We start from the raw sequence: 56794 nt of genomic DNA on the forward strand, positions 1-56794 counted from the left end.
CACGGGGCTGGGGCTGGCGATCAGCAAGCGGCTGGCGGCGCTGATGGGAGGCGAGGTGGGGGTGGAGAGCGAGCTGGGCCAGGGCGCCACGTTCTGGTTCACCGCCCGCCTGGGCAAGAGCAGCGAGCAACGCAGCCTGCCTCAGCCAGAGCCCGATCTGCGCGGCAAGAAGATGCTGGTGGTGGACGACAACGCCCGTGCCCGCGAAATCCTGTGCCAGATGCTGCGCCAGCAGACCTTCGTGGTGCACGAGGCCGCCTCGGGCGAAGTGGCGCTGCAGCTCATTCAGGAGCACGACGACAACACGACTCCCTTCGAACTGGTCTTTCTCGACTGGAAGATGCCCGGTCTCAATGGCCTGGCAGTCGCCGACCAGTTGCGCCGTCAGGCGCTGCGCAAGGTACCGCCTTGCGTGCTGGTGGCAGCCGACAACAGCGATGACATCCGCATGGAGGCCTTCGGTGCAGGTGTGAACGCCGTGATGCTCAAGCCCGTCAACCCTTCGGTGCTGTTTGATACGGTCATGCAGGTGCTGGGCAGCCGCACACTTCGCAAGGTCGCCTCCGCCGTGGCCGCCTCGCGCGAGATGGGGCAGAGCCCGCAGCCGCAAGCCCTGGAGCGCCTGCGCGGTGCCCGGGTGCTGCTGGTCGAAGACAACGACATCAACCAGGAGGTGGCGGCAGGCATGTTGCGCCTGTCGGGTCTGCTGGTGGACATTGCCGAGAATGGCCAGGAGGCCATCGACCAGATCCGCCGCAGCGAGTACGACATCGTGCTGATGGACATGCAGATGCCGGTCATGGACGGCGTGACCGCCACCCAGGAGATCCGCAAGCTCGACGAGTACCAGCACGTGCCCATCGTTGCCATGACGGCCAACGCCCGGCAGACCGACCGCGAGCTGTGCCTGACCGCCGGCATGGTCGACTTCATCACCAAGCCCATCGAGCCTGATGAGCTTTGGCGAGCCCTGCTGCGCTGGATTCCGAGCCGAGGCGAGGCCGAGGGCACGCGCCCCGCCGAGGTCACTGAAAGCCGCGGCGGCCTGGTGGGCAGTGCCGTGTTGCAGATCCCGGGCCTCGATGTGGCGCAAGGCCTGCGACGTGCCATCGGCAACATCCCTCTGTACCTGTCCCTGTTGCGTCGTTTCGTGGCCGGCCAGCGCAGCGTGGGCAGCGAGATCCAGGCCCTGGTGCAGGTCCAGGACTGGAGTGCCGCCGAAATGGTGGCCCACACCCTCAAGGGTGTGGCCGGCAACATTGGCGCGCATGGGCTGCAGGCGCAGGCCGGCCGGCTCGAAGAGGCCTTGCGTGAGCCGGCCCGACGTCCGGATGCGCATGCTCAGGCAGCGCTGCTGGCTCGCCAGCTGGCCGAGTTGATTGCCGGCATCGAGGCCCAACTGAACCCGCAGCCGCTGGTGGCAGCGGCGGGCTCAGCCGCCCAGGTGGCACCGGCGCCAAGGACCCTGCTGTCTGCCTCAGAGACCGCTGCCGGTGCATTGCTCGCCAGCCCCGACACGAATCAAGAGCGCCCCGTGGTGCTGGTAGTGGACGACACGCCCGAGAACCTGTCGTTGATGAGCGCCGTGCTCAAGGACCACTACAAGGTGCGTGTGGCCAGCAAGGGCGAGCGCGCCTTGCAGATCGCCCAGGCCACGCCAGCCCCCGACATCATCCTGCTGGATGTGATGATGCCCGAGATGGATGGCTACGAGGTCTGTCGCCGCCTCAAGCAAGACCCGCGCAGTGCCCACATCCCGGTGCTGTTCCTCACGGCCAAGACCGACATCGAATCGGAGTCTGCGGGCTTCAAGGTCGGCGGTGTGGACTACATCGCCAAGCCCATCAGCCCTCCGGTGGTGCTGGCGCGGGTGCAGGCGCAGTTGCAGCTCAAGCGCATGGCGGATTTCCTGCGTGACAAGAACGGCTTTCTCGAAGAAGAAGTGGGCAAGCGAACCCGCGAACTGTCGGCCATGCAGGACGTCACCATCCTGGCCATGTCCTCGATGGCCGAGACCCGTGACAACGAGACCGGCAACCACATCCTGCGCACCCAGCGTTATGTGCGCTGCCTGGCCCAGAAGCTGCAGTCTCTGCCCAAGTACGCCACCGTCCTGACCGACGCCTACATCCACCTGCTGTACAAGTCGGCGCCCTTGCATGACATTGGCAAGGTTGGTATTCCAGACCGAATCCTGCTCAAGCCTGGCAAGCTGACCCCGGAAGAGTTCGAGGTCATGAAAACCCACACCACGCTGGGTTATCAGGCCATCGAACGCGCCGAGAAATCCATGGACATGCACCTGCCTTTCCTGCAGCCAGCCAAGGAAATCGCCCTCTACCACCAGGAGAAGTGGGACGGTTCGGGCTACCCCGAGGGCCTGGTGGGCGAGGCGATCCCGCTGTCGGCGCGACTGATGGCGATTGCCGATGTGTATGACGCGTTGATCAGCCGGCGCGTCTACAAGGGGGCCATGAGCCACGAAGAGGCCATGATCATCCTGCGCCAGGGGCGAGGCACGCACTTCGATCCCGAGGTCTTCGATGTCTTTCTGGACGTCGAGTCTGACTTCCGTCGCATTGCCATCAGCCTGTCGGACGAGGATCACTGACCGCAGCGAGGCAGGGCAGGGCGGGGCGGGTGCGTTTTCTGAGGATGCAAATTCGGAAAGCTTTGTTGGCCTGAGTGCGGGCCTCCGGTGCAATCAGGACTTCGGCCGCTGGCCGCCACCTGCATCGGAACCCACCATGAGCGCACCTGCCGCCCCACCGCCCCGTCAACTGCACCTCAACCTCAATGCCCTGCACTCGGGCTTTCTGCCCTCGGCCTGGCGCGTGGCCGAGGCCGACCCCAAGGCCTTCATCGATGTGCAGCATTACATCCGTGCCGCGCAACTGGCGGAACTGGGCACCTTTGACGCCATCTTCCTGGCCGACAACGCGGCCATCGTCGACCAGATCGATTTCCGCCCCATCACCGCACTCGAGCCCACCGTGCTGCTGGCCAGCGTGGCGGCGGCCACGCGCCGCATCGGCGTGATCGGCACCGCCTCCACCAGTTACAACGAACCCTACAACATCGCCCGCCGCTTTGCCACGCTGGACCACGTGAGCGCTGGCCGCGCCGGCTGGAACATCGTCACCACGGCCGACCTGCCGTCGGCCCGCAATTTCGGGCGCGATGCAGTGCCCGAGCACGCCCAGCGCTACCGCAGGGCTGCTGAATTCACCGAGGTGGTCAAGGCCTTGTGGGACAGCTGGGACGACGACGCCTTCGTGGGTGACAAGGCTTCGGGCCGCTTTGTCGACACTGACAAGGTGCACCCGATCCACCACCAGGGCGAGTTCTACTCGGTGCAAGGTGCGCTGAACCTGCCGCGCAGCCCGCAAGGTCGCCCGGTGCTGGTGCAGGCCGGCGGATCGGCCGACGGGCGCGAACTGGCGGCCCGGCATGCCGAGGCGGTGTTTTCGGCCTCGCAATCGTTTGAAGAATCCCTGGCCTACGGTCGCGAGCTCAAAAGCCGTGCCGAGGCCCTGGGTCGTGGCCCAGACGCTGTGAAAGTATTGGCCGGCCTGACCACCATCATCGGCAGCACCGAGGCCGAAGCCCTGCGCCGCCGCGATGAGCTGGTCGACCTGATCCCCTGGCGCTACAGCCTGAACCGCCTGGCAGGCACACTGGGCATCAGCGTCGACCGCCTCAAGCTCGACGAGCGCCTGCCTGAGAACCTGCCGCTGCCCGGTGGCGGCAACGGCAACCACACCTTCTTCAACTTCGTGCGCGCCCTGGCCACCCGCCACAACTACACCGTGCGCGAGCTGATCCGCGCCCTGGCCGGTGGTGGCGGGCACCGCGTGATCGTGGGCACGCCCGAGCAGGTGGCCGATGACATCGAGCACTGGTTCCGCGCCGGGGCCGCCGACGGCTTCAACCTGATGCCCGACGTGCTGCCCGGTGGTCTGCAGGATTTTGTCGATGGCGTGGTGCCGCTGCTGCGCCAGCGCGGCATCTTCCGCCACGCCTACGAAGGCAGCACCCTGCGCGAGCACCTGGGCCTGGCCCGGCCGGCTGTGGCGCGCCACCCGCGCCTGCAAGCCGCCTGAGATCTCGCTCGGCAGGGGGTTACCCCTGCAATTTTTTGACCGCAGCGGAGCCTTGGGCTCCGCTGTTGGCTTGGCCACGCTTTTTCAACCCACCCCACCTATCCCACATGAAGCGCAGAACCCTTCTTGCCCGCGGCGCCTTGAGCCGCCTCGCCGTTCCATTGGCATCCTCTTTGGCCTTGATGGGCATCCTTCAGGGCCCGGTGCAGGCCCAGACCCCCAAAGCCGCGAACGCGGCCAAGCCCGCCGAACTGACCCCCGTCAGCGGCGGTGTGCTCAACGTGGCCGTGTCGCCCGAGCCCACGCTGTTGACTTCGGCCTTCATCACCACCATGAACATCGGACAGGTCTCCAGCAAGGTGCTTGAAGGCCTGGTCAGCTTTGACCTGAATCTGCAACCCGTGCCGGCGCTGGCCACCTCGTGGCAATTGTCGGAAGACGGCCTGACCCTGCGCTTCAAGCTGCGTGAGAACGTGAAATGGCACGACGGCAAGGATTTCACCTCGGCCGACGTCGAATACACCCTGCTCAATGTCTGGAAGAAGCTGCACTCCTTCGGACGGGCCGCCTTTGCCAATGTCGAGAAGGTCGATACGCCTGACAGGCACACCGTGGTGATCCACCTGTCCTCACCTGCCCCCTACCTGCTGAACTACATCAACAGCTACGGCGCCCAGATCCTGCCCAAGCACCTGTATGCCGGCACCGACGTGCTGAACAACCCGGCCAACCTGGCCCCCGTCGGTACAGGCCCCTTTGTGTTCAAGGAATGGGTCAAGGGCAGCCATGTGCGGCTGGAACGCAACCCCAACTACTGGCAAAAGGGCCAGCCCTACCTGCAGGGCATCGTGTTCAAGTTCATCCCCGACGCCGCGGCCCGCGCCGTGGCTCTGGAAGCGGGTGAGATCGACGTGGCCCTGGGCTCCAGCATCCCGCTGTCCAACCTGGAGCGCTTCAGCGACACGGCCAAATGGACCATCAACCTGGACGATGGCCGCTACCTGTCGACCATCTTCCTGACCCAGTTCAATGTGCGCCGGCCCTACCTGAGCGACAAACGCGTGCGTCAGGCCTTCGCCCATGCCATCGACAAGAACGCGCTGCTCAAGGTGGTGTTCTGGGGCTATGGCAAGCCCGCCACCGGACCCGTGCCCTCGTCGGTGGTCAACTACTACTCGCCCGACACCCGCCAGTACCCCTATGACCTCAAAAAGGCCGAGGCCTTGCTGGACGAGGCAGGCTTTCGCAAGGCGGCCGATGGCAAGCGGCTCAAGGTCACGCTCGATTACGACGGCGGTGGCGGTGCCCGTGAGGCCGAATTCATCCGCCAGTCGCTGGCCCGCATCGGCGTCGAGGTGGTGCTGCGCGGCGGCGACACGGTCAGCTACCTGCGCCGCATCTTCACCGACCAGGACTACGACCTGATGATCTCCAGCCTGCACCGCCTGCCCGACCCCACCCTGGGCGTGCAGCGCCTGTTCTGGACCCGCAACATCATCAAGGGCGCCCCCTGGACCAATGGCTCGGGTTACTCCAACCCCGCCCTGGACAAGATCATGGAAGCCGCCGCCGACGAAGCCAACCCGGCCCGCCGCAAGGCCCTGATCACCCAGTGGCAACAGATCGTGCAAGAAGACCTGCCCGTGCTCGACCTGATCGAGCAGACCTGGGTCACCGTCTCCACCGCGCGCTTCCACAAGACCGTGGCGCAAGGGGATGGCCTGTTTGCCTCGTATGCCGATGCCTGGTTGCAGCCGGTGGCGGGCAAGTAGGGCGACTGCATTGCCAGTGCCATCCAGGGGCATTTCCGGATAAGCCCCTGGCCATCGGCTTCAGCGCTCAGCATTTAGGAGCGGCCGCCCATCTTTGATGGGCTCGAATCGCTTTTGTTGAATTTTAGAATTTGAAATCACGCATCAATCAAAACGCACGCCTATTTAGAGGCCTGTTGTGTTTTTTGGACATGCTTGGTTTATCGGTTTCTAAATTGCGGAGGCGATCAATGCTTTATTTCTATGCTTGTTCCCGTCTCGACGGCGAACGTATAGCCAACCGGTCAATCGTGACTGCAATCAAAGGAATAGCATGTTAGTCACGCAGAAATATTCAGACACTCTGATGTCTCTTGCAAGCAATAGAGCGAGGGAGCCAGCGCAGAGTTGCTGAATGCTCGTTAACATGAGAAAAATAATATTTTTCATATTGATTTCAATCTCTGGCTGTGCGGCCTCTCTTGAATCCATCCTGCTGGAGCGCGTTCAAGCTTTGCCGCTTAATTACAGAATCATAAAAACCTGTGGAGACTGGAAGGTAAAAAACACGCATGGCTATTACCGCCTTGTCGTTGCTGATGTTGATGATGGGGCAGGCAGTGAGGCCTATGTGCAATGGATCGCAAATCCGACGTTGGAACAAAAATCAAAGTTGATCAAGACGTTGGCGTTTTCTGAGTTGAATGACGATCACTCGCAATACCTGATTCAGACTGCTGATTGTGAAAAGAAAGGGGTTGGTGTGTATGTCACTGTAAAGGCTTTGTATGAGCACGATGAGAAAAACCTGCTCCACCACTTTTCAATCAAACTCATTGATATTGGCAAATACGAGTTACGTGAAAAATAAAGTGCTAGAAATATTTTTTGGCGCTGGTATATTCAAGGACGAAGTGCAACAAAGATGAGCAGCGTCTTGGTCAAAGGATCTTGCTCGATATTAAAATTTATCCTGCTCCTGGGATGTCGCTAGTGTCAAAAAATGACCAATTTGTGCAGTGGTGTTGGCTGTAATTAAAAACTTATTTGATATCTATTTGCTCATGCATTCAGGGGGTTTAAATGCCGGTGGTTGTTCATAAGAAAGGTATTTGCAATGCGGATTTTCAATATTTTTTTGAGACTTTCATTCCTTTGATAAGACCTCTTTCAAATCGACTTGATGTGGATGAGAATTTTCTATTGGCACTTGTTGCATTTGAGAATGCATGGGGTCGAGATGAGCATAACAAGCGCTTGCATAATATATTTGGATTGACTCATGCTGGCAAGGCAAATATGAGCTTTGTCAGCTATGAAGCTTGTGTTTTATATTTTGAAAGCACATACCGATCTTTTTTGTTTGGTTGTAGAACAATGTCTCAATTTATCGAGGCCATGAAGAAGATAGGCTACAACACAGTCAATCCAAAATATTATGAAAATTTTCAGGCAATATATAGATCGGTTTTGGCGCGCAAGGCGCAATGTGTGGCGATAAAATGAGGTGTTTAATAAAATGGATGGCGCTGGCGCTCATCGGTGTTCAGCTATCCCTTTCCGCATCAGCGTCATCAGCTGATGCTGGTTGGTTGCAAAAACAAATCTCTACTTCGGAGGTGGTGGCTGGCAACTACCACAATGAAAGTTTTGGTTTTAGTGTTCAAAATTTACCAGGACTGGTTGCGTATGGAGCAAGATCTCCTAACCCGGATCATGGTATTTTTTATCTATTGGGGAATCGTCGACGGGTTTCGATATGGGCTGATCATGATGCCCTCCTGCTGGGGGGGTTGGCGGGGCAGAAAAAGTCATTCATTGATGAGTGGGGTGTCAAAGGGGCCTTCTTCCAAAAATACCTGTTAGCTAATTCTGTAGCCAGCCTACTCAAGGGTAGGGTTGCGGATGAGCCTGTTTATGCGATTCTCCAATACAGAAATGAAAGTGGTGGCATACTCTATTATCTGGTGTTGCAAACCGATAGAATTCATCAAGAAGATGATTTGGCTATCTTTAGAAAAATAGCAAGCAAATTTTCATTGCAAGGTGTCCCGCAATGAATGAGAGTGGGTTAGTTTTTTGCACTGCGTGGAGAATTTCTGTAGCACGAAAAAGAAAGCCTGACTTCTTGGTGTATGAACTCTCACGGAGGCTTGGCCCCCTGTGGGGAGCGTCAATCAAATTAATTAGTTGCCTGAGAATTTGGTCCACTCGTGGATCACTTCATAGTTGAGCCACAGATTATTCAAAAATCTGATCCACTGTTATTCAGGTGAGGCAATGAAGCAAGCCAAGGGGATGCCACCAGTGTGGTGATTCATATGAAAAGAAAAGTGTATTTGTACCCGATCGATGAAAAAGGCAAGAGACTGCCCACCGTTCGTGTTCCGGGCTTGATGATTCGACGCCAACAAGAGGATGCGGCATTTGAAAAATGAAGAAATACTTGTTTTGGATCCTGATGGGTGCCACAGGCCTGGCGATAGGGGCTAGCCATCAGGCCCCGCCAGAGAGCCAAATGATCAGGGAGCTCTCGCGTCGCAGTCACTTGTCTGAGGCCGATTTGAAACAGCGTCTAGAGGATTGTGATGCCAGCCAGGTCAACACAAATTTTTGTGCTGACCGTGACCGCATTGCTGCAGAAATCACTCTTAAGCATGTGATTTCGGACTGGGAAAAGAGACGAGATTCAGCGTGCGAGAAATCTGAAAAAAGAGAGTTTGGCCATGGATCGATGAAGTTGACAGCTTTTTCGATTTGCGTGACTGCAGAAATAAATCGACTGATTCAACGGCCTGAAGCCGGGAAATAGAGGTGTGCTCAGAATCACTGCGTGATTGGCTTCCTACACCGATCGCCAAAGCACAGTGACGCAGGTGCAGGCCAAGCCCGTGAGCTTGGTGCTGCCCTTTTCAAGGCTGCCTCAAAACAACCCGGTCGTCGGCGGCGCCGTCCCGCTCAGATGCCAGGCCCCACTGGCGGCGGCCTTCCATTGGCGCGGGTTGTGGTTGGCCACGGTGCGGGCATTGCGCCAGTGGCGATCCAGGTTGACGTTGCGGTCGGTGGCCGAGGCGCCGCCCACGTCAAAGGCCAACTCGGAGGCTTTCAGGGCCGCGTCGGCCGCAAAGTACTGGGCCTGGGCAACTTCGATCGAGGCCTGGGTCAGGGCGCTGTTGCTGAGCTGGTCGGCCCAGGCGGCGTCAATCGCGTCGGCGGCGCGCAGCACGGTGGCTTCGGCGGCATAGGCCTGAGCGGCCATCTGGCCCACGGTCTCTTGCACATAGGGGTCGTCCACCGAACGGGTGGCGGTGCTGTGGCGAATGGGGCGGGCCTTGTGGCGGGCAAAGGCCACCGCGTCGTTGAGGGCGTTGCGCGCGATGCCGGCCTGCACGGCGGCCAAGAACAGTTGGAACAGCGGTGCAATCGGGCTGCGCCGGTCGCGGGGGAACGAGTTCACCCGCAGCTCTTCAGCCCGCACCAGCACCTCGTGAAAATGCGTGCTGCCGCTGGCCGTCAGGCGCTGGCCGGTGGTGTCGAAGTCGTCCACCATCTCCAGCCCAGGGCGGTGCCGCGGCACCGTGAAGGCCACCTCGCGGCCTTCCTCGTTGAGGGCCAGCGAGCCGATCCAGTCGGCGTACAGGGCGCCGGTGCTGTAGTACTTGCTGCCGCTGATGCGGTAATGCTCACCCTCGCGGCGCAACTGGGCGGTGTTGGCGCCATGGGCGCCCCCGCGCTCCAGCCCGGCATTGCCGAAAATCTCGCCAGCCAGCAGGCGCGGAAACCACCGCCGTTGCTCGGCCTCGGTGCCGCCAAAGAGCAGGCTGTCAACGGTGCCGAAATTGGGTCGCAAGGCCTGGGCCACGTTCGAATCCGCCGCCGCCAGGTCGATCACGAAGCGGATCACATCGTGCACCGAGGCGCCTGGCCCGCCCTGGGCCTTGGGGATGCGCCAGGTCAGCAGGCCGGCCTCGGCGATGCGGCGCACCAGGCCATAGGGCAGTTCGCGTTGGCGCTCGCGCTCGGCGGCGCCGGCGGCGATCTCGGGCAGCAGGGCCTGGGCGCGGGCGTGCAGGATGGCGGCATCGGCCGCCGGGGGCAGGGCGCGGCCCAGTGGGGCCGGGTGGGGGTTGACCTGGGTGTCGTTGTGCTCAGCGGTGGCGGTGCTCATGGGACATCCTTCAGAAGGCCGGCACCAGGGCGCCGTTGAACTTGCTTTCAATGAACTGCTTCACCTCGGGCGACTGGTAGGCCGCCACCAGGCGCTTCACCCAGGGCTGGTTTTGATCAGCGCGGCGCACGGCGATCAGGTTGGCGTAGGGGCCCTGGGGGGCTTCCTTGATCACGGCGTCGCGCTGCAGCGAGAGCCCGGCCTGTGAGGCGTAGTCGTTGTTGATCGAGGCGATCACCAGGTCATCCAGCGAGCGCGGCAGCTGGGCGGCGTCCAGCGCCACCAGCTTGAGTTTGCGCGGATTGCTCACCACGTCCAGCGGGGAGGCCGTGTTGTTCTTCACGGCTTCGGGCTTCAGGGTGATCAGGCCGGCCGACTGCAGCAGCAGCAACGCGCGGTTGCCGTTGCTGGGGTCGTTCTGGATGCCCACTGAGGCGCCCTCGGGCAGGTCGGCGATGGACTTGATCTTGCGCGAGTAGAAGCCCAGCGGCGCGGTGATGGTCAGGCCCACCGGTACCAGGTCAAAGCCGCGGGCCTTGATCTGGTTGTCGAGAAAGGGCTTGTGCTGGAAGGCGTTGGCGTCCAGGTCGCCAGCGGCCAGGGCCGCATTGGGCAACTGGTAGTCGTTGAAGGGGATCACCTCGATGTTCAGGCCGTCGCGGGCCGCCACCTTCTTGACCACGGCAAAGATCTCTTCGGCGTGGCCGACCGAGATGCCCACTTTGAGGGTTTTTTTGTCCTGGGCCTGGGCGGGGCTCAGCGCGGCCAGCGACAGGGCCAGGGCGCTGAGGCCCAGGGCGAGGTGGCGACGGGTGGGGCGTGCAGAAAACAGGGACATGGCAAGTTTGGGCGGCGCGGGCCGCCGGTTCAGTTCAGACAGGCGGCCCACTGTGCAAGCCCTGGCGCGCGCTGCCAAGGAAGCAATTCGCATGTGCTTATCGGGTGGGGGGTGAGGCGATGGCCGCTGGGCCGGCCTTATGCGCAAACCGGATAAGCGTCGGCTGTTTCATTCGTTCCGCTTCGGCGGGGGCTTGCGGATACTGCGACCTTTCTTCATCACCCTCCAACCCATGACTGGTACAACTTCTCCGGCCGCCGAGGCGGCCCCCGTGATCCGGCTGGAGGCGGTGCGCAAATCATTTGCCCTGCCCGGCGGCGCCGCCTTCGATGCGGTGCGCGAGGTGTCGCTGAGCATCCAGGCCGGTGACGTGTTCGGCCTGATCGGCAAGAGCGGCGCCGGCAAATCGACCCTGCTGCGCCTGATCAACCTGCTTGAAAAGCCCGATGGCGGCCGCGTGCTGGTGGCCGGACGTGACCTGACCGCGCTGACGCGCCGGGAACTGCGCGACACCCGGCAGAACATCGGCATGATCTTCCAGCAGTTCAACCTGCTGCAGAACGCCACCGTGTTCGACAACGTGGCCTTTGCACTGAAGATCCACGGCCGCCACAGCCGCGCCGAGATCGCCGAGCGCGTGCATGAGTGCCTGGCCCTGGTGGGCCTGCCCGAAAAGGCCCAAAGCTACCCGGCCCAACTGTCGGGCGGCCAGAAGCAGCGTGTGGCGATTGCCCGCGCGCTGGCGCCGCGCCCCCAGGTGCTGCTGTGCGACGAACCCACCTCGGCGCTCGACAGCGAGACCACCCGCTCGCTGCTCGAAACCCTGCGCGACATCAACCAGAAGGTGGGCGTGACCCTCGTCATCGTCACCCATGAACTCTCGGTGGTCGAGCTGCTGTGCCGCCACGTCGCCATCCTGGAGCAAGGCCGCCTGGTCGAGCAGTTTGCGGTCGACGAATTGGGCGTGGCGCGCCAGACCGTGCTGGGCCGCGAACTGGCCGAGCTGGTGCGCAGCCGCCCGGCCCGCGATGCGGCCCGGGGTACTTCTCGTGACACCTCTCGTGACACCGCCCGTCCCGCCCTGACCTCTGTCCCCGCCAAGGAGTTGGCCTATGCCTGAGAACATCGCCGCCATCTTGCCCGAGCTGTGGTTGGCCACCGCCCAGACCTTTCTGATGCTGGCCATCGGCCTGTCGGCCGCCGTGCTGATCGGCGGGCCGCTTGGCGTCCTGCTGTTCCTGTTGGGCCCGGGGCAGTCGCTCGACAACAAGCCGGCCTTTCTGGTGTTGAACTGGCTGGTCAACACCGTGCGCTCCTTCCCCTTCATCATCCTGCTGGTGGCCCTGGTGCCGTTCACACGCTCGATTGTCGGCACCTCGATTGGGCCGCTGGCGGCCGCCGTGCCCCTGTCGTTTGCCGCCATCCCCTACCTGGCCCGCCTGGTGGACCAGTGCCTGCGCGATGTGCCACGGGGCGTGATCGAAGCCGCCCATGCGATGGGCGCGAGCGAGCTGCAGATCGTCTGGCGCGTGCTGCTGGTCGAGGCCCGCTCGGGCCTGGTGCTGGCCCTGACCGTGCTGGCCGTGAGCTTTCTGTCGTACTCGGCGATTGCCGGGGTGGTGGGTGGTGGCGGCATCGGCGACCTGGCCATCCGCTACGGCTACTACCGTTTCCAGACCGATGTGATGGTGCTCACCGTGGCCCTGCTGGTGCTGCTGGTGCAGGCCGTGCAGTTCACCGGCAACACCGTGGCGCGTCGCCTCGACAAGCGCTGAACCCTTCACCCCTCCCACCCCTCGTTTTTGAAAGCCTCCCCATGACCGCATTCCAACGCCTTCTTCCCCGCCGTGCCTGGCTGTCGGCCCTGGCCGCCACCACGGCCCTGGCCTTGCTGGGCCCGGGCGCTGCACTGGCCCAGAGCGCCGGCAAGAAAGAACTGGTGATCGGCGGCACCGCCGGCTCCAACATCGACCAGCTCAAGGCCGGCATCGTGCCGCTGCTCGAAAAAAAGGGCTACCAGGTCAAGCTGGTCGAATTCAACGACTACGTGCAGCCCAACCTGGCCCTGGCCCAGGGCTCGCTCGATGCCAACTTCTTCCAGCATCGCGTGTACCTGCGCAAGTTCGCGGCCGACCAGAAGCTCGATCTGGTCGAGCTGGTGCAAGGCCCCATCGCGCCCCTGGGCGTGTACTCCACCCGCCGCAAGACCCTGGCTGAAGCCCGTGAGGGTGACCGCGTGACCCTGCCCAATGACCCCAGCAACCTGGCCCGCGCCCTGGTGCTGCTGGAGCAGAACCACCTGGTCAAGCTCAAGCCCGGCATCGACCCGCTGCGCGCCAGCGAAAAAGACCTGGAGGCCAACCCCTTGAAGCTCAAGCTGATCCCACTGGAGGCGGCTCAGTTGCCGCGCTCGCTGGGCGATGCCGAGTACGCCATCGTCAACGGCAACTTTGCCATCTCCTCGGGCCTCAAGCTGACCGAAGCCGTGGCCCTGGAAAAGACCCCCGACCACTACCTGAACGTGGTGGCCGTCAAGCGCGCCGATCAAGACACACCCTGGGCGCGCGACATCGCCGAGGCCTACCGTTCGAAAGAGTTCAAGGCCGTGGTGGACAGCCGCTTTGCCGGTTACGCCAGACCGGCCTTCCTGCAGTAAACGGACGGGGCAGGGCATGGCCGCGTTGGCACTCTTTGATGCTGCCGGGCATTGGCAGGACACCCTGGTGTGTGAACACCGCATCGCCCCCTGGCTGCAAAGCCTGGGGGTGGGCTGGGGCGTGCTGCACCTGGGCGCGGCGCCCGAGCCTGATGAACCCGGCGCCGAGGCCTGGTTGCAGGCCCAGCAGGGCCGGCTGGCCACGCTGGGCCAGGGCTTGGACCTGCACCGCATCGACCGGGTGCGGGTGACCCCCGGCCAGTCTGGCTGGCCCGCGCTGCGCCAGCAGTTCACCCAGGAGCATCGCCACAGCGAGGCCGAGTTGCGGGTGTTCCTGGCCGGTGCCGGCCTGTTCACCGTGCGCCATCCCGGGGGCTTTGTGGGCCTGCTGTGCGAGGCGGGCGACTGGGTGGCCTTGCCATCCGGCCTCGCCCACAGCTTTGATGCTGGGGCCGAGCCCCATTTCGATGCCTTGCGTCTATTGGGACAGGCCGAAGGCTGGGTGGCCCAGCCCAGCGGTTTGCAGCGCCCCGAGCTGCCTGACTTTGACGCCTTTGTCAGCCAGCTGCTGGAGCAGACCGGCTACGCCAGCCCCGACGATCTGGTCTGCTGAAACAAGTTCTTTACCCGGGGGCTGCGCTTCGGGTTGACCTGGGTCAAGTGTTCCTGAGGTCCACTGGGCTTCAATGAGCTGACCGATCAAGCCTTATCAATCGCCGTTTGTCATCGCCGCGCCATGCGGTTGGGCGACGATGGGGGCATCGGGCTTGCCTCGTTCCAGTCACCCATGCCCATCGTTGTGTCTTCAGCCTCTCCCGTCCAGGCCCGTGGTCGTGTGCTTGCCGTGCAGGGCGGGGTGGTGGATGTTCGTTTTGAAGACGGGCAGTTGCCGGCCCCGGCCACCGCCTTGCTGGTGTTGTGGGATCAGCCCCAGACCCTGACCCTGGAGGTCGAGGCGCAACTCGATGCCGACACCGTTCGCACGGTGGCCCTGCAAGACACCCAAGGGCTGGCCCGTGATACCGCGGTGCTCGACACGGGGGCGCCCGTCATGGTGCCGGTGGGCGAGGCCCTGCTGGGGCGCCTGATCAATGTGCTGGGCGAGCCTGGCGACGGCGGCCCGGCCCTGGGGCCGCAGGTGCCACGCCGCCCCATCCATGCCGAGCCGCTACCGCTGTCGCGCCGCCGGGCCGTGGCCGAGGTCTTCGAGACCGGCATCAAGGTCATCGACTTGCTGGCCCCGCTGGCCCTGGGCAGCAAGGCGGCCATGTTCGGGGGGGCCGGCGTGGGCAAGACCGTGCTGGTGATGGAGCTGATCCACGCCATGGCCGACACCTACCAGGGCCTGTCGGTGTTTGCCGGCGTGGGCGAGCGCAGCCGCGAGGGGCATGAGTTGCTGACGGACATGCGCGACTCGGGCATGCTGGCCAAAAGTGTGCTGGTGTTTGGGCAGATGAACGAGCCCTCGGGCGCGCGCTGGCGCACTCCCTTGGCTGCGCTCACCCTGGCCGAGTATTTTCGTGACGAGCAGCAGCGCAATGTGCTGCTGTTGATGGACAACGTGTTCCGTTTTGTGCAGGCGGGTGCCGAGGTGTCGGGGCTGCTGGGGCGGCTGCCCTCACGCGTGGGCTACCAACCCACCCTGGCCACCGAGGTGGCCGCAGTGCAAGAGCGCATCGCCTGTGGCGAGCACGCGGCCATCACCGCCATCGAGGCCGTGTACGTGCCGGCCGACGATTTCACCGACCCGGCCGTGGCCGCCATCGCCACCCACCTGGACAGCCGCATCGTGTTGTCGCGCAGCCTGGCCGCCGAGGGCATGTACCCGGCGGTGGACCCGCTGGCCTCGCAGTCGCGCCTGCTCGACCCGGCCGTGGTCGGGGCCGAGCACTGCGCCCTGGCCCGCGAAGTGCGCGAGACCCTGGCCCGCTACCGAGAGCTGCAGGACATCATTGCCTTGCTGGGGGTGGCCGAACTCAGCCCCGAAGACCAGCAACGTGTGGCGCGGGCCCGGCGCCTGCAGCGCTTTCTGACCCAGCCCTTTGCCGTCACCCAGGCGTTCACCGGCAAGCCGGGCCGCCAGGTGCGCCTGGCCGATACGCTCAAGGGCTGTCGCGCCATCCTGGACGGCGCCGGCGATGCCTTGCCCGAAAGTGCCTTCTACATGGTGGGCAGTTTCGAAGAAGCCCGGCAGAAAGGGGCCGCATGAGCGAGCCCGGCACCGTTGACGGCCGCTTGCCGGCCTGGCCCCAGGTGGACGGCCTGCATTTGGTGTTGAGCAGCCTCGGCTCGGTGCTGGTGGACGAGGCCGGTGTGCGCTCGGTGCGGGCCCAGGACGCCAGCGGCGGCTTTGGTCTCTGGCCCGGCCATGCGGATCTGCTGTCGCTGCTCGGCGTGGGGGTGCTGAGCTGGCGCGACGCGCAACAGCACTGGCATTACTGCGCCGTGAGCGGCGGGGTGTTGACACTGCAGCGGGGGTGCGAATTGCAGGTGGCCACCCGCGAAGCCGTGCTGGGCGAGGACCTGGACCACCTGGAGCACCAGGTGCTGGCCCGGCTGCGTGAGCGCGAACAGGTCGAACAGGCGGCGCGCCGCCAAAGCCGGCACCTGGAGGTGCAAGTGCTGCGCGAGTTGATCCGTCCGCTGCAGCGCCGGCCCCAGGTGCCCTGGAGCACGCCATGAGTGAACCCCGTCCCGGCGAAGGCCTCGGCACCGGCAGGCCCGCCCTGCTCGAAGAAGTCCAGCGCCAGGCCGGTCGGCGCCAGCGCAGCCTGCGCGAGGGCGAGCCCACGGTGCTGCGTCAGCTCTCCACGCTGGGGGTGTTGGGTTGGGTGATCGTGCTGCCCATGTTGCTGGGCTTGGCGGGCGGCCGCTGGCTGGACCACCGACTGGGCACGGGCATCACCTTCAGTGCCGCCCTGTTGCTGCTGGGTGTGGTTGTGGGGGCCTGGGGTGCGTGGCGCTGGATGCACCAACGATGAGGACACACGCTGTATGAGCCTGTTGATGGTCTTGTTTTTTGCATTGGGGTTGGCCCTGGGGGGTTGGCATTTCGGTTCACTGCGCTGGCTCAGCCGGCAACTGGTCGAACCCGGGGCCCAGCCCCGCTGGGGCCTTCTGCTGGGTCTGCACCTGCTGCGCCTGGGGGTGCTGGGGGGTGTTTGCTGGGCCACGGCGCGTCAGGGTGCACCGGCCTTGCTGGCCCTGGGCCTGGGCGTGCTGCTGGCCCGCCAGTGGTGGGTCCGCAGGGTCCGGCGCGGCCTGGCCGGCTCGGCGGAGGCGGCACCATGAAGGCCCAGCCTTTTCTGCACGAGGTGGTCTGGCAACTGGGGCCGGTCGGCATCACCGGCCCGGTGATCACCACCTGGGCCTTGATCGCGGTGCTGGCCGTGCTGGCCGCCTGGCTGCGCCGGCGCCTGTCGGTGCACAGCCCCGGGCGCCTGCAGTTGCTGGCAGAGATGGCCTTGGACACCCTGCAGGCCGAGATGCGATCCACCATGAACGCCGACCCGGCGCCTTTTCTGCCGCTGATCGCCACGCTGTTCATCTTCATCCTGGGCGCCAATCTGTGCTCCCTGGTGCCGGGCGTTGAGCCACCCACCGGCGCGCTGGAGACCGATCTGGCCCTGGCGCTGGCCGTGTTTGCCGCAGTGCTGGGCTGGGGCGTGCGGCGCCACGGCCTGTGGGGCTACCTCAAGACCTACACCGAGCCCAACCTGCTGATGCTGCCCCTGAACCTGATCGAGGCCCTGACCCGGGTGGTGTCCATGACCGTGCGCCTGTTCGGCAACATCATGAGCGGCATGTTCATCTCGGCCGTGGTGCTGGGGCTGGCCGGGCTGCTGGTGCCCGTGCCCTTCATGGCGCTGGAACTGCTCACCGGGGTGATCCAGGCCTACATCTTCACCGTGCTCGCCATGGTCTTCATCGCTGCGGCGGCGGGCGACCACGGCGGCTGACGTCTTTCTACTGGAGTATTCCCATGGACACTGGCTGGATTCAAATTGTGAGCATCGTCTGCGCCGCCCTGGCGGTGGCCTTTGGGGCCATTGGGCCCGCGCTGGCCGAGGGCCGGGCGGTGGCTGCGGCCATGGACGCGCTGGCCCGCCAGCCCGAGGCCGCGAGCACCATCTCGCGCACCTTGTTCGTGGGCCTGGCCATGATCGAGACCATGGCCATCTACTGCCTGGTGATCGCCTTGCTGCTGCTGTTTGCCAACCCCTTTGTGCACTGAAGCCCGCCCATGCACATCGACCTCTGGACGCTGTTGCTGCAGGCCTGCAACCTGGTGGTGTTGCTGCTGTTGCTGCGCTGGCTGTTTTACCGCCCCTTGTTGGCCGTGATCGAGGCCCGGCGCCAGGCCGTGCAGCAGACCCTGTCTGAGGCCCAGGCCGCTCGCGATCAGGCCCGTGCCCAACTGAGCGCGCTCGATCAGCAGCGCCAGACCGCCGACCTGGCGGCCCAGGCGGTGCTGCAGACGGCCCGTGAGCAAGCCGAGAAAGACAGCGCGGCCCGCCTGGAGGCGGCCCGGGTCGCCGTGCGCCAATGCCTGCAAGAGGCCCAGGCCCAGATCGGGCGCGAGCGCGTGCAGGCCGGCACGGCCCTGTACCAGGCCTCGGCCACCTTGGCCACCGAACTGGCGCAGCGCCTGCTGAGCCTCACCCCCGTGCCCGACGAGGCCTTCTGGCCGGCCCTGCTGGCCCGCCTGCAGGCCACCCCGGCCGCGCAACGGGCGCAGTGGCTGGCCACGGGCCACAGTGCCCCGGTGCTGGAGGTGGCCAGTGCCCATCCCTTGCCACAGCCGGTGCAGGCGCGGCTGACCCTGGACCTGCAGGGCGTCTTGAGCCCCGACGGCGACCCCGGGGAGGGCGCTGAGCTGGGCTGCGTGTTCGAGCCCGATGCCACCTTGCTGTGCGGCCTGGAGTTGCGCTTCGCCCATGGTGTGCTGGGCCTGAACTGGGCGGCCGAGTTGCAGGCGGCCCGGGCCGAGTTGCAACAACTGGCGGACCAGCCTGCACCGGAGCAGGGGGCATGACGGCCGCAGAACTGAGCTCGGAACCGAACACCGACCTGACCCTGGGCCTGGCCGCTTGGCGTGAGCGCGCCAGCGCACAACTGGGCCGTCTGCAGCCGCAGGCGCGCTTTGAGGAGCGGGGCCGGGTGCTCAGTGCGGCCGACGGCATTGCCCGGGTCACGGGCCTGCGCGGTGCACGGCTCAATGAGTTGCTGCATTTTGACGATGGGCGCCTGGGCTATGTGGCCGGCCTGCAGGCCGACAGCCTGGCCTGCGTGCTGCTGGACGACAGCCGCCGCCTGCGGGCCGGCGAAGCCGTGTTGCGCAGCGGCGACGTGGTGCGCGTGCCGGTGGGGCCGGCCCTGCTGGGCCGGGTGGTGGACCCGCTGGGCCGCCCGTTGGACGGCGCTGGCCCCATCGAGGCCAGTGACTGGTTGCCGGCCGAGCGCCCGGCCCCGGGCATCGTTGACCGCGACCTGGTGCATGAGCCGGTGCACACCGGCACCCTGGCCGTGGATGCGCTGTTCCCGCTGGGCCGCGGCCAGCGCGAGCTGATCATTGGCGACCGAGGCACCGGCAAGACCGCCTTGGCGCTGGACGCCTTGCTGGCCCAGCGCGACACCGACCTGGTCTGCGTCTACATCTCGGTGGGCCAGAAAAGCGAGTCGGCCGCTGCCGTGATCGAGGCTTTGAGGCGCCAGGGCAGCCTGGCGCGCAGCATCGTGGTGGTGGCCAGCGGCACCGACGCACCGGGCCTGCAGTGGCTGGCGCCGTTTGCCGGCTTTTCGATGGCCGAGTATTTTCGCGACCGCGGCGGCCATGCCCTGGTGGTGGTCGACGACCTCAGCCAGCACGCCGCCACCCACCGCGAATTGGCCCTGCTGATGCAACAGCCCCCGGGCCGCGAGGCCTACCCGGGCGACATCTTCTATGTGCATGCCCGTTTGCTGGAGCGCGCGGCCAAACTTTCGGCCGCACGGGGCGGGGGCTCGCTGACCGCCTTGCCCATTGCCCAGACCGAGGCCGGCAACCTGTCGGCCTACATTCCCACCAACCTGATCTCCATCACCGACGGTCAGATCGTGCTGGACAGCCGCCTGTTCGACCTGGGCCAGTTGCCGGCGGTGGACACCGGCCTCAGCGTGAGCCGTGTGGGCGGCAAGACCCAGGCGCCTCTGATGCGCGAGGCGGTGAACTCGCTGCGCCTGGACTACGCGGTGTTCCAGGAGTTGGAGATGTTCACCCGCTTCGGCACCGAGCTGGACACCCGGGTGCAGCAGCAGATGGCGCGGGGCCGATGCATCCGTGCGGTGCTGGCCCAGCCCCGGCTGGCGCCCCAGCCCGCGGCGCTGCAGCTGGCCTTGCTGATGGCGCTGCAGTCCGGTTGGTTGGATGGCCAGAACCTGGCCGGTCTACCGGCCTTGCTGGAGCGCTTGCGCGGGGCCTTGCCCGGCGTGCCTGAGTTGGCCGCACGGCTGGCTTCTCGCGAGGCCCTCGATGCCCTGGCCTTGAAGGGCTTGCAGCAAGACCTGGGCCACTGGTTCAGCCAGGTGGCAGGCGTGCCCGCCCGAGGCCCGGCATGAGTCAGACCGGCCCGGCCGAGGTGCAGGCCCGCCTGGCCACCGTGACGGGCTTTGGCGGGCTGGTCAATGCCATGCGGGGCATGGCGGCGGCCCGGGCGCAACAGGCTCGCAGCTTGATCGTCGGGGTCAACACCTATGCCGACACCGTGGCCCAGGCCATGGGCCAGGTGCTGAGCCTGCTGCCGACCGACCAGGCCCCCGACGCCCGGGCCGGCCTGCCGGGCAGCGCCACCGCTCGGGCGCAGGGCCTGTGCCTGGTGTTTGGGGCCGAGCAAGGCTTCAACGGCGGGTTTTCCGAACAGGTGCTGGCCGCCATCCCCCGAGCGGCCCCAGGGGCGCCCGGTCTCCGTTGTCTGGTGCTGGGTTCGCAGACCCAGCGGCTGGCAGCCGCCCGCGGCCTGGCGGTTGAGGGCGGTGCGCCTTTGGTGGCCCACGCCGAATCAGCCTTGGCGGCCGGCGAACGCCTCCATGCCTTGTTGCTGGAGTCCTTGCACCGCCAGCCGGCGAACGCGGTCGAGATGGTCTATGCCGAACTGGGGCCGGGCCAGCACTTTCAGGTGGTGTGCCGCCGCCTGCTGCCGCTGGACTGGCAGGCCCTGCCCGAGGCAGCGCGCGTGGCCCCGGTGGTGCATGAAAGCCCCGAGCGCCTGCTGCAGGGCCTGGCTGGCGAGTACGTGGCCGCCCGCCTGGCCCAGGCCGTGCTGCACAGCCACGCCAGCGAGAACCTGTCGCGTCTGCAGGCCATGGCGGCCGCGCAAGAGAACATCGGGCACCTGAAAGAGAGCCTGCAGGCCGACGAACGCCGCCTGCGCCAGGAAGCCATCACGGCCGAGGTGGTCGAACTGGCCGCCGGCCTGCGCAGCCTGCCCCACCCAGGCTGAGCGGCCAGACCGCCAGACCGCCGTGTTGGTCGGCGTGCCTGGGGTCTCTGGTGGCCGCCTGCGCGGGTGCTGTGCCAGCCAGCCGATCGGTTCGGTTCGGTTCGGTTCTTCGCCCGACGGCGGCCTTGGGGGCCGGATGGGCGGGCCATTTTGCAGCGCCCCGATGGCTAGACTGACCGATCCACCGGAGGCACCCCATGCGCTTGTTCAAACCCTTGTCGATCCTGTTGATGGCTTGCGCCGGTCTGGCCCAGGCACCCGCCGAGGCCCAGGGCCAGGGCCTGCAGGCCCCACTGCAGCAAAGCTTGGCCGAGCTGGTCAGCCGCATCAACCAGCCCCAGCCCGAGCTGATGGCCATTTTTGCCCCCGTGTTCCGCGAGCAGGTCAGTGCCTCGTCCCTGGAGGCCCTGCTGGCCGACCTGCGCAGCCGCCTGGGCCCTTGTCGGCCTCTGGCCCAGGCCCCGGGGCCGACACCCAGCTCGGCCAGCGTGCTGCTGCGCTGCGAGCGCGGCATCCAGGCCCTCGACCTCAGCATCGAGGCCGAGGCGCCGCACCGGATCAATGGCTTTTTCGTGCGGCAGCGTTATGCGGTGGAGAATGCGCCATGAGGACCACTCAACAAATGAGGATCACCCGGCCAAGGACATGGCTGACGTGGTCAAAGCCAAGGTCAGTGCGGGCGAGTACGCCAGCGAAAGCGAAGTGGTCCGCGACGGCTTGCCAGCGTTGACGGCCTGGGATCGAGCGGTGGACGACTGGTTGCATCAGCAGGTGGGCCCAGGCCATGACGAGCTGAAGGCCAACCCATCACAGCTTGTCACCGCCGAGCAGGTGCGTGTGTACCTGGCTGCAATGCATGCCAAGCTCCTGTCTCCCTAGACCCATCTCTCAGTTTCCTTGTCGGCGTGATACCGAAGGGAAGCTGGTTGACCAAGCGCCACTTGGCGTTGCGTGACTTGATGGGCAGCGCGGGGCGATCTGACAATGGCGGGGGAGGGCTTGAATTGGTCAATAAAATGACCAAAAATATAGCTTTTGCTAAAAATAACGACCAAATGAACACTTCTACTCTGAGTGCAGTCATCGAGCGTCAGTTGCTTTTGCAATTAGGGGAGCGCTTGTCGCGCCTGCGTCAAGACAAGCGATTGGGCACTGTGGAGATGGCGGCGCTTGCCGGCATTTCTCGCAATACCTTGAGAGCCATTGAGGCAGGTGATCCCGGCCCGGCGATGGGCAATTACTTGCGGGTCATGTCGGTTCTAGGTGTCGCAGCGGATCTGGCTTTGTTGTGTGGCGATACGCTGCATCCCGCTTCAGCCAGGTCGGCTGCCGGAAGATCAAGTCGAATTGCGCCCGCCGTCCAGGTGCGGATTTCTGTTGATCCGACAAAGCACCAACTCCAGGATCTGCAAAGTCTGGCCCTGCATGAAGAAGCGGTCCGGCAAGGCAAGACCAACCCCGACTTGTTGGCCCAGGCTCGCCAGACGGCAGAGTGTTGGCTGGATCGGGGCGAGTCACGATCCAGAGGCTTGTGGTGTGAGTGGATCGAAATTCTGGATGCGGGAGCTTGGCGCAAGGTCTTGGGTCGCAGTCGCCGCGCTCAGCAATTGAGGCAGGCATCGCCGCTGGTGACGGTTCTCACAGAACCCTGTCGCCAGCAGGTTCTTCAGCAGGTGAGAGCCCTCAGAGAGGGCATGGAGATCAGCAGTGATTTGGCAAGCCCTGCTGAGCCAGCAAAACCGGTCACCCTCCATGAATCGTGAAGACCTTGAGCACATCATTCGGGCCAGCGCCCAGATCACGGATCAATACGAGTTCGTGATCATCGGCAGCCAGTCCATATTGGGGTCCATCAGCGAGCCTGATGCTGCTTTGACCGTTTCGATGGAAGCCGACATCTATCCCCTTACGGCGCCAGAGTTGGCCGATCTGATTGAAGGGGCCATCGGCGAAGGGTCGATGTTTCACGATCAGTTTGGTTACTACGCCCAGGCTGTGGGGGCCAGAAACCGCCGTGCTGCCGCATGACTGGATGAACCGTGTGCACCGTGTACAAAACCTGAACACCGGCGGGCGGGTGGGGTACTGCCTCGATGTTTTGGACCTGTTTCTTGCCAAAGCCACGGCTGGGCGCGAGAAGGACAGGGTGTTTTGCACCGCGTTGCTGGTTCACCAGCATGTCAGCTTGTCTGCCGCCATGGCCTTGGTGAGCACCATGCCCTTGGACGTCTCACAGCAGCGCACGCTGCGCTCGCGTATCAGACGCTGGGCCTCAATCTGAGGAGACGGTTGGGTGCGCTGTTCAAGCTCTGTGTCACGACGCCGCCACCGCCCGCCCATCAAAGGCCCTGCCCGTCAGCACCTGATCGCGCAGGGTGCCCGGTTTCTTGCCGGCCAGCAGCGGGAAGACCCGTCAATAAGGCAGATGGTCATGTTGAGGTTGCCGCGTACGGCTTGATGGGCGCCTGGGCAGTTTTGCGGCTGAAGTGCCATGGCCGGATGCTGGTGCGCTGGTCGCTTGTATGCCGCAGGACTCCACCGATACCGAGATCTTTTGGATTGCCCCCATCTTCTGAATGGCTTGCCGCAGCATAGGCACCCGATTGTGCTCCTCACTTGAAAGGAGATGTATGACCGTGCAGGCACCTGTGAAGACGGGCCTCCAGCTTTGGCAGGACGGCATCAGCAAGGCCCTTGGCGATGCCCGTTGGAACGAATGGGATTGCGAAGTTCAGACGGCAGTCAATGAGTACAACCGCCACCTTTCCCGTACCCCAGGTTTTCTTCCGTTGGACTGGCAACTCATCAAAGCCATCCTGTGGGTTGAAACTGGCGCGCATGCTTCAGAATGGAAAATCAAACCCATGCAAATTGGTGTCGTTGGCGATCCAGGGATGACTGCGCTTCTCTCTGACAGAGAAGGGGGGCATTTGATCATTCCACCGGCTTTGAAAGGCAGGTTGACCCCGGTAGGCATCCGTGCTGTTCCGGCTCTCAATATCCGGGCTGGGATCGGGTACTTGCTCATGCGCATGGCCAATTTTGAATACCAAAGTCAGCCGAGCGCAGACACCAGAACCTATCAGGTTGTGATCATGCCGGGTGACAGTTTTGAAAAAGTGGCGAAGGCGCATGGAACAACCGTCGATATGCTCAAAAAATTAAATCCCTCATCCGGCATTCTTCGGCCGGGGCAGGTGTTGAATTACAAAAAAGCATCGATTCAAAAGGTCATTACTGGTTGGAAGAATTTTTCGACCTTGTCGGTGGCCCTGAATTACAACTCCATGCGACGAGATATCAATTACGCCAAAAAGTTGGATCATGCTTTGTTGTTGATGCGTCAAGGGGAGTCCGGTCGATGCACACCCTGAATCGCATGGTTTTCTGTCTGGCTGTACCTTTCGCTCTTTCGGTATCTGCTGCCCCAGCAGATCCGATTCGCAGTGAACGAGGGCTGCTGGAGGAGTGTGGCGCATTTTCTCAAGCAGGAATGCGGGACTGCCTTGCCGCGAAGGCCGAAGCCAGTCAGAGCGCATTGCGGCAAGCTGAAGAGATGGGTGCTCGAATGCTATTGCGGTGGGATGAGGACGTTCAATATGTCAAGGGCGCCAAAGCCAAGCTGGTGGCCGCCAACGCGGCCTTCGCCAAGTACCGCGAAACCCAATGTCAATTTTCGGCTTCGATCAGCGGTGGCGGGGCGGGCAATGGCCATGAGATGGGCCGCTTGGCTTGCCTTGCAACGTTGAACAACAGACGCGCCGAACAACTGCGTGAGGCGCTGTCTGATTTGCCTGTGAAATAGCGCCTCGCGAGCGTTGGGCCATCCCATGAACGTTCTGCTCGATGAGGGCAGTCCGCCTGCGTGACAACCCGAAGCTCTGTCACGATGCCGCCACCGCCCGCCCATCAAAGGCCCCGCCCGTCAGCACCTGATCGCGCAGGGTGACCGGTTTCTTGCCGGGCAGCAGCGGGAAGACCAGCTCCGCGAAGCGGATGGCTTCTTCGAGGTGGGGGTAGCCTGACAGCACAAAGCTGTCCACGCCCAGGTCGGCGTATTCCTTCAGGCGCTTGGCGACGGTTTCGGGGTCGCCCACCAGGGCGGTGCCGGCGCCACCGCGCACCAGGCCCACGCCGGCCCACAGATCGGGGCTGATCTCGAGCTTGTCGCGCTGGCCGCCATGCAGTTCGGCCATGCGGCGCTGGCCGACCGAATCCATGCGCTTGAAGTTCTGCTGGGCCGCGGCGATGTCGGCATCGCTCAGTCGGCTGATCAGGCGCTCGGCTTCGGCCCAGGCCTCGGCCCGGGTTTCGCGCACGATCACCTGAAGGCGCACGCCAAAGCGCACGGTGCGGCCATGCTGGGCGGCCCGGGCGCGCACATCGGCGATCTTTTCGGCCACTTGAGCGGGCGGTTCGCCCCAGCTCAGGTAGGCGTCGACATGCTTGGCCGCCAGCTCGTGCGCGGCCGGTGACGAGCCGCCAAAGTACAGCGGCGGGTAGGGCTGGCTGACCGGCGGGAAGTGGTTCCTGGCCCCTTGCACCTGCAGGTGCTGGCCCTTGAAGTCCACGGTTTCGCCCTGCAGCAGGCGCTTCCACACGGTCAGAAATTCGTCCGCTGCATCGTAGCGGGCGTCGTGGTCCAGAAACACGCCGTCGGCGGCCAGTTCGGTGGCATCCCCACCGGGCACCACGTTGAGCAGCAGGCGGCCGCCCAGGGCCTGGTCCAGCGTGGCGGCCTGGCGGGCCGAGGCGGTCGGGCCCGACAGCGAGGTGCGCAGCGCCACCAGCAGCTTGATGCGTTGTGTGGCACCGACCAGGCTGGAGGCCGTCACCCAAGGGTCCAGGCAGGAACTGCCGGTGGGGATCAGCAAGCCGTCATAGCCCAGTTGCTCGGCGGTCACCGCGATCTGGCGCATGTAGGCGTTGGTGGCGGGGCGGCCGAAGTCGGACTTGCCCAGGTAGCGCGTGTCGCCCGAGGTGGGCAGGAACCAGAAGATGTCGAGGCTCATGGTGTTCTCTTTTTCCTTGTGTTTGAAAAATGAGGGAAAGGGGTGAAGCTACTGCGTGGTGTGGATGTTTGTTTGGAACGCGGGCAAGGGTGGACAAGGGCGGCCCAGGGCCGCCTTGGCATCAGGGCGCCAGGTACAGCTCGGAGAAGCTGCCGCGGATGCCCTCGCCGGTGGGCGCGTATTGGTGAACGCGCTTGCTGCTCACGGTCACGTTCGGGTTGGCACCCACCTCGATCGACGGGATGTCCTTGTGCACCTGCTGCTGGAAGGCCACGAACAGGTCGCGCCGCTTGGCCTCGTCCACCTCGACAGCGGCGGCCTCCAGCAGGCGGTCCACCTCGGGGTTGACGTAGTGCGGTGCGTTCGAGAACGGCAGGCCGACCTTGAAGTTCTTGGACCAGAAGATGCGCTGCACGCCCACCGAGGGGTCGAAGATGTTGGTCAGCGATTCGAAGGTGACGTCAAAAGCGCGGTCGGTGTAGGCTTTGGTCACGTAGGTGGCAAAGTCGTAGGCCTCGATGTTGGCGTCCACGCCGATGCGGCCCAGTGACTGGCGCACAAAGTCAACCGCCCGGCGGTCGACAAAGGGGTTGAACAGCAGGCGCAGCTTCAGGCGCGTGCCTTGGGCGTCGCGCTTGTAGCCGACGGTGTCCAGATCAGCCTCGGCCTGCTTGGGGTTGAAGGGGTAGGGCTGGATGCTCTTGTCGTGGTAGCGGCTTTGCAAGGTGCCGATGGGCGAGGCCGACAACTTGCCCAGGCCCAGCCAGACGGTGCGGTTGAAGGCATTCAGGTCGAGGGCCTGGGCCAGGGCGCGGCGCACCTCGATCTTCTGCAGCGCCGGGGTGTCCAGGTTGAAGTAGATCTGCTGGTGGTCGCCCACATAGGCCCAGTTGCGCGATTCCACATTCACGTTGGGCAGCTTCTTGAAGCGCTCCACGTCGGTGATCGGAATGCCGCCCCCGCCGGCGCCCAGGTCCAGGCTGCCGGACTCCAGCGCGGCGGCGCGTGCGGCCGAATCGGTGACAAAGCGCACCACCACGCGGTCCAGGTAAGGCTTGGGCTTGTCCCAGTAGTGGGGGTTGCGCTCCAGGATGATGTGGCTGCCTTGCACCCACTCCTTGAACACAAAAGGCCCGGTGCCCACGGGGGCGCTGTTGTATTTGCTGGTGGCCACGTCGCCGCCTTCGTACAGGTGCTTGGGCACGATGGGCGATTCGGCCGCGGCCAGGGCGGTCAGCAGAAAGGGCGAGGGCTTGCTGAGCACGATCACCGCGGTGTGGGCATCCGGCGTGCGCACCTCGGTCACGTTGGCAAAGGTGGCGCGGCCGCGTGGGTGTACCTGTTTCAAGGTGTTGATCGAGAAGGCCACGTCGGCGGCGGTGAAATCCTTGCCGTCGTGCCATTTCACGCCTCGGCGCAGCTCGAACCTGTACTGCAGGCCATCCTTGCTGACGGTCCAGGCCGTGGCCAGCAGGGGTTTGGGGCGCAGCTCTTCGTCGTAGGTGAGCAGGCCTTCCACGATCTTGGGGCCGATCTCGGTGTTGCCGCCGGCCGTGGTGGTCAGGGGCACGATGGACGCGGGCACCGGGCTGATCGCCCAGTTGAGGGTGCCACCCGGCTTGGCCTGGGCCAGGGCGGCCGGGCCGCTCAGGGCCAGCAGGCCGGCCGTGGACAGGGCCAGGACCCGGCGGCGGTTCAAGGCGGTTGGGAAGAAGGGCAGGGTGCTTGCGGACATGCGCGTGTTCTCGGGTTGCAAAAGTCTTGGACCTGCGCATGGTCCGGCCCGGCCGCCCCCCTGACAACGAATCTTTGGTCGCTTGCTAACTACTTTTCTGCTGCCTGGGTGTGGGGTGGCGTTGGGGGGCGGGCCTTGGGGCGCGCATTCATGAAACGTGCATGCATAGAACGATTTGTTCGTTGGCCACGGGGGAGGGGCTGGCTAGCATCGCCCACTTTCAGACCTTCCAAGGCCCCTCTCATGTTGTTTCATGCCTTTCAGGCCACCCACCGGAGCGTGCCATGAGCCTGAGCGCTGAGCGTTGGCGCGCCATCGGGCGGACCCTGCGCCGCACGGCCTGGCAGGCCCTGCCGACCGTGCTGGGCGTGGTGGTGCTCAACTTCTTTTTGATGCAACTGGTGCCGGGCGATGCCGCCGACGTGGTGGCCGCTGAATCGGGCTCGGCCACGGCCGAGACCATGGCGCAGCTGCGCCACCATTTCGGGCTGGACCTGCCGGTGCTGCACCAACTGGCCAACTACCTCAGCCACCTGGCGCACTTCAGCCTGGGCACCTCACCGCGCTACAACCTGCCGGTGACCGAGCTGATCGGCGCGCGCCTGGGCAACACCTTGTTGTTGATGGTGGCGGCCCTCAGCCTGGCCCTGGCCCTGGGCATTGCGCTGGGCACCGTGATGGCCAGCCAGGTCGGGCGCTGGCCCGACCGGGTGCTGTCGGTGCTGGCCCTGCTTCTGTATTCCACCCCGGGCTTCTGGCTGGGGCTGATGGCCATCGTGCTGTTCTCGGTCAAGCTGGGCTGGTTGCCCACCGGCGGCAGCGGCAGCATCGGCGCCGGCTTGAGCGGGCTGGACCGGGTGCTCGACACCCTGCGCCATCTGGTGCTGCCGGCCCTGGCCATGGCGGGCTTCTATGTGGCGATCTTCTCGCGCCTGACCCGGGCCGCCATGCTCGAGGTCAGCCAGCAGGACTTTGTGCGCACGGCCATCGCCAAGGGCCTGCACCCCTGGGCGGTCACGCTGCGCCATGTGCTGCGCAACGCGCTGATCCCCGTCACCACCGTGGCCGGCATGCACTTCGGCACCTTGCTGGGCGGTGCCGTGGTGGTCGAGACCGTGTTCAGCTGGCCCGGGCTGGGACGGCTGGCCTTCGAGTCGGTGATGGCGCGTGACTACACCGTGCTGCTGGGCATTTTGCTGATGTCTTCGCTGCTGGTGATCCTGGCCAATCTGCTGGTCGATCTGCTGCATGCCGCGCTGGACCCGCGCATCGGTTTGCGCTGAGGCGCGCCCGCGGAACCTCACCTCTTGAATCTGTCACTCGGAGAACGCCAACGTGTCGTCTGTTCCTCTTTCTGCCAGCACCGGCGTGGCCGCCCACGTGCCTGGCGTGGCCCTGCAGCCTGCGCCCGCTCTGCTCGTACCAGAACCCGGCCCCCGTCGCTTCGTGGCCCTGAAGACCTTGCTGCGCAACCCGGCGGCCGTGCTGGGGGCGGTGATCCTGCTGGGCATGACCGCCCTGGCGCTGCTGGCGCCCTGGCTGTTCCCGGGCGACCCGCTCGACATGGTGGCCCAGCCCCTGCTGTGGCCGGGGCTGGACGCGGCCTACCCGCTGGGCAGCGACTCACTGGGCCGCGATGTGCTGGCCGGGATGGCCCATGGCGCCCGCGTGTCGCTGGCGGTGGGCGTGGTGGCGGCCGTGCTCAGCCTGGCCATCGGCATCGCGGTGGGCGCTACGGCGGGTTACCTGGGCGGTGTGGTGGATGACGTGCTGGTGCGCCTGACCGAGCTGGTGCAGACCGTGCCCACCTTTTTGCTGGTGATCGTGGTGGTGGCCATCGGTCGCCCCTCGGTGGGTGTGATCGTGCTGGCCATCGGCCTGGCTTCATGGCCCGTGATTGCGCGTCTGGTGCGGGCCGAGTTCCGCACCCTGCGCGAGGCCGAGTTTGTGCTGGCGGCGCGCAGCCAGGGTTTCAGCCACCTGCGCATCATGGCGCAAGAGATGCTGCCCAACGCCTTGCCGCCGGTGATCGTCACCACCTCGGTGCTGGTGGCCAGTGCCATCCTGATCGAGTCGGCCTTGTCCTTTCTCGGCATGGGCGACCCGAATGCCGTCTCGTGGGGCAGCATGATCGGCGAGGGGCGCGAGCTGCTGCGCACCGCCTGGTTTCTGACCGCCTTGCCCGGCGCGGCCATTGTGTTGACCGTGCTGGCCCTGAACCTGCTGGGCGACGGCCTGAACGACGCCTTCAACCCGCGCCTGCGTGGCCGTTGACACTGAACCTCACCGCGTGCTCACCATGACCCTCTCCATTGCATCCCAGCAGGCCGCCCAGGCCCAGGCTCCCCTGCTCGACATCCAGGACCTGAGCATCGCGTTTCGCGGCTCCCAGGGTTGGGTCCATGCCGTCAGCCATCTGAACCTCAGCCTGCAGCGCGGCGAAACCCTGGCCCTGGTGGGCGAGTCGGGTTGCGGAAAATCGACCACGGCCCTGTCGCTGCTGCGCCTGCTGGCCCCCGGGGCCGAGGTGACAGGCCGGCTGCTGTTCGAGGGGCGCGACATCCTGCAACTGCGCCCGCCCGAGCTGCGGGCCCTGCGCGGGCGCGAGATCTCGATGATCTTCCAGGAGCCCATGACCTCGCTCAACCCCGTGCACACCATCGGGGCCCAGATCGCCGAGACCCTGCGCCTGCATGAAGGCCTGTCGGCCCTGGCGGCCCGGCGCCGTGCCATCGAACTGCTGGACCTGGTGCGCATCCCCGAGCCGCAGCGACGCATCGATGACCACCCGCACAAGCTGTCGGGCGGGCAGCGCCAGCGCGTGATGATCGCCATGGCCGTGGCCTGCCGCCCGCGCCTGCTGGTGGCCGATGAGCCGACCACCGCGCTCGATGTCACCATCCAGGCCCAGATCCTGGAGCTGCTGGACGGCCTGCGCCGTGAACTCGACATGGCCTTGCTGCTGATCACCCACGACCTGGGCGTGGTCTCGCAATGGGCCGATCGCGTGGCCGTGATGTTCGGTGGCGAAAAAGTCGAAGAGGCTGACACGGCCACCCTGTTTGCCCAGCCCCGCCACGCCTACACCCGCGGCCTGCTGGGGGCCTCGCTGCACGCCGGCCAGGTGCCGCACAGCAGCGAACGCCGCCTGCCCGAGATCAACACCGCCATCGACCCGGCCACGGGCCAGCGCCGCTTCGAGCTGGTGCAGCCGGCGCGCCGGGCCCCGCAGCCCGCCGTGCTGCCCACCGGCCAGCCCCTGCTGCAGGTGCAGGACCTGCGCACCGCCTACCGGGGGCGCGACGGGGCCCTGGTGCATGCGGTGGATGGGGTGTCGTTCGAACTGCGGGCCGGCGAGACGCTGGGCCTGGTGGGCGAGTCGGGCTGCGGCAAGTCCACCCTGTCCAAGACCCTGCTGCGCCTGCTCGACCCGGCCGAGGGCCGCATCGTGCTCGACGGCACCGACATCGCCGGGCTGCCTGAGCGTGCGCTCAAACCCTGGCGGCGCCGCATCCAGATGGTGTTCCAGGACCCCTATGCCTCGCTCAACCCCCGGCGCAGCGTGCAGGACATCCTGGACACGGTGCTCAAGGTGCATGACGTGGCCTCACGCGATGAGCGCCGCCGCCGCATCGGTGAGATCCTGGAGCGTGTGGGCCTGCCCGCCTCGGCCGCCAGCCGCTACCCCAATGAATTCTCGGGCGGCCAGCGCCAGCGCATCGGCATAGCCCGGGCGCTGGTGGTGCGGCCCGCCCTGGTGGTGCTCGACGAGCCGGTGTCGGCGCTCGACGTGTCCATCCAGGCGCAGATCCTGAACCTGCTGGTCGATCTCAAGCAGGATTTCGGCCTGTCCTACCTGTTCATCTCGCACGACCTGTCGGTGGTGCGCCACATCGCCGACCGGGTGATGGTGATGAACCAGGGCCGCATCGTCGAGGCCGGCCACCACCGCGAGATCTGGGAGCGACCGCAACACCCGTACACCCGCAGCCTGATCCAGGCGGCACCGCACGCGGACCGACGCCGCGCGGCCTGACCTGGATCCGGCAAGACGGGCGCGGTGAGCGCCCTGCAGGCTGGCGAATGGGGTGCTAAAGTGCCCCTCACCCCGCAGGGCGCCGCCCTCAGAACGGGGCCAGGAGACCTGTACCCCATGAGTGACGATTCCTCTGCGGCCAAGCCGCCCCGCTACCGTTCGGCCACCCTGGTCGAAGGCACCATCCGCGCCACCACGCGCAGCTTTCTGTACGCCCTGGGGCAGGACGATGAGGACATCGCCCGGCCCCACATCGGTGTGTTTCACACCGGCGGTGAAATGAGCCCCTGCAACCTCAACCTGCGCGAGCAGGCCCAACACGCCAAGACCGGCATCTACGCCGCGGGCGGCACACCGCACGAATGCCCGGTGGTGTCGGTGAGCGACGGCCTGACCATGGCCCACTCGGGCATGCGCTTTTCGCTGGTCTCGCGCGAGCTGATTGCCGACAGCGTCGAGGCCTCGGTGCGCGGCCACCAATGGGACGGCATCTTTGCCATCGGGGCCTGCGACAAGAACCTGCCGGGTCTGATGATGGGCATCGTGCGCTGCAACGTGCCCGGCGTGTTCGTGCATGGCGGCTCGGCGTTGCCGGGGCAGATGCCCGGGCCCGACGGGCGCGACCTCAATGTGGTCGATACCTACGAGACCATCGGCCAGGTGTTGGCCGGCCAGGCCAGCACCGAGGAACTGGCCCAGGTCAGCCACGCCTGCCTGCCCACGGCCGGGGCTTGTGCCGGCCAGTTCACGGCCAACACCATGGGCATGGTCAGCGAGGCCCTGGGCCTGGCGCCCATCGGCTCCAGCATGGTGCCCGCCGTGTTCAGCGAGCGCGCGCCCTTGATGCGGCGCACGGCACGCCAGTTGATGGCCGCGGTGCAGGCCTCTTTGACCGGCGGCGGGCCCCTGCCGCGCGAGGTGATCACGCGTGAGGCGCTGGAGAACGCCTGCGCCGTGGTGTCGGCCACGGGGGGCTCGACGAATGCGGCCCTGCACATCCCGGCCATCGCACACGAGGCCGGCATCCGCTTTCACCTCGACGACGTGGCCGAGGTCTTCGCCCGCACCCCGCTGATCGCCGACCTGCGCCCCGGTGGCCGTTACCTGGCGCGCGATGTGCACTACATCGGAGGGGCCGGGGTGATCCTGCGCGAGTTGCTGGCGGGCGGCTACCTGCATGGCCAGGCCCTGACCTACACCGGGCGCACCCTGGCCGAAGAACTGGCCACGGCGGGCGCCCCCGATGGGCGCGTGGTGCGGCCCATCGACCAGGCCCTGAGCCGCGACGGTGGCGTGGCCGTGCTCAAGGGCAATCTGTGCCCCGATGGGGCCCTGCTCAAGACGGCCGGCCTCAAAACCCTGGTGCACACCGGCCCCGCTCGGGTGTTCGAGAGCGAGGAAGAGGCCCAGGCCGCCGTGCAGGGCCTGCGCTACCAGGTGGGCGATGTGATCGTGATCCGCAACGAAGGCCCCCGGGGCAGCCCTGGCATGCGCGAGATGCTGGGCATCACCGCCTTGCTGTACGGGCAGGGGGTGGGCGACAAGGTGGCCTTGTTGACCGACGGTCGCTTTTCAGGCGCCACCCGCGGCCTGTGCATCGGCTATGCCGGGCCCGAGGCCGTGGCCGGGGGCCCGATCGGGTTGCTGCAGGACGGCGACATCGTGCGCATCGACGCCCGGCCCGAGGCGCGCAGCATCAGCGTGGACTTGAGCGAGGCCGAACTGGCCCGGCGTGCCGCTGCTGCAGCCCGCCACCAGCGCCCGCCGCTGGGCGGCGTGCTGGAGAAGTACGCCGCCACCGTGCGCCCAGCGCACCAGGGCGCGGTCACCCATTCTGGGGGCGTGGTGTGGCTGCGTGACGACAGCTGATGCCGGCGCTTTCCGTATGATCCGGCGGCCCGGCACACGCCGGGGCCACTGCTGGAACCTGACATGAGCAAACTGGGTCTGACCCGCGAAAAAATCTACAAAACTGTGGCCCGCCAGCTGCACGGCCAGGTGCCGTGCTGGGTGTGCGGCCAGCATGTGCCCCATGCCGAGGCCACGCTGGAGCACATCCAGCCCTTGAGCGAGGGGGGCAACAGCCACCTGGAGAACCTCGCCATCAGCCACGGCCATTGCAACAGCCAGCGCCATGCCAAAGGGGCGGCAGGCTGAGTCATGAATTCTTGATCTTCATCAGTTTGATGGCGCCCGAGACCAGGATCTTGGGTCAAGTGGTTACATTTAGAAACTAACATGGCCCCCCTGGGGCCTTCGGTCCTGGCCGCGCCATTGTTCGCACCCTGTCCTGTACCCCTGTCATGAACCACACTGCCTCCGCCTCCTCGGGCCACAAGCTCGCCCACACCCTGTCTGGCCTCATGGGGGCGCTGGTTCTGGGATGCATGACCGTCGGGGGCCTGGCCCTGACGGCCGTGACCTGGATCGACGGCGAGGCCTTGCAGGCCCAGCAGGCGCTGGCCGAGCGCCATCAACTGGTACTGCGCTGGCAGGCCGAGATCCGCATCACCAACGATGCCGCACTGTCGTCCGTGATGAACACCAACCCGGTGTCCCAGGGCGTGCTGGACCAGCGGGTTCAGGCCGGCTCGACCGCCATTGCCGAGCTCAGCGCCCAGCTGGGCCGGGCCCAGGCCAGCGAGGCCGAAAAGCAAGCCATGGCCCAGGTGCAGCAGCAGGGCACCCAGGTCGCGGCGGCCATTGCCAAGCTGCAGCAGACCAAGGCGGCGGGCGAACTCGCCCGGGCCGTGCTGGGCGTGAACCGCGAACTCAAACCCTTGGTCGAAGCGCAGCTGAAATCGCTGCAGGCCTACAGCGCCCAGGTGGCCCAGGCCACGGCCGATCAGGCCAAGGCCTATGAAACCCAACGTCGCGACGTGCTGTGGTTGGCTCTGGCCGGTGCTGCCGTGGCCGTGGCGCTGGGCCTGGGCTTGAGCCTGCGCATCAGCCGCCGGATCGCGCGCGACATCGAAGCGGGCCTGCGCACCGCCGAGGCGATCGCCGCGGGCGATCTGGGGCAGTCGGTGCAGTCGCAACGCCGGGATGAACTCGGTGACCTGGTGCGCGCCCTGGAGCGCATGCGTCAGCGCCTGGGGGGCACCTTGCGCGACATCCAGCATTCGGTGGGCCAGATGGCCACCGCCACCCGTGAGATCGCCAGCGGCAACCAGGACCTGCACCAGCGCAGCGAACAGGCCGCCGATGAGCTCAAGACCACGGCCGATGCGATGGGCGAGATCCATCAGGGCATGCAGCAGGCGGCCAATGCCGCGGTCACGGCCCGGCACCTGGCCGAACAGACCTCTGAGGTGGCCGGTCGGGGCGGTGCGGTGGTGGGCGAGGTGGTCAGCACCATGGATCAGATCTCGCAGGCCAGCCGCCGCATCGCCGACATTGTGGGCGTGATCGACGGCATTGCCTTCCAGACCAACATCCTGGCCTTGAACGCCGCCGTCGAGGCAGCCCGTGCCGGTGAGGACGGGCGCGGATTTGCGGTGGTGGCTGGCGAGGTGCGCACCCTGGCCCAGCGCTCGGCCGCCGCCGCGCGCGAGATCAAGACCCTGATCGGCGGCAGTGTGGAGCGGGTCGAGGCTGGCTCCCGGCTGGTCACCGATGCCGGCCAGACCATGCGCGAGATCGTGGCTGGCGTGGCCCAGGTGTCCGAGGCCATCCGCCAGATCAGCGACTCGACGGCCTCGCAAAGCCAGGGCATTGAGAGCGTCAATGGTGCCATCGGTCAGCTCGACGCGGTGACCCGCGAAAACACCCGCCGGGTGCAGGACAGCACAGCCGCGGCCCAGGCCTTGCAACATGAGGCCAGTCACCTGGCCGAGGCGGTGGACCGCTTCCGTCTGGCGGCTGCCTGAACCTCGCTGCTGACCTGCCCGGACCCTGCTCGACAGGGTAGGGCGCAGTCTGTAAGACAATCTCACCCTTTGGCACCCCGGTCCGGGGCTGTGTTCGGGGGGCATGCGGGCTGTGCTGCGGGGCGGCTTGCCGCGCGCGGGCTTTTATCAGAAGACGAGATTTTTTCAGTTGCAAACGAATTTCACCAGCTCTGCGCTGGTCCGCCTGCTGGCCGAGCGCGCCGGTGTGCCAGGGCCTGTTTCCGGGGGGGCAGAGCGCGATTTCGCCGAGCGTCTGAGCCAGTGGCTCAGTGCGTTCGACGCCATCACCCTGCGCGGTGTGCAGCAGCAGCTCCAGGCCCTGGCCGACGGGGCGGCGCCGGCGACACCGCCCACCGAGGCCCAGTTGGCCGCCCTGAAAAAGCTGCTGGAGCGCGTGCGCGGCAGCCTGCTGCGTGGCCTGGCCGATGTGAATGCGGCCGCCGTGGCCTCGGCTGCGGCCGGGCAGGGGCCGGCCTCGCTGCCCGGCATGCGCCTGCCTGCGGGCATGAGCAAGTACGTCGACCAGACCGAATTGCCGGGCGGGGAGGGGACTTATGCCGCATTTCAGCAGCGTTACCTCGATCAGCAGCGCCAGATGGAGACGAAAATCGCGTCCCTGCGTGGCCATGTGCGCCAGGTGCTGGGGGCGGCTACGCCGCGCCTGCAGCAGTTGGCCGCCCTGGACGCTGCGATGGACAAGATGATTGACGCCCGGCGGCAGCAACTGCTGGGTCGGGTCAGTCCGCTGTTGGAGCGGCGCTTCGAGCAGCTGCGCCAGGCCCACGAGGCCGCCCGGGCGGCCCAAGCGCCAGAGGCAGCGGCTGCACCGGGCGCTGACTGGCGGCCAGGCGGCTGGCTGCATGGCTTCAGCCGCGAGTGGCAGGAGGCCCTGGTGGCCGAGTTGGAGGTCCGGCTGCAGCCGGTGGTGGGGTTGATGGAAGCTTTCGGCAACGAGATCGAGAAAAGAATTCAATGAACAGGTTTGTTTTTGCGTTGGCCTTTGCCACGGGGCTGCTGAGCGTGGGCTGGGTGGCCTGGGGTTTTGTCGGGTCGAGCTGGGTGGCCTTGTTGATGACCGGCGTGATTGCCGGGGTGTACCTGTTGGGCGCCTTCGAGGTCCGCCGTTTCAGGGCGGCGACGCAGGCTTTGCAAGAGGCGCTGGAGGGCTTGAGCCAGCCACCGGCCGAGTTGGCCACCTGGCTGCAACAGCTGCCATCGGCGCTGCGCCACCCCGTGCGCCTGCGGGTCGAGGGCGAGCGGGCCGCCTTGCCGGGCCTGGCGCTCACCCCCTACCTGGTGGGTTTGCTGGTGATGCTGGGCATGCTGGGCACCTTTCTGGGCATGGTGATCACCTTCAAGGGCGCCGTGTTTGCCCTGGAGGGGTCGACCGATCTGCAGGCCATCCGCAGCGCGCTGGCTGCGCCCATCAAGGGCCTGGGCCTGTCGTTTGGCACCTCGGTGGCCGGCGTGGCCGCATCGGCCGTGCTGGGGTTGCTGTCGGCCCTGAGCCGGCGCGAACGGCTGCAGGTCTCGCGCCTGCTGGACAGCCGCGTGGCCGGTGTGCTGCGGCCCTTCTCGCTCAGCCACCAGCGCGAACAGACCTACAAGGCCTTGCAAGGTCAGTCACAAGCCTTGCCGGTGGTGGCCGAACGCCTGCAGACCTTGATGGAACAGCTGGAGCAGCGCAGCGAACGCCTGAACGAACAATTGCTGGCCCGCCAGGACCAGTTCCATCAACAGGCCGGCGTGGCCTACACCGACCTGGCCACGGCCGTGGGCCGTTCGTTGCAGGACAGCCTGAGCGCCGGGGCCCGGGCCGCGGGCGAAAGCATCCAGCCGGTGGTGCAGGCCGCCATGGCTGACATCGCACAGCAGGCTGGGCAACTGCACCAGCGTCTGGGTGAGGTGGCGCAAAGCCAGGCCGAGGGCCTGTCGGCTCAATTCAGTGCCACCGTGGGCCAGGTGGCCGCCCACTGGCAGCAGGCCTTGCAAGAGCAGGCGCAGACCGGGGCCCAGTTGATGCAGGGCCTGGACCAGAGCCTGAGCGCCTTCACGACTGGCTTCGAGCAGCGCTCCTTGCACCTGGTGGAGGGCGTGCACGACGCGCTGCGCCAGTCACGCACCGAACAGGCCCAGGCCGACCAGCAGCGCCTGCAGGCCTGGACGCAGGGGTTGGGGGGCATGACCCAGGCCTTGCAGGCCGAATGGCGGCAACTGGGGGCCCAGCAACTGGCTCAGCAGCAGGCGGTCTGCACCGCACTGGAGACCACGGCCGCCACCCTGGATGAGCGCAACGCCCAACAGGCCAGCCGCGTCCGAAGTGACCTGGACCAGGTGGTGGCCCGCTTCGAACAACTGGCCCAGGCGCGGCTCGATGCCGAGGCCCAGGCCCAGGCCGAGCAAGTGGCGGCTGACCGCCAGCGCCTGGAAGCCTGGGGCCAGGCCCTGGGCTCGGTGGCGCAAAGCCTGCAGGGCGAGTGGCAGCGTGTGGGCGAGCAGGCCCTGGCGCAGCAGCAAACCCTGAGCCGCACGCTGGAGCAGACGGCCGCCGCCATCGGCGAGCGCAGCGCCGAGCAAGCGGCCCGCACCCGGGCCGACCTGGACCAACTGGTGACCCGCTTCGAGCAACTGGCCCAGGCCCGGCTCGATGCCGAGGCCCAGGCCCAGGCCGAGCAAGTGGCGGCCGACCGCCAGCGCCTGGAAGCCTGGGGCCAGGCCCTGGGCTCGGTGGCGCAAAGCCTGCAGGGCGAGTGGCAGCGTGTGGGCGAGCAGGCCCTGGCGCAGCAGCAAACCCTGAGCCGAACACTGGAGCAGACGGCCGTCGCCATCGGCGAGCGCAGCGCCGAGCAGGCGGCCCGCACCCGGGCCGACCTGGACCAACTGGTGGCCCGCTTCGAACAACTGGCCCAGGCGCGGCTCGATGCCGAGGCCCAGGCCCAGGCCGAGCAAGTCGCCGCCGACCGCCAGCGCCTGGAAGCCTGGGGCCAGGCCCTGGGTTCGGTAGCCCAAAGCCTGCAGGGCGAATGGCAGCGTGTGGGCGAGCAGGCCCTGGCCCAGCAGCAGGCCCTGAGTCAGACCCTGGAGCAGACGGCGGCCACCATCAGCGAGCACAGCGCCGAGCAGGCGCGGCAGACCCTGGCCGAGACCCGCCAGCTGCTCAGCCGCCTGGATGCCTTGGCCCAGGCCCGTTCCGAGGCCGAGATCCGCTCACAGGCCGCACAGGAGGCGGCAGACCGACAGCGCCTGGCCGATTGGTCACAGGCCCTGGGCAGCATGGCCGGCACCTTGCAGGTCGAGTGGCAGCGCGTGGGCCAGCAGGCCCTGGCCGGTCAGCAGCAGCTGTGCCAGACCTTGGAGAAGACGGCGGGCGAGTTGGGCGAGCGCAGTGCCGAGCAGGCGCGTCGCACCCTGGCCGACATGGCCGCCCTGGTGGCCCGCCAGGACGAATTGACCCAGGCCCGCAGCACCGCCGAGGAGCGCTGGTTGCAGCAACAGGGCGAACGCATGGACCAGCTGGCCGCTTTGTGGCGCCAGGAGCTGGGCGCCTTGCGCGACGATGAAGCGCGCCGCGGCGACGCTGCCGTGCAGCGCCTGGGCGATCTGCAGGCGGCACTGGCCAGCCAGTTGGCCACCCTGGGCCAGACCCTGGAGGCGCCGATGGCGCGCCTGATGCAAAGTGCCGCCGAGGTGCCGCAGGCCGCCACCGCGCTGCTGGCCCAGGTGCGCGAACAAATGGGCGCGCTGGACCTGCGTGACCAGGCCGCCTTGCAAGAACGCAGCGGCCTGATGGAGCGCCTGAACCAACTGCTGCTGAGCCTGGAGCAGGCCTCGGCCGAGCAGCGCGACAGCGTGCAGGCCCTGCTGGGCCAGGCGCTGGGCACCTTGGGCCAGGCTGGCACCCAGTTCACCGAGACCCTGAGCAGCCATGCCGTGCGTGCCGAGGACCTGGCCGTGCACCTGCGCGGCGGCGCCATCGAGCTGTCCAGCCTGGGCGAGGCCTTCCATCAAGGGGTGCAGTTGTTCAGCAGCAGCAATGAAAAGCTGGCCGAGGGCCTGCAACGGGTCGAGACCGCCATCACCCAGTCGATGGCGCGCAGCGACGAGCAACTGGCCTACTACGTGGCCCAGGCCCGCGAGGTGATCGACCTGAGCATCAGCGCGCAGCGCGGCATCGTGGATGACCTGCGCCGCCTGCAGGCCCAGGCCACGGCGGCCGGGAGCGCCTGATGAGCCAGCTGGAGGAGATGGACGAGGGCCTGGAGCAGACCGCTCCGGTGTGGGCCGTGTTCGGCGACCTGATGACCGGCCTGCTGGGGGCCTTTGTGCTGGTGCTGCTGGGCGTGCTGGTGGTGCAGATGGACCTGGTGGACCACCTTCAGGTCGAGGTGCAGAAACGCCAGGTCGAGGAACGGCGTCGCATCAGCCTGGAAAAGGCGCTGGCGGGCCCGCTGGCGGCAGGGCGGGTGACGCTGAACAACGGGCGCATCGGCATCAGCGGCAGCGTGCTGTTTCCGTTCAACTCAGACCAGTTGCGGCCCGAAGGCCGGGCCTTGCTCAAAAGCCTGGTGCAGCCCCTCAAGGTGTACCTGGCCGAGCGTGACGAGATGCTGATGGTCAGTGGTTTCACCGATGACCGCCCGATCCAGGAAGGCAACCGACGCTTTGCCGACAACCTGGAGCTGTCGGCCCAGCGGGCCTTGACCGTGACCCGGGCGCTGGTGGACGAGGGCATGCCCTCGTCGCAGACCTTTGCCGCCGCTTTCGGGGCCGAGCAGCCCGTGGCCTCGAACGCCAACGAGGCCGGCCGGGTGCTGAACCGGCGTGTCGAGATGGCGCCTGTGCCCAAATCGGCCCCGGCCCCGGCGGCCGTGACTGACGGCCGCGACCCACGTCCATGATGTCGCTTGTGCCCCCAGCGATGGAGCCCGCCCTGGCCGACGCAGACGAACTGGCTCGGGCCCTGGCCCGCTTGCAGGCCTTGCACGAGGCCGGGGCGGGGCAGGCCGACCCCATCGGGTTGGCCTATCTGGAAAGCCTGGCCCGCCAGGCGCAGGCGCAGGCGCACTATGGGCCCTTGCGGGCCCGCTTGCAGCGGCGCCTGGGTGAGGCGCTGGACCGCTTTGAGCAGGCCCTGGCCCGGGCTGTGAACGAGCCCCGTCCGGCGCCCGGCGACCCGGCCTTGACCCGCCCCGCACCGGCCGCGGTGCTGGCCGAGCTGAACCGCCTGCTGCGTGAGGCCAGTGCGCCGGCCCCCTTGGCCGAGGGCGAGGAGGCGGTGTCGGCGCCCGTGCGCAGCCCGGCCGGCCGACCCGAGATGAAGAGCGTGACCCGGTTTCGCGAGGGTTGGTCGCGCCTGCGCGCCGAGACCCGCGTCACGGAAGCCTTGGGTCGCAAGCCAGAGAACGCCGGCCCGCTCAATTCGCACGCGCTGTTGCTGCGCTCGCTGGACCTGATGCGGGGCCTGTCGCCCGACTACCTGCGCCGCTTTGTGACGCACGTCGATGCCTTGCTGTGGCTGGACGCCGCCGGCCAGAAGCCCCAGCCGCCCAAGGCCAAAGGCAAGCCCGGGGCTGCACAGCGTCGGGTCAAACGCACGTAGCTTGACCCAGGTTTTGCAGATTTTAAAATTGCATAAATGATTTTCTGAAATTATTTATGCCGTTTAAATGTGGCAAAAAAGGGTTTGTGAGGTATAAACACGCTCTGTGAAATGCGTTCTTTGATGAACGTGTTCATTTGGTCCTTTGAGGCCGTCCCGCCAGACTGGTTGGGGGGCTGCAATTGACCCTGTGCATCCGCTGGCCCTGGGCTGCCAGCCCACGGAGACCCTGATGACCTCGAGCACCTGTGAGCCTGCGACGCGACCTGCTGCCCCGGTGGTTCTGCTGGTGGACGACCAGCGCGTCAACCTGATCCTGCTGCGTGGCCTGCTGAGCCCGGCCTACCAGGTGCTGGAGGCCGATTCCGGCGCCCTGGCGCTGACACTGGCTGCCGCCAGCCCGCGGCCCGACCTGATCCTGCTCGACATCATGATGCCCGACATGGATGGCTACGAGGTGTTGCGGCGCCTGCGCTCCGACCCGGCAACCTGTGAGATCCCGGTCATCTTCGTGACCGCCATGACCGACGAGAACGACGAGCGGGTGGGCCTGACGCTGGGGGCGGTCGACTACCTGACCAAGCCCTTTCGCTCGCCCATCCTGATGGCCCGGGTGCGCACCCAGCTGGAGCTCAAGCAGGGCCGCGACGAACTGCAGTTGCGCAACGACAGCCTGGAGGCCGCCGTGCAGCAGCGCACGCAAAGCCTGTCCGAAGCCCTGGCCCGCCAGCGTGAACTCAACCAGCGCCTGGAGCAGGCGCAGCTGCAGTTGCTGCAGTCCGAAAAAATGGCCTCGCTGGGGCAGTTTGCGGCCGGTGTGGCGCACGAAATCAACAACCCGATCAGCTTTGTGCGTTCCAACCTGGGCACGCTCAAGGGCTATGTCGGCGATGTGCTGGCCCTGTTGCAGGCCGGTGATGCGGTGTGCCAGCAGGCCGCGGCGAGCCCGGCCCGGGCCGACTACCTGCGCCTGTGCCAAGACAAGGATTTGCCCTACCTGCGCGAGGATCTGGCGCTGATGCTGGACGAAAGCCGCGACGGGCTTGACCGGGTGAGCCGCATCGTCGCCGACCTGAAGAACTTCTCGCGCTTCGGTCGCGAGGACTGGGCCTGGGCCGACCTGCACGAAGGCCTGCAGGCCACCCTGCGCCTGATGGCCGGCCAGTTTCCGCCGGGCTGCGAGGTGCAGCTGGAACCCGCATCCGAGCTGCCGCTGGTCCATTGCATCGCCCCACAGCTGAATCAGGTGTTTATGAACCTGCTGACCAATGCCGTGCAGGCCTTGCGGGGGCCTGGCTGCATCCGCATTGCCACACGCCGGCTGGACGAGGCGCGTGTCGAACTGCGTTTTGAGGACACCGGGCCCGGCATCGCGGCCGAGCACCTGGGCCGCATCTTCGACCCCTTTTTCACCACCCAGGCAGTGGGGCAAGGCATGGGCCTGGGCCTGTCGATCAGTTGGGGCATCGTGCACCGGCATGCGGGCCAGCTGACGGCGCACAACCGCGAGCAGGGCGGTGCTTGCTTTGTCCTGCAGTTGCCGCTGGATCCAAAGGCTGTGCCGTCTGAAGACGGCCCGCGCGTTGGCGGCCACGGCCAGACCTCTCCTGTACAGCTTCACACCGAAGGCGTCTCATGAACCTGTCTACCGTCTTGCCCCTGAGCTTCATCACCTCACCTGACGAGGTGCTGCGGGCCTACGACATGCACTTCCAGCCCACCCAGGTGCTGGTCTCGGTGCTGCTGGCAGTCTTTGCGGCCTGCTGCGCGCTGGAGATGGCCAACCAGAAGACCCACCGCCCTCGGTGGATCGCCCTGGGGGCGCTGATGCTGGGCCTGGGCACCTGGGCCATGCATTTCATCGGCATGACGGCCCTGCGCCTGGCCTGCGGTATTCAGTATGAGCCCTGGTTGACGGCACTGTCGGTGCTGCCGGGGGTGGCGGCTGCGGCCGTGGCGCTGCAGGTTGCCGCACGCGACCGTGCGGGCCCGGCCACTTTATGGCTGGCGGGCAGCGTGATGGGGGCAGGCGTGGGCCTGATGCACTACCTGGGCATGGCCGCGATGCGCCTGGACGGGGTGCTGCGCTATGACAGCGGGCTGTTCATGCTGTCGATCGTGGCGGCGGTGTTGCTGGCCATCGGGGCGCTGTGGCTGCGCCAGCGGTTGCTGGGCACGCGTCTGGGGCGGCACCCTTTCCTGGGCTCCTTGGCCGGCGGGGCGGTGCTTGGCCTGGCCATCTCGGCCATGCATTACACCGCCATGGCGGGTGCGTATTTTCTGCCCGGCCCGGCGGGGGCCTCGGGTGTCTCCGGGTTCACCGACCCGACCGCCCTGGCCACGGTGGTGGGCTTGTTGACCGTGCTGCTGCTGCTCGGCGGCCTGGCCTTTCTGGTGGCCTCGGCCCGCATCTCGATGGCCCGTCAGCGTGCGGAGGCCATGCAGGCCATGCTGCGCAAGGTGACCGCGGTGCTCGACAACATGGGCGATGGCCTGCTGGTGACCGACGGCCAGGGCCGCATCACCCAGGTGAACCCGGCCCTGCTGGCCTTGTATGGCCTGGACGATGAGAGCGGCTCACCCGTGGCGGGCCAGCCCGTGAGCGCCCTGTTTGGCGACGAAGTGGCCGATTTTGTGGGGCGGGCCTTGGACACGCCGCGCGCCAGTGCCTCCCTGACGGCCGAGGTGGCGGTGTTGGACAGCCGGGTTGCACGGGTGGTTGCCACCGTGTTGGGCCAGGACAGCGGCCTGGCCCAGCCGGGGCCGCAAGGTCTGGTCATCACCTTCCGTGACATCACCCATGAGGTGGAGGTGTCGCGCATGAAGACCGATTTCATCGCCAATGTGTCGCACGAACTGCGCACCCCGCTCACCTCGGTGCTGGGCTTTGCCAAGGTGATCCGCAAGCAGTTCCAGCGCAGCGTGCTGCCGGCGCTGAACCCCGAGGACAGCAAGGTGATCTCGGTGGTCGAGAAGATCCAGTCGCAGCTCGACATCATCGTGTCCGAGGGCGAGCGTCTGACCAATCTGATCAACGACGTGCTTGACCTGACCAAGATCGAAGCGGGCAAGATCGAATGGCGTGATGAACCCGTGGACATGGGCGCCTTGTTGCAACGGGCGGTGGATGCCACGGCCGCCCTCTACCAGCCGCGGGCGCTGCCCCTGCAACTGGAGGTGGCCCGCCCCTTGCCGCTGCTGCGCGGCGATCCGGATCGCCTGCTGCAGGTGATCATCAACCTGCTGTCCAATGCCGCCAAGTTCACTGAACACGGCGAGGTGCGTTGCTGGGCGCGCCTGGAGGGCGGGCGCCTCACGGTGGCGGTGGCCGATCAGGGCTGCGGCATCAGCGATTTTGATCAACAGCAGTTGTTCGAGCGCTTCCGCCAGGTGGGCAATACCCTGACCGACAAACCACGAGGCACCGGGCTGGGCCTGGCCATCAGCAAGCAGGTGATCGAACACCACCGGGGCGAGATCTGGGTGGAAAGCCAGATCGGCCTGGGCAGCACCTTCTACTTTGCGCTGCCCCTGCCCGATGAGGCCTTGGCTGGGGGCGCGGCGCAGGCACCCGACGCCCCGCCGGCCAGCGCCCTGGCTGCCCTGAGCGAGGGCCCGCGCACCATTTTGGTGGTGGACGATGAGACCAACATCCGTGCCTTGCTGAGGCTGGAGCTGGAGGCCGTGGGCTACGGGGTGCACGAGGCCGCCGATGGCCTGCAGGCCATTCGGCAGGTGAAGCAGGCGCCGCCCGATCTGATTCTGCTCGACGTGATGATGCCCGGCATGAGCGGCTTCGAGGTGGCCGCGGTGTTGCGCTCCATGCCTGAGGCCAACAAGATCCCCATCATCATCCTCAGCATCGTGGATGACCGCGCCCGTGGCCGTGCGGTGGGGGCGGACAGCTACTTGTCCAAGCCCATCAACATGGAAGTGCTGCTGCCCGAAATCGATGGTCTGCTGCGACGGCGCGAATCCACCAAGCGCATGTTGCTGGTGGACGATGGCGAAGCACCCGTGGTGGCCGTGACCCAGATGCTGCGGGCCAAGGGTTACCAGGTGGAGGTGTTGGGCCCCGAGGTGCAGCGCGGTGAGCGGGCGGCGGCCTTGCCGGAGATGATGGTGGTGTTCTCGTCCTCTGAAGACCCCCTGCATGTGGCCTCGTCGATGCAGGCGGCGCGGGAGGGCGAGCGGGTGTACCTGGTGGTGACCGGTTCTGTGCCGGCCCTGCCTGACGCATGATCGCCCGCGCCACCCGCCGCGCCCTGAACCGGCCGGCGCTGGGCCAGGCGCTGGGCCGTGTGGCCCAGGCACTGGACAGCGCCTGGTGCGTGATGGATGAGCAGGGCGAAGCCATTGCAGGACAGATCGGCCAGGCTGAGCCGGCCTGCGCCTGGCCACGGGTGCCGCTGGACAGCCTGCTGCCCGAGCGCTTGTGGCTGGCGGCCCCTTTGCATGCGCCCGCGCTCGCCGCGGCCATGAATGGTTTGCTGATGCAGGAGGAAGAGCGCCGGCTGCTGGTGGAGGAGGCGCTGGCCAAGTACCGCGAGATCAATCTGCTGTTCCGGGTGCACGAGGTGATCAACCACCACATGCCGGCTCGCGAGGTGTTGCAGGCGCTGCGCCACGAGGCTGCGCGCCTGATCCCGGGCCTGCCGCTGGAGGTCTTGCTGCTGAGCACCGATGCCAACCTGCTGGCGCAGGGCCTGGGCCCCGAGCAAGGCCTGCACACGCCCACGGCCGCGCCCTGGGGCGGCGAGGTGGCGCAGCGCGCCTGTGCCATGCGCCAGGCCGACATCGTGAACGCGGGCGAAGCCTTGCCCGCGGCCCTGGGCGAGGGGAGTCTGATGGTGGCCCCCATGGTCACCCCGCGCGCAGAACTGGGCGCCTTGCTGGTGGGCAGCCGCCAGGCGGTGGTGTTTCAGGCCAACCACCTCAAACTGCTGGTCACCCTGGCGGCCCATGGCGCCGTGGTGCTGGAGAACGCGCTGCTGACCGACCAACTGCGTGGGGCCCTGGACCGGGCCGAGAGCGCCAACCGATCGAAGAACGCCTTCTTGCGCAACATGGGCCACGAACTGCGCACCCCGATGAACGCGATCCTGGGGTTTTCGGACCTGCTGGCGCTGCGCTTGCAGGACCCTGAGACCTTGGCGTTCGCGCACAGTATCCAGAGCTCAGGCCGTCATTTGCACGGCATGCTCAATGACATCCTGGAAATATCGCGTGGCGACGACGACGGGCCGCGGCGACTCAGTGCCTTCAGCGTGGTTGACCTGCTGCAGGCGGTCGTGGCGGCCGAGCGGCCGGCGGCACAGGCCAAGGGCCTGCAGTTGCAAACCCGGATCGATCCGGAGCTGGAGGCGGGGGCCCTCGGGGAAGTCAATCGCCTGCGTCAGGTGCTGCGCCACCTGCTGGGCAATGCCGTCAAGTTCTCCAGTCAGGGGCTGATCACGGTGGAGGCCGCCCTGCAAGACCGCGCGGCCGGTGCCCCCCGGCTGGTGTTCAGCGTCCAGGATCAGGGCGAGGGCATTCCGGCCGAACACATGGCGCGCATTTTCGCCAGCTTCGAGCAGGGCGATGGCGAGCGCGGGCGTCGCCACGAAGGCGTGGGCCTGGGCCTGACCGTCTGCAAGTACCTGGTGGAGCGCATGGGGGGCGAACTGGGCGTGGACAGTGTGCCGGGCCAGGGCAGCCGTTTCTGGTTTCGGGTCGGGATGGAATGGCCTGGCCACGAGGCCGTGAATTGAACAAGGAACACGATGGAAACCACCGTATTGATTGTGGATGACGAGCCCCATATCCGCATGCTGCTGGAGGAGAGCCTGGTCGATCTGGAGGACCAGGGGATCGGCCTGTTGAGCGCGTGCAATGGGCGCGAGGCGCTGGACTTGATCGAGGCGCACCGGCCGCGCCTGGTGCTGCTGGATGTGATGATGCCCGAGCTCAGTGGCTACGAGGTGTGCCAGCAGGTGCGTGCCAACCCGGCGCTGGCCGGGGTCTACATCCTGATGCTGACGGCCAAGGGGCAGGAGGCCGATCGCTTGCGCGGCCTGGAGGCCGGGGCGGACGACTACGCCACCAAACCCTTCGATCCGGACGACATGCTGGCGCGGGTGCAGCGGGTGCTGGCCCTGGGCTGAGGCGGCGGCCCCGGTGGGTTTCAACCCGGTGGCGGCGGCTTGGGGTGGCGCTCCAGCAGGGCCAGGGCTTCGGCCAGGTCAAAGGCCTCCATGGCTTGCGCCAACTGCCGTGTCAGGGCCGGATCGGCTTGCTGCAGGGCAGGGCGCAGGGCCTCGAAGGCTTCGGCCGCGTCCAGGTCGTCGCTGGCCAGTTGTCGGCGCCAATGGGCCAATGGCTCCGCCAGATGGGTCAGCGAGCCGGCGGGGGCCTGGGGCAGCGGACTGGGGGCTGGCGTGCTGGCCGTCCCGTCCGGGCCCAGGCGTTGCAGAATGGATTGGCAGCTTTCATCAAGGGCCTGTTGCAGTGCCAGGAGCACGGCCTGGGTGTTGGCCGCATCACTGTCCGGGGCGGCTTCGGGCGAATGTTTGAACGCTTGCTCGGCAGCCTGGGCCAGGCGCTGGACCCGCTCCAGTCCGAGCATGCCCCCCAGCCCCTTGAGCGTGTGCAGCCTGCGCTGGCCTGCCTCGTGCTCGCCTTGCTGAATTTCGTCGCGCAGCTTCAGCAGGTCCTGGCCATGTTCGGTGGCAAAACGCAGCAGGAAGTTGCGCAGGCGCTGCTGGTCACCGCGCATCGAGCGCAGGCCGGCGTCCAGTTGCAGGCCTTCGACCAGGTGCAGGCGCTGGCGCAACTCGGTATCGCCCAGCGCCGGCATCGAGGCGGTGCAGGGGCTGGACACGGGCGGCGTGTCTGCCTTGTCTGGCGCCCGCAGGGCTGCGGGCAGCCACTTGGCCAGGGTCTGGGCCAACAGGGTCGGGTCCACGGGTTTGGGGATGTGGTCGTTCATGCCGGCGGCCAGCGCCACGGCACGGTCTTCGGCAAAGGCATTGGCCGTCATGGCCAGGATGGGGGTGCTGGCCCAGCCGGGCAACTGGCGGATCTGGCGCGTGGCCTCCAGGCCATCCATGACCGGCATCTGCACATCCATCAGCACCAGTTCGTAGGCCTGGTGCCGGGCCTGCTCGAGGGCCTGCAGGCCATCGCAGGCCAGGTCCACGGCAAAGCCCAGGTCCTTGAGCAGTTCCAGGGCCACTTCCTGGTTCATGGCATTGTCTTCAGCCAGCAGCAGGCGGTGGCCGGGGGCGAACCGGGGCTGGGCCTGGGCCGGGTGAGGCGCTGTGCCCAGGTTGCCACGACCCTGGGCCAGGGTGGCCGAGATGGTGTCGGCCAGCAAGGCGGGCAACACCGGTTTGGGGATGAAGGCGGCAAAGATGCCGTCATCCTTGACCTCGCTGGGGCAGCCACTGCTGCCGCTGACCAGGATGCACACGGGCTGCTGGCGCAAGGGCAGTTGCTGGATGCGTTCGCAGGTCTGCGATCCATTGAGGCCGGGCATGAGCCAGTCGGAGAACACCATCAGGTAGGGGTCGCCGTGCGCGTCGGCCTGGGCCACCATCTCCAGGGCCAGGGCGCCCGAGCTGGCCCGATCGACCCGGGCGGCCAAGCCCTGCAACAGGTCGCCCAGGGCTTCGCGGGCCTCTTCCATGTCATCAAGCACCAGCACGCGGCTGCGCGGTGGCAGGGGCATGATGCCGTTGACAGGGCTGTCGGGGGCTGATTCGAAGGGCGCTTCGAGCCAGAAGGTGCTGCCCTGGCCTGGTTGACTGCTGACACCGACCTGGCCGCCCAGCAAATCGGCCAGGCGCCGGCTGATGGCCAGGCCCAGGCCGGTCCCGCCATACAGCCGCGTTGTGGAAACGTCGGCCTGCTGGAAGGCGTTGAACAGGCGGGTTTGCTGATCGGCGGTGATGCCGATGCCGGTGTCTCTCACCTCGAAGCGCAGCCACTGGTGGCCATCGCCCCGGTCGGGCAGCACGCTGCCGCGCAGGCGCACGCTGCCATGCTCGGTGAACTTGACGGCGTTGTTGGCAAAGTTGAGCAGCACCTGGCCTAGGCGCACACCGTCACCATGCAGCATGCGGGGCAGGCTGCCGATTTCGGCCACCAGCTCCAGCCCCTTGGCCTCGGCTTTTTCGGAGACCAAGGCAAACACGTTGGAGACCACGCGTTCGAGCTGGAAGTCGGTCGGGTCCAGGGTCATCTTGCCGGCCTCGATCTTCGAGAAGTCGAGGATGTCATTGATGATGGACAGCAGGTGCATGGCCGCATCCGACAGCTTGTCCAGCTGCTGCGCCTGGCGCTCGCTCAAGGGGGCGCGGCGCACCAGGTGGGCCAGGCCGATGATCGCGTTCATGGGCGTGCGGATCTCGTGGCTCATGTTGGCCAGGAAGCTGCTCTTGGCGCGGTTGGCACTTTCGGCCATGTCGCGGGCGCGGCGCAGCTCTTCGGCATGGCGGTGCTCGGCCGTCACGTCTTCGATGATGCCGATGATGGCGTTGGGGAACTCGGGAATGTCGATGCGCGCATTGGTCAGGCGGGCCCAGAAACGGCTGCCGTCGCGCCGGCGCATTTCCTGCTCGCGCACATGGGGCCCCAGTTGATCAAGCTGGCGCTCGATCAACTGGCCTGCCGCTTCGTAGTCGGCATCGCTGCCGTACCACAACCGGGTGCTCTGGTTGAGCAGCGCGCCCGGGGGGTAGCCGAAAATCTCTTCGACCTTGCGGTTGCAGCGCAACACCCGGCGCGACTGCAGGATCACGATGCCCGCGGTGGCGTGGTCGAAGATGCCGCGCAGCTCGCTGTTGGCCGAGCGCAATTGCAAGGTCTGCTCTGACAGGCGCCGGCTGGCCTCCTCCAGGCTGGCCGTGCGCTCGATCACCCGCTGTTCCAATTGCTCACGATGGCGTTGCAGTTCCCGCTCGGTGTTCTTGCGCTCGGTCACGTCCATCCAGACGCCGGTGAGGCAGGCCCGCCCGTCCAGTTGCAGGGGGCGCATGGAGATCCAGAATTCACGCACCTCGCCCTGTTTGTTGCGGCGCTGGTTTTCGAACTCCAGGCCGTTCTCGGACACGATGCGCTGCACGACGGCGTCGACTTGCGCGGGGCTCAGGTGGGCTTGCAGGTCATAGATGCTCAGCCGGGCAAATTCGTCGCGCTCGTAGCCCATGGCCTGGCAGGCCGCCTCATTGAAGCTGATGAAGCCCAGGGTGGCCTGGTCGACCAGCACGATGCCGATGGGGGCCTGGCTGACGATGCTGGCGTATTGGCGTTCCCGGTCGGCCAGGGCTTGCTGGGCCTGGTGCAGGGCCGTGATGTCGCGGCCCACGCCCAGCACGCCCAGCAGCTGGCCCTGCGCGTCGCGGATGGGGGTTTTGATGGCGGTCACCAACTCGCGGTGGCCATCGGCAAAGGTGCGCCAGTGCGGCGGCAGCTCGTAGCGGCCGGTGTCGACGGCGATCTGATCGCCGCTGAGGTAGAGCGCCGCCACTTCAGGAGAGAACAGGTCTTGATCGCGCAGACCCCGCAGGGATTCGGGGCTGCGCCCGGTCTGCTGCAGAAAGCGCTGGTTGAACACCTGGTAGGCGCCGTCGGGGTCTTTCAGCCAGACCAGATCGGGCATGCCCTGGATCAGGGCTCGCAGTTGGCTGCGCTCGGCGTCCAGTGCGTCCTGGGCAGCGCGGCGCTGCAGTCGGGCGTCGCGGTAGGCCAGCACGGCGCGGGTCATGTCGCCCAGCAGGCCATGCCGGCGGGCACTGGCCACGAGTTCGGTGAACAGCGGCGTGTCGCCGGGCTCGTCCCCGTGCTCGCTGAGGTGGCGAAGCGCGGCGCTGAGGCGGCCCAGGCGTCGGGCCAGCCGCACGGCCACGGCCAGCCAGAGCAGCAGCACCAGTCCTGTGGCGGTGCCACTGAGCACCAGCATGCGGGTGCGGATGGCGTCCAGCGCCTGGCCGGCCTCGGCGTTGCGCTGCTGGGCTTGTTGGGTGAGTCGCTCGTCAATCGACTGCAGTTGCAAGGCCAGCTTCACGTAATGCTCATGGGCGGTGAGCAGGTGCTGGCCGGCGAGGCGGGTGTCGATCGAGGCCAGGTCGGTGCTCATGAGCACAAAGCGTTTGAAGTCGCCGAATTCGGTCTGGGCAGCGCGCAGGGCCTGGGCCTGCTCGCTTGACAGGTCGGCCTGCCCCAGACGGGCCAGGCGTTGCTCGAACTGGGCCACCTGGTCAACGATGCGGGTGTGCAGGCGGTAGGCACCGGCCTCGTCGATGCGCCCGGCCTGGGCTTGCGCCAGCGCGTCGGTCAGCTCTTGCTGCAGGACCAGCGCTTGCAGGCTGATCGAGGAGGCCTCGCTGGCGGTGCCCAGGTCGCGCGCCTGGGCCCGGTCGTACTCGCTTCGAGTCTGTTGCAGTTCCTGTTCAGTGAACTGGTTGAACGCACCACCCAGCAGCAGGGCCAACGCCACCGGCAGAAAGAGCAGCAGCAGAAAATGCAGTTGCTTGGAGTCGGTGCGCCACTTCATGGCGTCGGCGCCGCCTTGAGCAACTGCGGCCAGAGGGCTGGGGGGATGCTGGCGAGGTATTCAAAGCCGTTGGAACCCAGTGGGCGCAGCACGACCACCGTGCCCTCGGGCTTGACGAAGTAGCCCATCAGGTCTGCCATGTTGGGGGCGTGGGCCACGATCAGCCGGTTGCTGCCTGGCGCCGGCGGCGTGCTGACCAGGCGCCGGGTGGCTTGCAGCACGGGCTTTTTCTGTTCACTGGTCAGGTTGGCGGTGTACATCAGGTCCGGGTCGGCGTGCACCGGGCCTTTGAAGTCGGGGTAGGCCAGTTTCACGGTCTCGGTGGTGCGGCACAAGGGGCTGTGGAAGATCTCAGCCACCGGGATGCGGGCCTGGCGCAGGGTGTTGCCCAGGGTGACCGCGAGACGGCGCCCCTCGTCATTGAGCACACGCTGGGTGCTGCAGTCGTCCAGGCGCAGGCCGGTGACGGCATCGGCCCGGCTGTTGTCGGTGGTGCCGTGGCGCATGTAGAGCACGTAGCCGCCGGATCGCAACTGGCTCAGGATTTCGGGTTTGGCCATGACCTCCTGAAATGGAGTCGGTGCGGGCATGGGGCTGGCATCCGCGGCCCGGGCTGCCTGGCTCGGACCCAGCAGCAGGGGCGCCACCAGCGCGGCACAGGCTGCGAGTCGTTGTAGGGCCGGTCGCGGCGATGCGGGCTCAGGCTTGATCGGCATAGTGGTCTGCAATGGTCCTGAACTCATCGAAGCGGGCCAGAAAGGCGTCGACGATGTCGGGGTCAAAATGGCGGCCTCGGCCCTCGGTGATGATTTGCCGGGTGGTGTCCATGGGCAAGGGCAACTTGTAGGGGCGGCGCGAGATCAGTGCATCGAACACATCAGCCAAGGCCATCAGGCGGGCCGGCAGAGGGATCGCTTCACCAGACAGCCCGAGGGGGTAGCCACTGCCATCCCATTTTTCATGGTGGCCGGCCGCGATCTGTTGGGCGGTTTCGAGGAACTCGAGGGAAGGGCTGCTGTCGGATGTGTCTGGTGCGTCTGGTGCGTCCGGGCTGGCGCCCAAAGGGGCCAGCGTGGGCTCCAGTTCACGTGCACGTTCAATGGCCTCTTCAAGGGCCTGCGCTCCGATGGCCGCATGGGTCTTCATGATCTCGAATTCTTCGGGCGTGAGCCGGCCGGGCTTGAGGAGAATGGCGTCCGGAATGCCCACCTTGCCGATGTCATGCAGCGGCGCGGCCTTGGCAATGCGCTGGCGCACGTCGGGTGCGGCCAGCGCCTGGGCGAAACGAGGATGATCGAGCAGCTGGTTCATCAGCACCTCGATGTAGGCCTGGGTGCGGCGCAGGTGGTTGCCGGTCTCGTTGTCACGTTTCTCGGCCAGCGTGGCCAGGGCGAACAGGCTGAGGTTCTTGATCAACTCGTTTTCGGCCATGCGGCGACGCACCTCGGCGTCGAGAAAGGCGTTCTGGTGGGCCAGGCGGTCACGGGCCTGTTTGAGTTCCAGCTGCGCATGCACCCGGGCCAGCAGAAGAGCCGGCTTGACCGGCTTGGTCACGTAGTCGACTGCACCCAGGGCCAGACCGTGCTCTTCGTCGTCGTCGGCGTTGAGTGCGGTGACAAAGATCACCGGGATGTCGCGCCACAAGGGGGCAGCCCGCAGTTGCTCCAACACCTGGTAGCCGTTCATGTCGGGCATCATCACGTCGAGCAGGATCAGATCAGGTCGAGGTGGGTTCTGCAGCGCGAGCAGGGCACGTTGCCCCGAATTGGCCACCCGGACCTGGTAGAGCGGACGCAACATCTGACCGATGACGGAGAGGTTCTCCTTGGTGTCGTCCACCAGCAAAACCGTCGGCAAAACGCGCCCTGCAGGCGCCAAGGCGTCTGGATTCGGGGGCGAAATTGCAGGGTGCGTGTGCATCATCAGCAGAGCATGGATATTCCATTGGCTGTTTGATACAACAAGATACACGAAGCGCTTCGATAATCCAGCCCCCATCGCAATGAATCACCAGGTATCGCTGGGGTATCGAACCGAGCCGGCTGAAAATCCCGGCTTATTGCGTTGAGGCGATCTGCATGCGCCACCATTCAACGTTTTCAGACGTAGACGTCGACCTGCTGGCCCAGGCCGATCTGGGCGGCTGCTTTTTTCTGCTGCGCCTGTTGATTTTTACCGCTGGCCTGGCCGGGCCTGGATTCCTGGGCCTTCGCAGCTTTGTCCAGCTTTTCTTGCTGCTGCTGTTGTTGCAAGGCGGATATCTGGGCCTGAACCAATTGAATCTGAGCCTGCAGCAAGGCGGCACGCTTTTGCTTGGTCTTGGCGTCACCATCGGAATTGGTGATGTCCTTGAGTTGTTGAGTCAATTGCCGCAACTGCTTTTGAAGCGCGGCAATCTGGCTGGCGCTGTCGGTTCCGCCCGAGCTGGTGGTGCTTGTGACGGCGCTGCTGGAGGTGTTGGAATTGACTTGCATGCCCTTGTGTATCGGCCATATCAGCCAAAAATGAACTGATTTGGTATTTCTGATGCGGTTTCTTTGCCTGCTGCTTACAAATCGGGGCCCTGGCTCGCCCGCCGCCAGACCCAACCCAGGCCCGACAAGACAAGCAAGGCCAGGACCCCATTGAGGGCCAGCGCGCTGCGCACGCCCATGAGGTGCACGCTGAACCCCGTGAGCAGGCTGCCCAGCGACAACCCACCCCGCATGGCCAGCATGAACAGGCTGACCGTCTTGCCACGCAGGTGCTCGGGTGCACTCGATTGCAGCAAGGTGTTGGCAGAGGCATTGCTCGCAGTCATGGCCACCCCGGCCAGGACAAACAAGGGGGCCATCGCGCCAGCCCAGGGGTTGATGGCGGCCAGCAACACGACCACTGCATAGGCAAGCGCAAAGCCCGTGCACCAGGGGCGTCGGTCGCGCTGGGCGTCGAACCCCAGCAAGGCGGCTGCGCCCAGCAGGCCCCCCAGACCGAGTGCGCCAGCGCTCAGGCTGAACTGGGCAGCATCGCCTTGAAAGGCCTGTTTGACCAGCACGGGGCAAAAGGTGATCAGGGGGGCGCACAGCAGGGCATTGACGAACACGGTCAGCAGGGCGCCTCGCAGCCGGGCCTGGCCCAGCACCTCGCGCAGGCCCAGCCAGAGCCTCTGGCTGCCCTGGGTCAGGGCCAGGGCGGGGGGGCGACCCGGCACCTGGGGGGGGGCCGGGGGCGTTTGCAAGCGCCGCGGCAGCACCCACAGGGCCACGCCGATGAAGGGCAGGTAGGACGCTGCGCTCACGGCAAAGGCGCCGGCCATGCCGGCACTGGCCATCAGCAGACCCGCCACCGCAGGCCCGAGGATGCGTGACAGGTTGAATTGACTGGAATTGAGGGCGATGCCCGCCGGAATCTGCTCGTGCTGGACGATGGACGGAACTATCGATTGAAACGACGGCATGGACAAGGCGTCGGTCACGCCAACCACCAGCGAGAGCAGCACCACTTCCCAGGGTTGGATCCAGCCGCCCATCACGCCTGCGACCAGCAGCAATGGGCACAGCATCTGGATCGACTGGAACAAGGCGATGGTGCGGCGCCGATCGGCACGGTCGGCCAATTCGCCACCCACCAGGGTCAGCAGCAGGGCGGGTGCGCTGAGCGCAAAGGCATCCAGGCCCAGCATCAGGGGCGAGGCGCCCAGGCTGAGCATGAGCCAGGGCTGGGTGACCTGTTGCGCCCAGGTGCCGATGTTGGCCAACAGGCTGGCGACCCAGAAGGTGCCGAAACGCCGGCTGGTCAACAACGCCAGGGATTTTTGAAAGGCAGTTGAAGGCACAGCAGGCTCAGGGGTTGGAGATAAAAATCATAGATGAAATAAATGCGTGGCTCGTTTCATTTTTCGGACTTTGGCATCAGTGGATTTGTGTCGCCGTTGCCACGCCGAAGATGGGGTTTTCCCTTGAGCAAAAATCCAATTCAGATTCCTTGACGTAACGCAAATGGAACAGATTGCCGCTCCGAAATCATTTTATGTTTCGTCGATCATCGACCCTGCCCCTTGAAGCTCTCAGAAGGTTATGCGCAATATCAAGCTCCATGAATCAGACCAGCATCAATTCATTTTGTTGAATGAGAGTGAACCGGGCGAGGAGGATGGGATCAGGTCCAACCAATATCTGGTGGTTCATGAGGGGCAGGGTGTGCTGCTGGATCCCGGTGGTTTTGGCGTGATGCCCCGGGTGCTGGCTGAAATGCTGCGCTATGTGCAGCCTGCCGGCATCAAAGGTGTTTTTCTCTCGCATCAGGATCCGGACATTGTCGGGGGCCTGTCGACTTGGCTGGAGTTGCTGGACGCACCGGTTTATGTGTCGAGCATCTGGATGCGGTTTTTGCCGCATTACGGGCTCAAGGACATGTCCCATTTTGTCGGGGTTCCCGACGAGGGCATGCACTGCAACGTGGCCCCTGGGTTTGATCTGGAGGTGGTGCCGGCGCATTTTCTGCACTCCGAGGGGCAGATCAATGTGTACGACCCGGTGGCCAAGGTGCTGTTCTCGGGCGACATTGGGGCGGCCATGATGCCGCCGGATCTGGACACGGCCTTTGTGGATGATCTGGCTGGGCACCTGCCCTACATTGAAGGCTTTCACCGCCGCTACATGGGATCGAACCGGGCCATCCGTTGCTGGCTGGAGACGATCGCGCACCTGGACATCGAGATGATCGCGCCCCAGCATGGGCCGGTTTACCGTGGGGCCGCGGTGGGGCAGTTTCTGGCCTGGCTGGGCGAATTGCAATGCGGCATCGATCTGCTGCAAAGCGGCGGGCGATTCGTTCGATGAGTGCCCCCATCTTCACCAACCATCTGGAGGCCTTGCGCCAGCGGGTGATGGACCGCATGGCGTCCCTGCTGGAGAGCCAGACGCGCAGCCGGGCCTTCGCCAGCAACCTGGGGGCCCTGGTTCGCCAGGTGCAGAGTGAGGTGATGGCTGAGCTGGAGGCCTTGTCGCAAGAGG

General features: G+C 66.1%; 51 protein-coding genes and 1 pseudogene (1 of these 52 cut by a window edge). 43 read left to right on the forward strand and 9 right to left on the reverse strand.

Going from position 1 to position 56794, the window contains the following annotated elements; translation table 11 throughout:
* The 7 genes from AC07VS_RS23315 to AC07VS_RS23345 all read left to right on the forward strand — a co-directional run.
* Positions 1-2611 (forward strand): response regulator (locus AC07VS_RS23315; protein WP_494752148.1); only part of this gene is annotated, 2611 nt, incomplete at its 5' end.
* 136 nt (positions 2612-2747) lie between these two features.
* Positions 2748-4103: an LLM class flavin-dependent oxidoreductase gene (locus tag AC07VS_RS23320; RefSeq protein ID WP_494752149.1), complete on the forward strand. Its 1356-nt coding sequence runs from the start codon at positions 2748-2750 to the stop codon at positions 4101-4103.
* Between the two features lie 107 nt (positions 4104-4210).
* Positions 4211-5875 carry an ABC transporter substrate-binding protein gene (locus AC07VS_RS23325; protein ID WP_494752150.1) on the forward strand — a complete coding sequence of 555 codons (1665 nt, stop codon included), beginning with the start codon at positions 4211-4213 and terminating at the stop codon, positions 5873-5875.
* 394 nt (positions 5876-6269) lie between these two features.
* Positions 6270-6725: a hypothetical protein gene (locus AC07VS_RS23330; RefSeq protein WP_494752151.1), complete on the forward strand. Its 456-nt coding sequence runs from the start codon at positions 6270-6272 to the stop codon at positions 6723-6725.
* Positions 6726-6937: 212 nt separating this feature from the next.
* Positions 6938-7360, forward strand: coding sequence for a glucosaminidase domain-containing protein (locus AC07VS_RS23335; protein WP_494752152.1), 423 nt, complete (start codon positions 6938-6940; stop codon positions 7358-7360).
* A gap of 17 nt (positions 7361-7377) precedes the next feature.
* On the forward strand, positions 7378-7914 hold the full coding sequence (locus AC07VS_RS23340) for a hypothetical protein (RefSeq protein ID WP_494655976.1): 537 nt from the start codon (positions 7378-7380) through the stop codon (positions 7912-7914).
* 374 nt (positions 7915-8288) lie between these two features.
* Positions 8289-8666 carry a hypothetical protein gene (locus AC07VS_RS23345; protein WP_494655977.1) on the forward strand — a complete coding sequence of 126 codons (378 nt, stop codon included), beginning with the start codon at positions 8289-8291 and terminating at the stop codon, positions 8664-8666.
* 111 nt (positions 8667-8777) lie between these two features.
* On the opposite strand, the gene AC07VS_RS23350 is transcribed toward AC07VS_RS23345, so the two are convergent.
* Entirely contained in the window at positions 8778-10022 is a 1245-nt protein-coding gene (locus AC07VS_RS23350) for an acyl-CoA dehydrogenase family protein (RefSeq protein ID WP_492345379.1), read from the reverse strand.
* 10 nt (positions 10023-10032) lie between these two features.
* Entirely contained in the window at positions 10033-10860 is an 828-nt protein-coding gene (locus AC07VS_RS23355) for a MetQ/NlpA family ABC transporter substrate-binding protein (protein ID WP_494752153.1), read from the reverse strand.
* A gap of 232 nt (positions 10861-11092) precedes the next feature.
* Between AC07VS_RS23355 and AC07VS_RS23360 the strand changes: the two genes are divergently transcribed.
* From AC07VS_RS23360 to AC07VS_RS23455, 20 genes and pseudogenes are all read left to right on the forward strand, one after another.
* Positions 11093-11980: a methionine ABC transporter ATP-binding protein gene (locus AC07VS_RS23360; protein WP_492345381.1), complete on the forward strand. Its 888-nt coding sequence runs from the start codon at positions 11093-11095 to the stop codon at positions 11978-11980.
* Entirely contained in the window at positions 11973-12635 is a 663-nt protein-coding gene (locus AC07VS_RS23365) for a methionine ABC transporter permease (RefSeq protein ID WP_492345382.1), read from the forward strand. The genes AC07VS_RS23360 and AC07VS_RS23365 overlap by 8 nt, the downstream gene beginning before the upstream one ends.
* A gap of 41 nt (positions 12636-12676) precedes the next feature.
* Positions 12677-13516 carry a MetQ/NlpA family ABC transporter substrate-binding protein gene (locus AC07VS_RS23370; protein ID WP_494752154.1) on the forward strand — a complete coding sequence of 280 codons (840 nt, stop codon included), beginning with the start codon at positions 12677-12679 and terminating at the stop codon, positions 13514-13516.
* A 16-nt stretch (positions 13517-13532) separates the two neighbouring features.
* Complete coding sequence (locus AC07VS_RS23375) at positions 13533-14129, forward strand: 1,2-dihydroxy-3-keto-5-methylthiopentene dioxygenase (protein ID WP_494752155.1); 597 nt, start codon at positions 13533-13535, stop codon at positions 14127-14129.
* Positions 14130-14303: 174 nt separating this feature from the next.
* Complete coding sequence (gene atpD, locus AC07VS_RS23380) at positions 14304-15725, forward strand: F0F1 ATP synthase subunit beta (RefSeq protein ID WP_494752156.1); 1422 nt, start codon at positions 14304-14306, stop codon at positions 15723-15725.
* Positions 15722-16198 (forward strand): F0F1 ATP synthase subunit epsilon, encoded by a 477-nt coding sequence (locus AC07VS_RS23385; protein WP_492345386.1) that lies wholly within the window; start codon positions 15722-15724, stop codon positions 16196-16198. The genes atpD and AC07VS_RS23385 overlap by 4 nt, the downstream gene beginning before the upstream one ends.
* Positions 16195-16497, forward strand: coding sequence for an AtpZ/AtpI family protein (locus AC07VS_RS23390; protein WP_494752157.1), 303 nt, complete (start codon positions 16195-16197; stop codon positions 16495-16497). Before AC07VS_RS23385 ends, AC07VS_RS23390 begins: the two co-directional genes overlap by 4 nt.
* Before the next feature lie 13 nt (positions 16498-16510).
* A complete protein-coding gene (locus tag AC07VS_RS23395; RefSeq protein WP_492345388.1) occupies positions 16511-16807 on the forward strand; it encodes an N-ATPase subunit AtpR in 297 nt (98 codons plus the stop codon).
* The gene (locus tag AC07VS_RS23400; RefSeq protein WP_494752158.1) at positions 16804-17475 is read left to right on the forward strand and encodes a F0F1 ATP synthase subunit A; all 672 of its coding nucleotides are present in this window, start codon (positions 16804-16806) and stop codon (positions 17473-17475) included. The genes AC07VS_RS23395 and AC07VS_RS23400 overlap by 4 nt, the downstream gene beginning before the upstream one ends.
* Before the next feature lie 23 nt (positions 17476-17498).
* Positions 17499-17750 carry a F0F1 ATP synthase subunit C gene (locus tag AC07VS_RS23405; protein WP_492345390.1) on the forward strand — a complete coding sequence of 84 codons (252 nt, stop codon included), beginning with the start codon at positions 17499-17501 and terminating at the stop codon, positions 17748-17750.
* Positions 17751-17759: 9 nt separating this feature from the next.
* Positions 17760-18551, forward strand: coding sequence for a F0F1 ATP synthase subunit B family protein (locus AC07VS_RS23410; protein WP_494752159.1), 792 nt, complete (start codon positions 17760-17762; stop codon positions 18549-18551).
* Positions 18548-20113: a F0F1 ATP synthase subunit alpha gene (locus tag AC07VS_RS23415; RefSeq protein ID WP_494752160.1), complete on the forward strand. Its 1566-nt coding sequence runs from the start codon at positions 18548-18550 to the stop codon at positions 20111-20113. The genes AC07VS_RS23410 and AC07VS_RS23415 overlap by 4 nt, the downstream gene beginning before the upstream one ends.
* Positions 20110-20994 carry a F0F1 ATP synthase subunit gamma gene (locus AC07VS_RS23420; RefSeq protein ID WP_492345393.1) on the forward strand — a complete coding sequence of 295 codons (885 nt, stop codon included), beginning with the start codon at positions 20110-20112 and terminating at the stop codon, positions 20992-20994. The genes AC07VS_RS23415 and AC07VS_RS23420 overlap by 4 nt, the downstream gene beginning before the upstream one ends.
* Positions 20995-21191: 197 nt before the next feature.
* Positions 21192-21602: a hypothetical protein gene (locus tag AC07VS_RS23425; RefSeq protein WP_494655990.1), complete on the forward strand. Its 411-nt coding sequence runs from the start codon at positions 21192-21194 to the stop codon at positions 21600-21602.
* A pseudogene (locus AC07VS_RS23430) lies at positions 21599-21873 on the forward strand (ribbon-helix-helix domain-containing protein). The gene AC07VS_RS23425 and the pseudogene AC07VS_RS23430 overlap by 4 nt, the downstream one beginning before the upstream one ends.
* Before the next feature lie 176 nt (positions 21874-22049).
* The gene (locus AC07VS_RS23435; protein WP_494752208.1) at positions 22050-22757 is read left to right on the forward strand and encodes a helix-turn-helix transcriptional regulator; all 708 of its coding nucleotides are present in this window, start codon (positions 22050-22052) and stop codon (positions 22755-22757) included.
* Complete coding sequence (locus AC07VS_RS23440; RefSeq protein WP_494655993.1) at positions 22747-23022, forward strand: hypothetical protein; 276 nt, start codon at positions 22747-22749, stop codon at positions 23020-23022. The genes AC07VS_RS23435 and AC07VS_RS23440 overlap by 11 nt, the downstream gene beginning before the upstream one ends.
* A complete protein-coding gene (locus tag AC07VS_RS23445; RefSeq protein ID WP_494655994.1) occupies positions 23009-23275 on the forward strand; it encodes a hypothetical protein in 267 nt (88 codons plus the stop codon). The genes AC07VS_RS23440 and AC07VS_RS23445 overlap by 14 nt, the downstream gene beginning before the upstream one ends.
* A gap of 349 nt (positions 23276-23624) precedes the next feature.
* Entirely contained in the window at positions 23625-24368 is a 744-nt protein-coding gene (locus tag AC07VS_RS23450; RefSeq protein ID WP_494655995.1) for a LysM peptidoglycan-binding domain-containing protein, read from the forward strand.
* Positions 24356-24799 carry a lysozyme inhibitor LprI family protein gene (locus AC07VS_RS23455; RefSeq protein WP_494752161.1) on the forward strand — a complete coding sequence of 148 codons (444 nt, stop codon included), beginning with the start codon at positions 24356-24358 and terminating at the stop codon, positions 24797-24799. The genes AC07VS_RS23450 and AC07VS_RS23455 overlap by 13 nt, the downstream gene beginning before the upstream one ends.
* Before the next feature lie 79 nt (positions 24800-24878).
* On the opposite strand, the gene ssuD is transcribed toward AC07VS_RS23455, so the two are convergent.
* Positions 24879-26006 carry an FMNH2-dependent alkanesulfonate monooxygenase gene (gene ssuD / locus AC07VS_RS23460; protein WP_494655997.1) on the reverse strand — a complete coding sequence of 376 codons (1128 nt, stop codon included), beginning with the start codon at positions 26004-26006 and terminating at the stop codon, positions 24879-24881.
* Positions 26007-26127: 121 nt separating this feature from the next.
* Positions 26128-27741: an ABC transporter substrate-binding protein gene (locus AC07VS_RS23465; protein ID WP_494752162.1), complete on the reverse strand. Its 1614-nt coding sequence runs from the start codon at positions 27739-27741 to the stop codon at positions 26128-26130.
* Between the two features lie 284 nt (positions 27742-28025).
* Here AC07VS_RS23465 and AC07VS_RS23470 point away from each other — a divergent pair, with 284 nt between their 5' ends.
* The 14 genes from AC07VS_RS23470 (at position 28026) to AC07VS_RS23535 (ending at position 47409) form a co-directional block, all read left to right on the forward strand.
* A complete protein-coding gene (locus AC07VS_RS23470; RefSeq protein WP_494752163.1) occupies positions 28026-29024 on the forward strand; it encodes an ABC transporter permease in 999 nt (332 codons plus the stop codon).
* A 130-nt stretch (positions 29025-29154) separates the two neighbouring features.
* A complete protein-coding gene (locus AC07VS_RS23475) occupies positions 29155-30015 on the forward strand; it encodes an ABC transporter permease (protein WP_494752209.1) in 861 nt (286 codons plus the stop codon).
* Between the two features lie 25 nt (positions 30016-30040).
* A complete protein-coding gene (locus tag AC07VS_RS23480) occupies positions 30041-31777 on the forward strand; it encodes an ABC transporter ATP-binding protein (protein ID WP_494752164.1) in 1737 nt (578 codons plus the stop codon).
* Positions 31778-31894: 117 nt separating this feature from the next.
* A complete protein-coding gene (gene ilvD / locus AC07VS_RS23485; RefSeq protein WP_494752165.1) occupies positions 31895-33646 on the forward strand; it encodes a dihydroxy-acid dehydratase in 1752 nt (583 codons plus the stop codon).
* Positions 33647-33709: 63 nt separating this feature from the next.
* Positions 33710-33934, forward strand: coding sequence for an HNH endonuclease (locus AC07VS_RS23490; protein WP_492345402.1), 225 nt, complete (start codon positions 33710-33712; stop codon positions 33932-33934).
* 146 nt (positions 33935-34080) lie between these two features.
* Positions 34081-35646: a methyl-accepting chemotaxis protein gene (locus AC07VS_RS23495; protein ID WP_494752166.1), complete on the forward strand. Its 1566-nt coding sequence runs from the start codon at positions 34081-34083 to the stop codon at positions 35644-35646.
* Positions 35647-35815: 169 nt separating this feature from the next.
* Positions 35816-36643: a DUF3348 family protein gene (locus AC07VS_RS23500; RefSeq protein WP_492345404.1), complete on the forward strand. Its 828-nt coding sequence runs from the start codon at positions 35816-35818 to the stop codon at positions 36641-36643.
* Positions 36640-39894 carry a DUF802 domain-containing protein gene (locus tag AC07VS_RS23505; RefSeq protein WP_494752167.1) on the forward strand — a complete coding sequence of 1085 codons (3255 nt, stop codon included), beginning with the start codon at positions 36640-36642 and terminating at the stop codon, positions 39892-39894. Before AC07VS_RS23500 ends, AC07VS_RS23505 begins: the two co-directional genes overlap by 4 nt.
* Complete coding sequence (locus AC07VS_RS23510) at positions 39894-40565, forward strand: OmpA family protein (protein WP_492345406.1); 672 nt, start codon at positions 39894-39896, stop codon at positions 40563-40565. Before AC07VS_RS23505 ends, AC07VS_RS23510 begins: the two co-directional genes overlap by 1 nt.
* Positions 40562-41266, forward strand: a complete 705-nt coding sequence (locus AC07VS_RS23515) for a DUF2894 domain-containing protein (protein ID WP_494752168.1) — start codon at positions 40562-40564, stop codon at positions 41264-41266. Before AC07VS_RS23510 ends, AC07VS_RS23515 begins: the two co-directional genes overlap by 4 nt.
* Positions 41267-41498: 232 nt before the next feature.
* Entirely contained in the window at positions 41499-42905 is a 1407-nt protein-coding gene (locus AC07VS_RS23520; protein WP_494752169.1) for a sensor histidine kinase, read from the forward strand.
* The gene (locus AC07VS_RS23525; protein ID WP_494752170.1) at positions 42902-45508 is read left to right on the forward strand and encodes an MHYT domain-containing protein; all 2607 of its coding nucleotides are present in this window, start codon (positions 42902-42904) and stop codon (positions 45506-45508) included. The genes AC07VS_RS23520 and AC07VS_RS23525 overlap by 4 nt, the downstream gene beginning before the upstream one ends.
* Positions 45505-47016, forward strand: coding sequence for a sensor histidine kinase (locus tag AC07VS_RS23530; protein ID WP_494752171.1), 1512 nt, complete (start codon positions 45505-45507; stop codon positions 47014-47016). The genes AC07VS_RS23525 and AC07VS_RS23530 overlap by 4 nt, the downstream gene beginning before the upstream one ends.
* 12 nt (positions 47017-47028) lie before the next feature.
* Positions 47029-47409, forward strand: a complete 381-nt coding sequence (locus tag AC07VS_RS23535; RefSeq protein WP_492345411.1) for a response regulator transcription factor — start codon at positions 47029-47031, stop codon at positions 47407-47409.
* A 20-nt stretch (positions 47410-47429) separates the two neighbouring features.
* Here the strand turns inward: AC07VS_RS23535 and AC07VS_RS23540 are convergent, their stop codons facing one another.
* From AC07VS_RS23540 to AC07VS_RS23560, 5 genes are all read right to left on the reverse strand, one after another.
* The gene (locus tag AC07VS_RS23540; protein WP_494752172.1) at positions 47430-51800 is read right to left on the reverse strand and encodes a PAS domain-containing hybrid sensor histidine kinase/response regulator; all 4371 of its coding nucleotides are present in this window, start codon (positions 51798-51800) and stop codon (positions 47430-47432) included.
* Positions 51797-52516 carry a histidine phosphatase family protein gene (locus tag AC07VS_RS23545; RefSeq protein ID WP_492345413.1) on the reverse strand — a complete coding sequence of 240 codons (720 nt, stop codon included), beginning with the start codon at positions 52514-52516 and terminating at the stop codon, positions 51797-51799. Before AC07VS_RS23545 ends, AC07VS_RS23540 begins: the two co-directional genes overlap by 4 nt.
* The gene (locus AC07VS_RS23550) at positions 52500-53657 is read right to left on the reverse strand and encodes a response regulator (RefSeq protein WP_494752173.1); all 1158 of its coding nucleotides are present in this window, start codon (positions 53655-53657) and stop codon (positions 52500-52502) included. The genes AC07VS_RS23545 and AC07VS_RS23550 overlap by 17 nt, the downstream gene beginning before the upstream one ends.
* 242 nt (positions 53658-53899) lie before the next feature.
* Positions 53900-54274: a FlxA-like family protein gene (locus AC07VS_RS23555; protein WP_492345415.1), complete on the reverse strand. Its 375-nt coding sequence runs from the start codon at positions 54272-54274 to the stop codon at positions 53900-53902.
* Between the two features lie 74 nt (positions 54275-54348).
* A complete protein-coding gene (locus AC07VS_RS23560) occupies positions 54349-55614 on the reverse strand; it encodes an MFS transporter (RefSeq protein ID WP_494752174.1) in 1266 nt (421 codons plus the stop codon).
* A 241-nt stretch (positions 55615-55855) separates the two neighbouring features.
* Between AC07VS_RS23560 and AC07VS_RS23565 the strand changes: the two genes are divergently transcribed.
* Both AC07VS_RS23565 and AC07VS_RS23570 read left to right on the forward strand, forming a co-directional pair.
* The gene (locus AC07VS_RS23565; protein ID WP_494656010.1) at positions 55856-56620 is read left to right on the forward strand and encodes an oxygen-binding di-iron domain-containing protein; all 765 of its coding nucleotides are present in this window, start codon (positions 55856-55858) and stop codon (positions 56618-56620) included.
* A protein-coding gene (locus AC07VS_RS23570; protein ID WP_492345418.1) for a putative bifunctional diguanylate cyclase/phosphodiesterase crosses the window boundary here: on the forward strand, positions 56617-56794 show its 5' portion. Its footprint extends 2006 nt past the window's final position; 178 of the gene's 2184 nt are visible here — the first part of the coding sequence; the start codon lies at positions 56617-56619; the stop codon falls past the right edge of the window. Before AC07VS_RS23565 ends, AC07VS_RS23570 begins: the two co-directional genes overlap by 4 nt.

The organism is Curvibacter sp. GW821-FHT01G03, assembly GCF_059422285.1.

Excerpts from the sequence above, each read along its gene's own strand:
- AC07VS_RS23320 (WP_494752149.1), top strand. The coding sequence starts at position 2,748 with ATGAGCGCACCTGCCGCCCCACCGCCCCGTCAACTGCACCTCAACCTC.
- AC07VS_RS23325 (WP_494752150.1), top strand. The coding sequence starts at position 4,211 with ATGAAGCGCAGAACCCTTCTTGCCCGCGGCGCCTTGAGCCGCCTCGCC.
- AC07VS_RS23330 (WP_494752151.1), top strand. The coding sequence starts at position 6,270 with ATGCTCGTTAACATGAGAAAAATAATATTTTTCATATTGATTTCAATC.
- AC07VS_RS23335 (WP_494752152.1), top strand. The coding sequence starts at position 6,938 with ATGCCGGTGGTTGTTCATAAGAAAGGTATTTGCAATGCGGATTTTCAA.
- AC07VS_RS23340 (WP_494655976.1), top strand. The coding sequence starts at position 7,378 with ATGGCGCTGGCGCTCATCGGTGTTCAGCTATCCCTTTCCGCATCAGCG.
- AC07VS_RS23345 (WP_494655977.1), top strand. The coding sequence starts at position 8,289 with ATGAAGAAATACTTGTTTTGGATCCTGATGGGTGCCACAGGCCTGGCG.
- AC07VS_RS23350 (WP_492345379.1), bottom strand. The coding sequence starts at position 10,022 with ATGAGCACCGCCACCGCTGAGCACAACGACACCCAGGTCAACCCCCAC.
- AC07VS_RS23355 (WP_494752153.1), bottom strand. The coding sequence starts at position 10,860 with ATGTCCCTGTTTTCTGCACGCCCCACCCGTCGCCACCTCGCCCTGGGC.
- AC07VS_RS23360 (WP_492345381.1), top strand. The coding sequence starts at position 11,093 with ATGACTGGTACAACTTCTCCGGCCGCCGAGGCGGCCCCCGTGATCCGG.
- AC07VS_RS23365 (WP_492345382.1), top strand. The coding sequence starts at position 11,973 with ATGCCTGAGAACATCGCCGCCATCTTGCCCGAGCTGTGGTTGGCCACC.
- AC07VS_RS23370 (WP_494752154.1), top strand. The coding sequence starts at position 12,677 with ATGACCGCATTCCAACGCCTTCTTCCCCGCCGTGCCTGGCTGTCGGCC.
- AC07VS_RS23375 (WP_494752155.1), top strand. The coding sequence starts at position 13,533 with ATGGCCGCGTTGGCACTCTTTGATGCTGCCGGGCATTGGCAGGACACC.
- atpD (WP_494752156.1), top strand. The coding sequence starts at position 14,304 with ATGCCCATCGTTGTGTCTTCAGCCTCTCCCGTCCAGGCCCGTGGTCGT.
- AC07VS_RS23385 (WP_492345386.1), top strand. The coding sequence starts at position 15,722 with ATGAGCGAGCCCGGCACCGTTGACGGCCGCTTGCCGGCCTGGCCCCAG.
- AC07VS_RS23390 (WP_494752157.1), top strand. The coding sequence starts at position 16,195 with ATGAGTGAACCCCGTCCCGGCGAAGGCCTCGGCACCGGCAGGCCCGCC.
- AC07VS_RS23395 (WP_492345388.1), top strand. The coding sequence starts at position 16,511 with ATGAGCCTGTTGATGGTCTTGTTTTTTGCATTGGGGTTGGCCCTGGGG.
- AC07VS_RS23400 (WP_494752158.1), top strand. The coding sequence starts at position 16,804 with ATGAAGGCCCAGCCTTTTCTGCACGAGGTGGTCTGGCAACTGGGGCCG.
- AC07VS_RS23405 (WP_492345390.1), top strand. The coding sequence starts at position 17,499 with ATGGACACTGGCTGGATTCAAATTGTGAGCATCGTCTGCGCCGCCCTG.
- AC07VS_RS23410 (WP_494752159.1), top strand. The coding sequence starts at position 17,760 with ATGCACATCGACCTCTGGACGCTGTTGCTGCAGGCCTGCAACCTGGTG.
- AC07VS_RS23415 (WP_494752160.1), top strand. The coding sequence starts at position 18,548 with ATGACGGCCGCAGAACTGAGCTCGGAACCGAACACCGACCTGACCCTG.
- AC07VS_RS23420 (WP_492345393.1), top strand. The coding sequence starts at position 20,110 with ATGAGTCAGACCGGCCCGGCCGAGGTGCAGGCCCGCCTGGCCACCGTG.
- AC07VS_RS23425 (WP_494655990.1), top strand. The coding sequence starts at position 21,192 with ATGCGCTTGTTCAAACCCTTGTCGATCCTGTTGATGGCTTGCGCCGGT.
- AC07VS_RS23435 (WP_494752208.1), top strand. The coding sequence starts at position 22,050 with ATGAACACTTCTACTCTGAGTGCAGTCATCGAGCGTCAGTTGCTTTTG.
- AC07VS_RS23440 (WP_494655993.1), top strand. The coding sequence starts at position 22,747 with ATGAATCGTGAAGACCTTGAGCACATCATTCGGGCCAGCGCCCAGATC.
- AC07VS_RS23450 (WP_494655995.1), top strand. The coding sequence starts at position 23,625 with ATGACCGTGCAGGCACCTGTGAAGACGGGCCTCCAGCTTTGGCAGGAC.
- AC07VS_RS23455 (WP_494752161.1), top strand. The coding sequence starts at position 24,356 with ATGCACACCCTGAATCGCATGGTTTTCTGTCTGGCTGTACCTTTCGCT.
- ssuD (WP_494655997.1), bottom strand. The coding sequence starts at position 26,006 with ATGAGCCTCGACATCTTCTGGTTCCTGCCCACCTCGGGCGACACGCGC.
- AC07VS_RS23465 (WP_494752162.1), bottom strand. The coding sequence starts at position 27,741 with ATGTCCGCAAGCACCCTGCCCTTCTTCCCAACCGCCTTGAACCGCCGC.
- AC07VS_RS23470 (WP_494752163.1), top strand. The coding sequence starts at position 28,026 with ATGAGCCTGAGCGCTGAGCGTTGGCGCGCCATCGGGCGGACCCTGCGC.
- AC07VS_RS23480 (WP_494752164.1), top strand. The coding sequence starts at position 30,041 with ATGACCCTCTCCATTGCATCCCAGCAGGCCGCCCAGGCCCAGGCTCCC.
- ilvD (WP_494752165.1), top strand. The coding sequence starts at position 31,895 with ATGAGTGACGATTCCTCTGCGGCCAAGCCGCCCCGCTACCGTTCGGCC.
- AC07VS_RS23490 (WP_492345402.1), top strand. The coding sequence starts at position 33,710 with ATGAGCAAACTGGGTCTGACCCGCGAAAAAATCTACAAAACTGTGGCC.
- AC07VS_RS23495 (WP_494752166.1), top strand. The coding sequence starts at position 34,081 with ATGAACCACACTGCCTCCGCCTCCTCGGGCCACAAGCTCGCCCACACC.
- AC07VS_RS23505 (WP_494752167.1), top strand. The coding sequence starts at position 36,640 with ATGAACAGGTTTGTTTTTGCGTTGGCCTTTGCCACGGGGCTGCTGAGC.
- AC07VS_RS23510 (WP_492345406.1), top strand. The coding sequence starts at position 39,894 with ATGAGCCAGCTGGAGGAGATGGACGAGGGCCTGGAGCAGACCGCTCCG.
- AC07VS_RS23515 (WP_494752168.1), top strand. The coding sequence starts at position 40,562 with ATGATGTCGCTTGTGCCCCCAGCGATGGAGCCCGCCCTGGCCGACGCA.
- AC07VS_RS23520 (WP_494752169.1), top strand. The coding sequence starts at position 41,499 with ATGACCTCGAGCACCTGTGAGCCTGCGACGCGACCTGCTGCCCCGGTG.
- AC07VS_RS23525 (WP_494752170.1), top strand. The coding sequence starts at position 42,902 with ATGAACCTGTCTACCGTCTTGCCCCTGAGCTTCATCACCTCACCTGAC.
- AC07VS_RS23530 (WP_494752171.1), top strand. The coding sequence starts at position 45,505 with ATGATCGCCCGCGCCACCCGCCGCGCCCTGAACCGGCCGGCGCTGGGC.
- AC07VS_RS23535 (WP_492345411.1), top strand. The coding sequence starts at position 47,029 with ATGGAAACCACCGTATTGATTGTGGATGACGAGCCCCATATCCGCATG.
- AC07VS_RS23540 (WP_494752172.1), bottom strand. The coding sequence starts at position 51,800 with ATGAAGTGGCGCACCGACTCCAAGCAACTGCATTTTCTGCTGCTGCTC.
- AC07VS_RS23545 (WP_492345413.1), bottom strand. The coding sequence starts at position 52,516 with ATGCCGATCAAGCCTGAGCCCGCATCGCCGCGACCGGCCCTACAACGA.
- AC07VS_RS23555 (WP_492345415.1), bottom strand. The coding sequence starts at position 54,274 with ATGCAAGTCAATTCCAACACCTCCAGCAGCGCCGTCACAAGCACCACC.
- AC07VS_RS23565 (WP_494656010.1), top strand. The coding sequence starts at position 55,856 with ATGCGCAATATCAAGCTCCATGAATCAGACCAGCATCAATTCATTTTG.